General features: G+C 74.2%; 49 protein-coding genes and 1 pseudogene (2 of these 50 only partly in view). 36 read left to right on the forward strand and 14 right to left on the reverse strand.

The window, feature by feature from the left end; translation table 11 throughout:
- Both ABIB16_RS02555 and ABIB16_RS02560 read right to left on the reverse strand, forming a co-directional pair.
- A pseudogene (locus ABIB16_RS02555) lies at positions 1–294 on the reverse strand (heavy metal translocating P-type ATPase) (it extends 1,842 nt beyond the left edge of the window).
- A gap of 89 nt (positions 295–383) precedes the next feature.
- On the reverse strand, positions 384–971 hold the full coding sequence (locus ABIB16_RS02560; RefSeq protein ID WP_041103644.1) for a YdhK family protein: 588 nt from the start codon (positions 969–971) through the stop codon (positions 384–386).
- Positions 972–1,472: 501 nt separating this feature from the next.
- Between ABIB16_RS02560 and dxs the strand changes: the two genes are divergently transcribed.
- From dxs to ABIB16_RS02580, 4 genes are read left to right on the forward strand one after another with little or no spacing between them, the layout of a single operon-like run.
- Positions 1,473–3,488 carry a 1-deoxy-D-xylulose-5-phosphate synthase gene (gene dxs / locus ABIB16_RS02565; RefSeq protein ID WP_052520056.1) on the forward strand — a complete coding sequence of 672 codons (2,016 nt, stop codon included), beginning with the start codon at positions 1,473–1,475 and terminating at the stop codon, positions 3,486–3,488.
- Positions 3,485–4,003, forward strand: a complete 519-nt coding sequence (locus ABIB16_RS02570) for a hypothetical protein (RefSeq protein ID WP_041103646.1) — start codon at positions 3,485–3,487, stop codon at positions 4,001–4,003. Before dxs ends, ABIB16_RS02570 begins: the two co-directional genes overlap by 4 nt.
- 3 nt (positions 4,004–4,006) lie before the next feature.
- Positions 4,007–4,981 carry an aldo/keto reductase gene (locus tag ABIB16_RS02575; protein ID WP_041103647.1) on the forward strand — a complete coding sequence of 325 codons (975 nt, stop codon included), beginning with the start codon at positions 4,007–4,009 and terminating at the stop codon, positions 4,979–4,981.
- The gene (locus ABIB16_RS02580; RefSeq protein ID WP_020627854.1) at positions 4,981–5,310 is read left to right on the forward strand and encodes a PLD nuclease N-terminal domain-containing protein; all 330 of its coding nucleotides are present in this window, start codon (positions 4,981–4,983) and stop codon (positions 5,308–5,310) included. Before ABIB16_RS02575 ends, ABIB16_RS02580 begins: the two co-directional genes overlap by 1 nt.
- A 7-nt stretch (positions 5,311–5,317) precedes the next feature.
- On the opposite strand, the gene ABIB16_RS02585 is transcribed toward ABIB16_RS02580, so the two are convergent.
- Positions 5,318–5,830: a Rieske (2Fe-2S) protein gene (locus ABIB16_RS02585; protein ID WP_078025486.1), complete on the reverse strand. Its 513-nt coding sequence runs from the start codon at positions 5,828–5,830 to the stop codon at positions 5,318–5,320.
- A gap of 94 nt (positions 5,831–5,924) precedes the next feature.
- Here ABIB16_RS02585 and ABIB16_RS02590 point away from each other — a divergent pair, with 94 nt between their 5' ends.
- A complete protein-coding gene (locus tag ABIB16_RS02590) occupies positions 5,925–6,581 on the forward strand; it encodes a hypothetical protein (RefSeq protein WP_078025485.1) in 657 nt (218 codons plus the stop codon).
- Between the two features lie 41 nt (positions 6,582–6,622).
- Here ABIB16_RS02590 and ABIB16_RS02595 read toward each other — a convergent pair whose 3' ends face one another.
- The 4 genes from ABIB16_RS02595 to msrB form a co-directional block, all read right to left on the reverse strand.
- Positions 6,623–8,794 (reverse strand): 3-hydroxyacyl-CoA dehydrogenase NAD-binding domain-containing protein, encoded by a 2,172-nt coding sequence (locus tag ABIB16_RS02595; RefSeq protein ID WP_208857715.1) that lies wholly within the window; start codon positions 8,792–8,794, stop codon positions 6,623–6,625.
- A gap of 76 nt (positions 8,795–8,870) precedes the next feature.
- Positions 8,871–10,121: a ribonuclease D gene (locus ABIB16_RS02600; RefSeq protein WP_069941680.1), complete on the reverse strand. Its 1,251-nt coding sequence runs from the start codon at positions 10,119–10,121 to the stop codon at positions 8,871–8,873.
- A 71-nt stretch (positions 10,122–10,192) separates the two neighbouring features.
- Positions 10,193–10,807, reverse strand: coding sequence for a DUF3000 domain-containing protein (locus ABIB16_RS02605; RefSeq protein ID WP_078025483.1), 615 nt, complete (start codon positions 10,805–10,807; stop codon positions 10,193–10,195).
- 75 nt (positions 10,808–10,882) lie between these two features.
- Positions 10,883–11,398, reverse strand: a complete 516-nt coding sequence (msrB, locus tag ABIB16_RS02610) for a peptide-methionine (R)-S-oxide reductase MsrB (RefSeq protein WP_020627848.1) — start codon at positions 11,396–11,398, stop codon at positions 10,883–10,885.
- A gap of 87 nt (positions 11,399–11,485) precedes the next feature.
- Here msrB and ABIB16_RS02615 point away from each other — a divergent pair, with 87 nt between their 5' ends.
- Complete coding sequence (locus ABIB16_RS02615) at positions 11,486–12,886, forward strand: alpha/beta hydrolase family protein (protein ID WP_134416475.1); 1,401 nt, start codon at positions 11,486–11,488, stop codon at positions 12,884–12,886.
- Between the two features lie 6 nt (positions 12,887–12,892).
- Here the strand turns inward: ABIB16_RS02615 and ABIB16_RS02620 are convergent, their stop codons facing one another.
- Complete coding sequence (locus ABIB16_RS02620) at positions 12,893–14,986, reverse strand: M3 family metallopeptidase (protein ID WP_134416477.1); 2,094 nt, start codon at positions 14,984–14,986, stop codon at positions 12,893–12,895.
- Between the two features lie 99 nt (positions 14,987–15,085).
- On the opposite strand from ABIB16_RS02620, the gene ABIB16_RS02625 reads away from it, so the two are divergent.
- From ABIB16_RS02625 to ABIB16_RS02660, 8 genes are all read left to right on the forward strand, one after another.
- The gene (locus tag ABIB16_RS02625) at positions 15,086–15,847 is read left to right on the forward strand and encodes a YebC/PmpR family DNA-binding transcriptional regulator (RefSeq protein ID WP_036317934.1); all 762 of its coding nucleotides are present in this window, start codon (positions 15,086–15,088) and stop codon (positions 15,845–15,847) included.
- 47 nt (positions 15,848–15,894) lie between these two features.
- Positions 15,895–16,530, forward strand: a complete 636-nt coding sequence (ruvC, locus tag ABIB16_RS02630) for a crossover junction endodeoxyribonuclease RuvC (protein WP_036317938.1) — start codon at positions 15,895–15,897, stop codon at positions 16,528–16,530.
- Between the two features lie 80 nt (positions 16,531–16,610).
- Positions 16,611–17,255, forward strand: coding sequence for a Holliday junction branch migration protein RuvA (gene ruvA, locus ABIB16_RS02635; protein ID WP_134416479.1), 645 nt, complete (start codon positions 16,611–16,613; stop codon positions 17,253–17,255).
- On the forward strand, positions 17,252–18,274 hold the full coding sequence (gene ruvB / locus ABIB16_RS02640) for a Holliday junction branch migration DNA helicase RuvB (RefSeq protein WP_115166198.1): 1,023 nt from the start codon (positions 17,252–17,254) through the stop codon (positions 18,272–18,274). The genes ruvA and ruvB overlap by 4 nt, the downstream gene beginning before the upstream one ends.
- A 60-nt stretch (positions 18,275–18,334) precedes the next feature.
- Positions 18,335–18,772 carry a preprotein translocase subunit YajC gene (gene yajC / locus ABIB16_RS02645; protein ID WP_123244393.1) on the forward strand — a complete coding sequence of 146 codons (438 nt, stop codon included), beginning with the start codon at positions 18,335–18,337 and terminating at the stop codon, positions 18,770–18,772.
- A 70-nt stretch (positions 18,773–18,842) separates the two neighbouring features.
- Positions 18,843–20,669: a protein translocase subunit SecD gene (gene secD, locus ABIB16_RS02650; RefSeq protein ID WP_354436038.1), complete on the forward strand. Its 1,827-nt coding sequence runs from the start codon at positions 18,843–18,845 to the stop codon at positions 20,667–20,669.
- On the forward strand, positions 20,666–21,706 hold the full coding sequence (secF, locus tag ABIB16_RS02655) for a protein translocase subunit SecF (RefSeq protein WP_134416481.1): 1,041 nt from the start codon (positions 20,666–20,668) through the stop codon (positions 21,704–21,706). The genes secD and secF overlap by 4 nt, the downstream gene beginning before the upstream one ends.
- Positions 21,707–21,821: 115 nt before the next feature.
- Positions 21,822–24,116, forward strand: a complete 2,295-nt coding sequence (locus ABIB16_RS02660; protein WP_095353339.1) for a RelA/SpoT family protein — start codon at positions 21,822–21,824, stop codon at positions 24,114–24,116.
- Between the two features lie 11 nt (positions 24,117–24,127).
- Here the strand turns inward: ABIB16_RS02660 and ABIB16_RS02665 are convergent, their stop codons facing one another.
- Both ABIB16_RS02665 and ABIB16_RS02670 read right to left on the reverse strand, forming a co-directional pair.
- Entirely contained in the window at positions 24,128–24,745 is a 618-nt protein-coding gene (locus ABIB16_RS02665; protein ID WP_036380977.1) for a hypothetical protein, read from the reverse strand.
- Between the two features lie 85 nt (positions 24,746–24,830).
- Positions 24,831–26,369 carry a DUF349 domain-containing protein gene (locus ABIB16_RS02670; protein ID WP_063188928.1) on the reverse strand — a complete coding sequence of 513 codons (1,539 nt, stop codon included), beginning with the start codon at positions 26,367–26,369 and terminating at the stop codon, positions 24,831–24,833.
- 174 nt (positions 26,370–26,543) lie between these two features.
- Between ABIB16_RS02670 and hisS the strand changes: the two genes are divergently transcribed.
- On the forward strand, positions 26,544–27,920 hold the full coding sequence (gene hisS / locus ABIB16_RS02675) for a histidine--tRNA ligase (RefSeq protein WP_063188930.1): 1,377 nt from the start codon (positions 26,544–26,546) through the stop codon (positions 27,918–27,920).
- Positions 27,921–27,980: 60 nt separating this feature from the next.
- Here the strand turns inward: hisS and ABIB16_RS02680 are convergent, their stop codons facing one another.
- Entirely contained in the window at positions 27,981–29,282 is a 1,302-nt protein-coding gene (locus tag ABIB16_RS02680) for an APC family permease (RefSeq protein WP_060973791.1), read from the reverse strand.
- A gap of 145 nt (positions 29,283–29,427) precedes the next feature.
- Here ABIB16_RS02680 and aspS point away from each other — a divergent pair, with 145 nt between their 5' ends.
- Positions 29,428–31,242: an aspartate--tRNA ligase gene (gene aspS, locus ABIB16_RS02685; RefSeq protein ID WP_078025478.1), complete on the forward strand. Its 1,815-nt coding sequence runs from the start codon at positions 29,428–29,430 to the stop codon at positions 31,240–31,242.
- Between the two features lie 23 nt (positions 31,243–31,265).
- Here the strand turns inward: aspS and dtd are convergent, their stop codons facing one another.
- The 3 genes from dtd to ABIB16_RS02700 form a co-directional block, all read right to left on the reverse strand.
- Complete coding sequence (dtd, locus tag ABIB16_RS02690) at positions 31,266–31,718, reverse strand: D-aminoacyl-tRNA deacylase (RefSeq protein WP_044659818.1); 453 nt, start codon at positions 31,716–31,718, stop codon at positions 31,266–31,268.
- A 44-nt stretch (positions 31,719–31,762) separates the two neighbouring features.
- Entirely contained in the window at positions 31,763–33,502 is a 1,740-nt protein-coding gene (locus ABIB16_RS02695; protein ID WP_063188934.1) for a choice-of-anchor I family protein, read from the reverse strand.
- A 139-nt stretch (positions 33,503–33,641) separates the two neighbouring features.
- Positions 33,642–34,232, reverse strand: coding sequence for a DUF1697 domain-containing protein (locus tag ABIB16_RS02700; RefSeq protein WP_020621558.1), 591 nt, complete (start codon positions 34,230–34,232; stop codon positions 33,642–33,644).
- A gap of 52 nt (positions 34,233–34,284) precedes the next feature.
- Between ABIB16_RS02700 and ABIB16_RS02705 the strand changes: the two genes are divergently transcribed.
- The 20 genes from ABIB16_RS02705 to pyrF form a co-directional block, all read left to right on the forward strand.
- On the forward strand, positions 34,285–35,682 hold the full coding sequence (locus ABIB16_RS02705) for a replication-associated recombination protein A (RefSeq protein ID WP_041103678.1): 1,398 nt from the start codon (positions 34,285–34,287) through the stop codon (positions 35,680–35,682).
- Positions 35,683–35,854: 172 nt separating this feature from the next.
- The gene (locus tag ABIB16_RS02710; protein ID WP_020621560.1) at positions 35,855–36,418 is read left to right on the forward strand and encodes a general stress protein; all 564 of its coding nucleotides are present in this window, start codon (positions 35,855–35,857) and stop codon (positions 36,416–36,418) included.
- Positions 36,419–36,702: 284 nt separating this feature from the next.
- Positions 36,703–37,329: a 30S ribosomal protein S4 gene (gene rpsD / locus ABIB16_RS02715; protein ID WP_036313685.1), complete on the forward strand. Its 627-nt coding sequence runs from the start codon at positions 36,703–36,705 to the stop codon at positions 37,327–37,329.
- Positions 37,330–37,500: 171 nt separating this feature from the next.
- Positions 37,501–37,890, forward strand: a complete 390-nt coding sequence (locus ABIB16_RS02720) for a hypothetical protein (protein WP_020621562.1) — start codon at positions 37,501–37,503, stop codon at positions 37,888–37,890.
- A complete protein-coding gene (alaS, locus tag ABIB16_RS02725; RefSeq protein WP_063188936.1) occupies positions 37,887–40,598 on the forward strand; it encodes an alanine--tRNA ligase in 2,712 nt (903 codons plus the stop codon). The genes ABIB16_RS02720 and alaS overlap by 4 nt, the downstream gene beginning before the upstream one ends.
- Positions 40,558–41,127 carry a Holliday junction resolvase RuvX gene (gene ruvX / locus ABIB16_RS02730; RefSeq protein ID WP_041103686.1) on the forward strand — a complete coding sequence of 190 codons (570 nt, stop codon included), beginning with the start codon at positions 40,558–40,560 and terminating at the stop codon, positions 41,125–41,127. The genes alaS and ruvX overlap by 41 nt, the downstream gene beginning before the upstream one ends.
- Positions 41,124–42,392 (forward strand): endolytic transglycosylase MltG, encoded by a 1,269-nt coding sequence (mltG, locus tag ABIB16_RS02735; protein WP_063188937.1) that lies wholly within the window; start codon positions 41,124–41,126, stop codon positions 42,390–42,392. The genes ruvX and mltG overlap by 4 nt, the downstream gene beginning before the upstream one ends.
- Positions 42,392–43,315 (forward strand): shikimate dehydrogenase family protein, encoded by a 924-nt coding sequence (locus ABIB16_RS02740; RefSeq protein WP_063188948.1) that lies wholly within the window; start codon positions 42,392–42,394, stop codon positions 43,313–43,315. The genes mltG and ABIB16_RS02740 overlap by 1 nt, the downstream gene beginning before the upstream one ends.
- A gap of 79 nt (positions 43,316–43,394) precedes the next feature.
- The gene (gene aroC / locus ABIB16_RS02745) at positions 43,395–44,630 is read left to right on the forward strand and encodes a chorismate synthase (RefSeq protein ID WP_041103692.1); all 1,236 of its coding nucleotides are present in this window, start codon (positions 43,395–43,397) and stop codon (positions 44,628–44,630) included.
- An 89-nt stretch (positions 44,631–44,719) separates the two neighbouring features.
- Positions 44,720–45,331 carry a shikimate kinase gene (locus ABIB16_RS02750; RefSeq protein WP_240968317.1) on the forward strand — a complete coding sequence of 204 codons (612 nt, stop codon included), beginning with the start codon at positions 44,720–44,722 and terminating at the stop codon, positions 45,329–45,331.
- Positions 45,328–46,497 (forward strand): 3-dehydroquinate synthase, encoded by a 1,170-nt coding sequence (gene aroB, locus ABIB16_RS02755; RefSeq protein ID WP_041103694.1) that lies wholly within the window; start codon positions 45,328–45,330, stop codon positions 46,495–46,497. Before ABIB16_RS02750 ends, aroB begins: the two co-directional genes overlap by 4 nt.
- A 118-nt stretch (positions 46,498–46,615) precedes the next feature.
- Complete coding sequence (gene efp / locus ABIB16_RS02760) at positions 46,616–47,179, forward strand: elongation factor P (RefSeq protein ID WP_002857030.1); 564 nt, start codon at positions 46,616–46,618, stop codon at positions 47,177–47,179.
- Positions 47,172–47,624: a transcription antitermination factor NusB gene (gene nusB, locus ABIB16_RS02765; RefSeq protein WP_044659811.1), complete on the forward strand. Its 453-nt coding sequence runs from the start codon at positions 47,172–47,174 to the stop codon at positions 47,622–47,624. Before efp ends, nusB begins: the two co-directional genes overlap by 8 nt.
- A 169-nt stretch (positions 47,625–47,793) precedes the next feature.
- Positions 47,794–48,402 (forward strand): bifunctional pyr operon transcriptional regulator/uracil phosphoribosyltransferase PyrR, encoded by a 609-nt coding sequence (gene pyrR / locus ABIB16_RS02770; RefSeq protein ID WP_036313707.1) that lies wholly within the window; start codon positions 47,794–47,796, stop codon positions 48,400–48,402.
- A gap of 3 nt (positions 48,403–48,405) precedes the next feature.
- The gene (locus ABIB16_RS02775; protein ID WP_036313715.1) at positions 48,406–49,389 is read left to right on the forward strand and encodes an aspartate carbamoyltransferase catalytic subunit; all 984 of its coding nucleotides are present in this window, start codon (positions 48,406–48,408) and stop codon (positions 49,387–49,389) included.
- Positions 49,386–50,765 carry a dihydroorotase gene (locus ABIB16_RS02780; protein ID WP_036313718.1) on the forward strand — a complete coding sequence of 460 codons (1,380 nt, stop codon included), beginning with the start codon at positions 49,386–49,388 and terminating at the stop codon, positions 50,763–50,765. The genes ABIB16_RS02775 and ABIB16_RS02780 overlap by 4 nt, the downstream gene beginning before the upstream one ends.
- The gene (locus ABIB16_RS02785; RefSeq protein ID WP_012750893.1) at positions 50,762–51,388 is read left to right on the forward strand and encodes a PH-like domain-containing protein; all 627 of its coding nucleotides are present in this window, start codon (positions 50,762–50,764) and stop codon (positions 51,386–51,388) included. The genes ABIB16_RS02780 and ABIB16_RS02785 overlap by 4 nt, the downstream gene beginning before the upstream one ends.
- The gene (gene carA / locus ABIB16_RS02790) at positions 51,385–52,569 is read left to right on the forward strand and encodes a glutamine-hydrolyzing carbamoyl-phosphate synthase small subunit (RefSeq protein ID WP_113914216.1); all 1,185 of its coding nucleotides are present in this window, start codon (positions 51,385–51,387) and stop codon (positions 52,567–52,569) included. The genes ABIB16_RS02785 and carA overlap by 4 nt, the downstream gene beginning before the upstream one ends.
- 3 nt (positions 52,570–52,572) lie before the next feature.
- Positions 52,573–55,878, forward strand: a complete 3,306-nt coding sequence (gene carB, locus ABIB16_RS02795) for a carbamoyl-phosphate synthase large subunit (RefSeq protein ID WP_078025475.1) — start codon at positions 52,573–52,575, stop codon at positions 55,876–55,878.
- A protein-coding gene (pyrF, locus tag ABIB16_RS02800) for an orotidine-5'-phosphate decarboxylase (protein WP_036313723.1) crosses the window boundary here: on the forward strand, positions 55,875–56,371 show its 5' portion. It continues 391 nt past the right edge of the window; 497 of the gene's 888 nt are visible here — the first part of the coding sequence; its start codon is at positions 55,875–55,877; the stop codon falls past the right edge of the window. Before carB ends, pyrF begins: the two co-directional genes overlap by 4 nt.

Consider the following 56,371-nt stretch of genomic DNA (forward strand, 5'->3'; position numbering starts at 1 on the left):
GACTGCGGCGACCCAGCCCGCCCAGCTGGGGACCGAGTAGCCCAGGAGCATGGCGAACATGGGGGAGAACGCGACCACCGGGATGGCGATGATCAGGTTGATCCAGAACAGCCGCCGGAACTGGCCGACGTGGTCGCCGTGGCCCGCGTGACCACCGCCGTGATGACCGTGCCCGGCGTGGTCACCGTGTTCCATGGTGTGGTCTTCGTTCTCGGCGCGCGAGTCGTCACGGTGGCCGGACTCGGTGGTCGCGACGCCGGCGTGGTCATGGTGATGCGTGGTCGGGTCCGTCATGCTCTTCGCTTCCCCTCGTCATTCCCCGATCTTTCCTTCGATCGGGTCGTATTTCGCCGCGGACCTTCAGCGCGCCCGCGGCGATCGGCTCAGGAGGCCGGCTTGAGCTCGCTCTCGACGACCCACTTGTGGTTGGTCATCGTCATGCCGTCGGACTCGTAATCGACCATGTAGACGGTCTCCTCGGTGGAGGAGGCGATGGTCGCCTTCGCGCCCTTCATGCCTTCCATGTGTTCGGCCTCGAGAGTGACCTCGGTGCCGTCGGCCAGACGTTCATCTCCGGCGTCCTTGATCTCCTGCTGGACGACCCACTTGTGGTCCTTGACCGGCTCCCCGCCTGCGGACGGCGTGAAGTCCACCGCATAGGTGTACGTGTCGTACGCGCCGGCGATCGTCGCGTTCGCACCGTCCATGCCCTCCATGTGGTCGGCGGTGAGCGTGACCTCGGTGCCGACCGGGTATGTGGGCGACGCAGCCGTCTCGATGCCCTCGGGGGCGGGGCCGCCGTCCATCGGATGCTCCATCCCGCCGCTGTCAGAGCTGCTGCCGTGGCCCTCGTGCTGGCTGGTCGTCGAGGGGGTCCCTTGGTCCTGGTCGCCGCCGGTGCTGCAGCCGGTGAACACGAGCGCTCCTCCGAGCACTCCTGCGGCGACGGTGGTCATGAGGTGCTTGCGCATGAAGTCTCCTGTTCGTTCTGGTCCAGTCAACGCTATACCCCTCCCGGGTATCAAGTCGATGTCGATCGGCGGGCATGGAATCGCCCGGCCAAGATCCAATCGACCCGGGGTGGCAGCGCTGAGGCTGCGATGGAGAACATCGGCTCGGCGGCTCTGGTCGCAGATGGAATCGAGGCCCGAACGGACGGGCTCACCTCGCTCGCCGTCGTGACGGGATCGGCTGCGTCGTCTCGTGAACATCACCGTGGTGAGAAGACGATCCCAGTACCGCCGATCACCCAAGAGAAATTGGTCTTGTACGGTTGCATCGTCGGGCGTCCCATCGAGACAGGGATCCTGAGAGCCGACGGAAGCTGTGCAACTATCGCCAGGCAGAGCGAAGCATGTCTCAGTACGTGCTCCGTCAGATCGCCGCGAAGGCCTGATCCACGGGGCCCGCCCGCGCGGGCCGCCGCCCGCGTCCCGCCCGGGTGCGGAGCCGCGGAGTAGGCTGGTCGCACCATGGAACATCTGCCCCCCACGAGCCCCGGCGCCCCGCTGCTGCCGCAGATCGCCCGCCCGGCGGACCTGTCGGCCCTCACGGAGGACCAGTTGACCGCGCTGGCGGCGGAGATCCGCGCCTACCTGATCGCCCACGTCTCCAAGACGGGCGGCCACCTCGGACCGAACCTGGGCGTCGTCGAGCTGACGCTGGCCGTGCACCGCGTCTTCGAGTCGCCGAAGGACGCGGTCATCTTCGACACGGGTCACCAGTCGTACGTGCACAAGCTGCTCACCGGACGCCAGGACTTCACGACGCTCCGCCAGGAGGGCGGTCTGTCCGGCTACGGCGACCGCACGGAGTCCGAGCACGATGTGGTGGAGTCCTCGCACGCCTCCAGCTCGCTCTCCTGGGCGGACGGCATCGCGCGGGCCTGGGCGCAGACCGGGCAGGGGGACCGCACCGTGGTGGCCGTGATCGGCGACGGTGCGCTCACGGGGGGCATGGCCTGGGAGGCCGTCAACAACATCGCCGCCGGCCGGGACCGGCGCGTGGTGATCGTCGTCAACGACAACGGCCGCTCGTACGCGCCCACCGTGGGCGGCGTCGCCGAGCACCTGGGCGGACTGCGCCGCGGGGTGCTGGACAAGGTGCGCACCCACCACCGCTACGAGCAGACCCTCGACTACCTCAAGCACCGCCTCCAGGAGGCCGGCCTCGCGGGCGAGCTGGTGTACCGGCCGCTGCACGCGGCGAAGAAGGGTCTCAAGGACCTCTGGGCGCCGCAGGGCCTGTTCGAGGACCTGGGCATGAAGTACATCGGCCCGGTCGACGGCCACGACCTCACCGCCATGGAGGAGGCCCTCGAGGACGCGCGGGCGTACGGCGGGCCCGTGATCGTCCACGCGATGACCGAGAAGGGGCACGGCTACGCGCCGGCGGTCGCGCACGAGGCGGACCAGTTCCACGCGATCGGCGTGATCGACCCCTCCACGGGCGAGCCCATCACCTCGTCGACGGCCCAGTCCTGGACCTCCGTGTTCGGCGAGGAGATGGTCGCGATCGCGGATGAGCGGCCGGACGTCGTGGCCATCACCGCCGCCATGCAGAACCCCGTGGGCCTGGCCCCGATGGCGCTGGCCCATCCGGACCGGGTGTTCGACGTCGGCATCGCCGAGCAGCACGCGGTCACCTCGGCCGCCGGCATGGCCTTCGGTGGTCTGCACCCCGTGGTGGCCGTCTACGCGACCTTCCTCAACCGCGCGTACGACCAGGTGCTCATGGACGTGGGCCTGCACCGTGCAGGCGTGACGTTCGTGCTGGACCGCGCGGGCGTCACCGGGCCGGACGGCCCGAGCCACCACGGCATGTGGGACCTGGCCCTGCTGCAGTCGGTGCCGGGGCTGCGGATCTCCGCGCCCCGCGACGCGGACACGCTCCGGGAGGAGCTGCGCGAGGCCGTCGCCGTCGAGGACGCGCCCACCGTGGTGCGGTTCGCGAAGGGCTCGGTCGGCGAGTCGGTGCGCGCCCTGGAGCGGTTGTCGGACGGCACGGACGTGCTCGCCCGGCGGGGCGAGGCCGGCGGACGCGACGGCGCCGAGCGGGACGTGCTGATCGTGGCGGTGGGCGCGATGGCCGAGCTCGGCCTCGACGTCGCCGAACGGCTCGAGCGGCACGGCATCAGCGCCACGGTGATCGACCCGCGGTGGGTCCTGCCCGTGGCCCGGTCCGTGATCGACACGGCCGCCCGCCACCGGATCGTCGTGTGCCTCGAGGACGGGGTGCGGGCCGGCGGCGTCGGCTCGCGGATCCGGCAGGAGATGCGCGCGGCCGGCGTGGACACCGCCCTGAACGAGGTCGGCCTGCCGGTCGAGTTCCTCGCCCACGGCAGCCGCGAGCAGGTGCTGGCCCGCGTGGGCCTCACCGCGCAGCGCATCACCCAGGACACCGTCGCCCAGGTCCTCGGCGCCAAGGTCCCGTACGCCCGGCCCGTCCCCGAGGACGCGGCCGCCCCCCACCACCAGGAGCAGGCATGAGCATCGTCCGGCTGTACCGTGAGAGCGTCGGCGACGACGGCGCCCGCCTCTTTGAGTACCGCGAGGCATGGGCCGACGCGGAGGCCGGGGAGTTCGTGGTCCACCACGGCCGGGTCGGCCAGCCCGGCACCGTCGGGGAGCAGCCCCTGGCCGACCAGGCCGAGGGTGATCAGCTGCTGGCCGCGTTCGTGGCGCAGGGCGCGGAGGAGGGCTTCGCCGAGGCGGACCCCGCGACCTTCGCCGTGCTGCCGGTGGCCTACCGGCTCCGCGGCCGGGAGGCCACGGCGATCGAGCGGCGCACCGTCGAGCGGCTGCGCGTCGAGATGACCCACCAGCTGGCCTGGCGCGGTCTCGGCGAGGTCGAGGACGTCGTCGAGGAGGTCGGTGCCCTCGTGCTGCGCGTCCGGACCCCCCACGCCCGCAAGGCCGCCGCCGAGATCCCGGCGGCCGCCAAGCGCGCCGACGGCGTGCAGCCGAACAAGGTGGACGTCCGCACCGCAGAGCAGGAGGGCTGACCCGTGCGCCACACCCGTCTCGGCCGCTCCGGGCTGACCGTCTCCGTCGTCGGCCTGGGGTGCAACAACCTCGGCCGCCCCGGCACCGCCACGCTGGAGCAGGCCGGCACCGACGACGTCGTCCACGCCGCGCTCGACGCCGGCATCACCTTCTTCGACGTCGCCGACGTCTACGGCGCCGAGCCCGGCCTGTCCGAGGAGCGGCTCGGCCGCGCCCTGGGCGCCCGCCGCGACGAGGTGGTGATCGGCACCAAGTTCGGCATGGACATGGGCGGTGTCGCCGGCGACGACGGCGGCGCGCGGGGCTCCCGCCGGTACATCGTGCGCGCCGTCGAGGACTCCCTGCGCCGCCTCGGCACCGACTGGATCGACCTCTACCAGTTCCACACCCCGGACCCGGCCACGCCCATCGAGGAGACCCTCCGCGCGCTCGACGACCTCGTGCGCGCCGGCAAGGTCCGCTACGTGGGCCACTCGAACCGGGCCGGGTGGCAGATCGCCCAGGCCGAGTACGTGGCCCGCGAGCTGGGCGTGGAGCGCTTCGTGTCCGCGCAGAACCACTACAACCTGCTGGACCGCCGGGCCGAGCTCGAGGTGGTCCCGGCGGCGGCCGAGTTCGGGCTCGGCGTCCTGCCGTACTTCCCGCTGGCCAACGGGCTGCTCACGGGCAAGTACTCGCAGGGCGACGCCCCCGAGGGCTCGCGCCTGTCCCACGTGCGCCAGCACATGGTGGCCGACGCCGACCTGGAGCAGCTGGCCGCCTTCGGCCGGTTCGCCCGGGAGCGGGGGATCACCGAGGTCCAGGCCGCGATCGGGTGGCTGGCGGCGCAGGGACCGGTGTCCTCCGTGATCGCCGGCGCCACCCGTGCCGCGCAGGTCGTGGAGAACGCGGCGGCGGCCGACTGGCTCGCCACCGCGGAGGACCTGGCCGAGCTGGACGCCCTATTCCCGGGCCCGGAGAAGGTCGCGCTCTTCTGATGGCCGGCGCGCTGACCGGCGCGGCCGCCGCGACCCCGCTCGTGCCGACGCCGGGGGAGGCCGCCCTGGGCTGGACCGTGTCCGTCGTGGCCGGTGCGCTGTGGGTGGCCGGCTTCGTCTCGCTGGGCCGCAGCCCCCTGGACGCCCGGGCGCGCCTGCCGTGGGTCGGCCTCATGCTGCTGCTGCCGGTGCTGGGGGCGCTCATCTGGTTCTGGTGGCGGCACCGCTACTACCCGGCGCGGCGGCGCGAGCAGCCGGCGTGGGACCCCAACGACCGCTCCGCCGTCGTGGTGCCCCCGCGCCGGCGCTACGGCGCGCCGGAGGAATGAGCCGGGCTCAGAGCTTGACGACGATGCGGTCGTCGACGACGGCCGCGTCGTAGTCCATGAGGGCCTGGCGGGCCGGGCCGCCGAACGGCTTGCCCGAGGTGACGTCGAAGTGCGAGCCGTGGCAGGGGCACGCGTAGGCCGGGCCCTCCTGCCGGTCCACGACCTGGAGCAGGCAGCCCTGGTGCGTGCACACGTTGGTGAAGGCGGTCACCGTGGTCTCGTCCACGCGGTGCATCATCAGGGTCCGGCCCTGCACCTGGACCTCGCGGGACGCGCCCACGGGCAGCTCGGCGGCGGGCAGCGCGTCGACGGCGTCGGAGCCGGTGTAGTGGTCCTGCGCGGTGTCCTTCTCGCGCAGCTGGTCCGTGCAGCCGGTCAGCGCGAGTGCGCCGGCGCCCGCGGCGGCGACGGCGGCGCCGCGGCCCAGGACGGTGCGGCGCGAGGTGTCCGGGCGGGCGTGGCCGCCGCAGCAGGCGGACCGGGAGGAGTTCGGGGTGAGGGGGGAGTCCTGCGTGGTCATCGACCCATTATCGCCCGCGGCGAGGGCGGATGCGACCGGGCCCCACGGGTGCGAGGATCGAGGGGACGGACCCCCGAGCCCCAGGAGCACCGCCGTGACCGACCCCGCCCCGCGCCCCACCGGCGCCGCCCGCTTCGACCTCACCCCCTTCGAGCGGTGGGAGGCCGTGACCCTCGACGACGTGCACGTCGGCTTCCTGCACCGGGTGCTGGAGGACGGCGTGCTGACCACCCGGACGGGCTTCGCCCCCACAACCGCCCAGCGCGCCGCCCGCGACGGTCTGCCGGAGCGCTACCTCGCCCAGACGCAGGTCGGCTTCACGCCCGACGGGGACGGCTGGGCATGGACGACCCACGAGGACTCCGCCGGAGCCCAGCGGGTGCGCATCGACCGTGAGCGGGCCGGCATCGACGCCGCGGTGCTGCCCTCGTACGCGGAGTACCTCCTCCTCGCGCGGGTGGCCGCCGAGGGCCCGCTCGCCGTGGACCGGCTCGAGGAGGCCTCGCCCCTGCAGGGCGGGCTGCGCGTGCCCCGCGCCGAGCTGCGCCCGGCGGACGCGGGCGGGTCGGACGTGCGGGTGGCCGTCGTCGCGGACGGCGTGGAGCTGGGGGCGCACCTCGTGCGCGAGGGCGCCGTGGTCGCCTCCGACTGGGGCGGGGGCACCGCCTCGACCCCCGTGGCCGACCAGGCCGCGGCGACCGCCGGGCTCGACGCGCACGTGGTGACGTTCGCCGGGCTGCCGATCGCCTGAGCCGTGGGCCGGGCCGTCGCGGACGGCCCGGCCGGGGCCGGTCAGGCCTGCGCGGCCGGGTGGAAGCGCCGCCCGTTCACCCGCTCGGCGGCCCCGCAGTCGTCCAGGTACGGCGTGATGCCGCCCAGGTGCAGGGGCCAGTTGGCGCCGAGGATCATGCACAGGTCCACGTCCTCGGGGGCCGCGACGACGCGCTCGTCCAGGAGCAGGCCGATCTCCTCGGCCAGCGCGTCCTCGACCCGGCGCAGCAGCTCCTCGGAGGTCTGCGGGGTCGAGCCCTGCTCCAGCAGGGCCGCGGTCGCCTCCGGGATCTGCTCGCCGGTCGCGCCGGCGGCCTCCTCGTCGCGCCGGTCCGGGCGGACGTCCTTGGCCCAGATCGCGGTCTTGCCGGCGTCGATCAGGCGCTGCAGGTTCGCCGAGACCGGGAAGCGCTCCGCGCCGAAGGACGCGGAGAGGGACTCGGACACGTGCTGGGCCACGGGGATGCCGACCATGGCCAGGAGGGTGAACGGCGTCATCGGCAGGGCCAGCGGGTCCAGCGCGTGGTCGGCCTCGTGCGCGTCGGTGCCCTCGTCGAAGGAGTTCTGCACCTCGCCCATCATGCGCAGCAGGACGCGGTTGACCACGAACGCGGTGGCGTCGTGGACGAGCACGCCGGTCTTGCGGAGCCGGCGGGTCAGTTCGAACGCGGTGGCCACGACCTCGTCCGTCGTCGCCTCGGTCCGCACGATCTCCACGAGCGGCATGACCGCCACCGGGTTGAAGAAGTGGAAGCCCACGAGGCGCTCGGGACGCTCGAGGACCTCGGCCATGGCGGCCACGGACAGGCTCGAGGTGTTGGTCATCAGGATGGCGTCCTCACGCACGATGCCCTCGAGCTCGCGGAAGACGGTGCGCTTGACCTCGAGCTCCTCGAAGACGGCCTCGATGACGATGTCGGCGTCCGCATACACGGCTTTGTCCGTGTCCGCGGTGATCAACCCGGCCAGGGCCTGGCCGTCCTCGGCGGAGAGCCGTCCACGGGAGACCATCTTCTCGACCTGCGCGCGCACGCCCGCCAGGCCGCGCTCGACACGCTCGGCGTCGACGTCCGTCATCACGACGGGCACCCGCAGGTGCCGGGCGAAGACGAGGGCGAGCTGGCCGGCCATCAGGCCCGCACCGACGATGCCGACCTTCCGGACCTCGCGGGCGAGCTCGCGGCCCGGGTCGCCGGCGGGGCGCTTGGCGCGGCCCTGGACGAGGCCGAGGAACGCGTACACGGTGCGGCGGAACTCGGGGGAGTGCAGCAGCGTCCCGAGGGCGTCCGCCTCGGCCTGGGCGGACTCGGCGCGGGTGCGCGTGCGGGCCCCGGTGAACAGGGCCTCCAGGTGACGGCGCGCCGGCAGGTGGCGACCGGGACGGGCGGCCTGCAGCCGCTCCAGCGCCGCCAGGGCGCGGTCCCAGGCGGCGTCGGACACGTCGCGGTCGCGGTGGGCGGCCAGTTCGGCCGCCACGGACTCGTCCCCGGTGACCAGGGCGGCGGCGAGCTCGAGGCCGGCGTCGAGGAGGTCCCCCTCGACGATCCGGTCCATGAGCCCCAGCCCGTGCGCCGCGCGGGCGTCGAGCATGCGGTTGTCGTCGAGGGGGTTCTTCAGCACGACGTCGACGGCGGCCTCCGGGCCGATCAGGTGGGGCACGCGCCACACGCCGGACCAGCCGGGGATCAGGCCGAGCCGGACCTCGGGCAGGCCGAAGCCCTTCGCGTCGGCGGCCACCACGCGGTGTCCGGCGGCCAGGGCCAGCTCGAGGCCGCCGCCGAGGGCGAGGCCGTTCACGAGCGCGACCGTGGGGATCTCGAGGGCCGCGAGCCGGTCGTAGACGGCGTGGCCGAGCAGGGCCAGGTCGCGGCCGACGTCGTCGGTGATGCTCGCGATCAGGGACAGGTCCGCCCCGGCCGCGAAGGTCCCCTCCACGCCGGTCACGGCCAGGGCCTGGATCTCGCCCGCGGCGGCCCGGGCGGCCTGCTCGTCGAGGACCCGGCCGAGGCCGAGGAGCGTGGCCGGGCCCAGGGTCGCGGGCCGGCGGGGTCCCTGCCCGTTGTCCAGCGTGAGCAGCGCGAGCGTGCCCGCACCCTCGGGCAGGGCGTGGTCGGTCACGGTGACGGTGGTGACGACCTCATCCGGGGCCAGGGCGGGCAGGTGGTCGAAGGAAGCAAGAGAAACGGATGTCATGCGGGTCACACTACCGGCGAGTAGCCTCCGCGTCGACGCGACGCGACGGACCGATCCGGCCGGCCGCGTCGGGGGCTCAAGCGCCGGCGGGATCGGGGTCCAGGAGCGCGACCGTGACGATCGCGCCGACGTTCTCCACCTGCCACGGGCGCGCGCCCCGCTCCGTCAGGAACGCGTCCACGGTCTCGGGGGTGATCGGGGCAGGCGGGGTCCAGCAGATCCGCCGGAGGGTGTCCGGGGTGAGGAGGTTCTCGGTGGGCATCCCCAGCTGCTCGGCCCGACGGGCGACGCGGGCCTTGGCCGTGCGCAGGCGGCGGTCCGCCACCGGGTCCCGGTCCTTCCAGGCCCGGGGTGGGGGCGGGCCGTCCCCGGTGCGGATCTGCGCCGCGGGGGCGTCGCCCCGCTCGGCGTCCTCGACGCCGGCCCGGATCGCGGCGATCCAGCGCGGGGCCTCGCGGCTCGCGGCGCGGCCGTGGAAGCCGGAGGTCTGGCGCAGGGCGGGGACGGTGCGCGGCTGGGCGGCCGCGGCGGCGACGATCGACCGGTCCGGGATGAGCCGGCCGGGGGCGACGTCGCGGTGGCGGGCGAGGTCCTCGCGGGCCTCCCACAGGCGCTTGAGGACCGCGCGCTGCACGGGGCGGCGCAGCGTCTGGGAGCCCGAGGTGCCGCGCCAGGGGTCCTTCTTCGGCGTGGGCGGCGGGGCCGTGCGCACGTGCTCGAACTCCTGCTCGGCCCACGCGAGCTTGCCGTCGGCCTCGAGGCGCGCGATCAGGGCCTCGCGCAGCGGGACGAGCAGCTCGACGTCGAGCGCCGCGTAGGTGAGCATCGCCTCGGGCAGCGGACGCACCGACCAGTCGGCGGCCGAATGCTCCTTGGCGAGGGTGACCCCCAGCAGCTCCTCCAGGACCGCGGCCAGGCCGACGCGCGGCAGGCCGGCCACCCGGGCCGCGAGCTCGGTGTCGAACAGCCGATCGGGGCGCAGCCCCTGCTCGGCCAGGCAGGGCAGGTCCTGGCTGGCCGCGTGCAGGATCCACTCGACGCCCGCGAGGGCCTCCTGCAGCGGGGCCAGCCCGTCGAGGGCCTCGGGATCGACGAGCCAGATGCCGGCGCCCTCGCGCTTGAGCTGGACGAGCATGGCCCGCTGGCCGTACCGGATCCCGGAGGCGCGCTCCGCGTCGACGGCGACCGGCCCGGTCCCCGCGGCGAGCGCCGCGGCGCAGGCCTCCAGACCCGCGCGGGTGTCGGTGAGCCGGGGGACTCCACCGGCCGGTGTGGCGATCAGCCGCGGGGGCGCGTCCGGGGCGGCCGTCTCGGGGGCGTCGGTCATGCTGCTCCTGTTCGGGGAGGTCGGGGCGGGGACGGGCCGGGGCCCGGTGTGACGGAGGCGCGGGCGCGCGGTCAGGGGCCGGCCGTGTGGACGTCCGCGGCGTGCTCGGGCGGCAGACCGGCGAACGCGCAGATCATGTCCGACCACGCCTCGAGATGCGAGCCGAGGTCCCGCGGGGCTGGGGTCCACGAGGCGCGCAGCTCGATGTCGGTGGTGTCCGGGGCCGCACTGAGCGTCCCGAAGCCCTCCGCGATGCTGCGCGTCGCGGTGCCGCCGGCGTGGGAGTGCTCGGCGTGGTGGCGCTCGAGCGCCTCCACGAGCCACGTCCACGCGACGGCGCCGGCCAGCTGGTCCAGTGCGACGTCCGGTTCCAGGCTCGCACGGATCCAGGTCACCGCCCGGAAGCCTCCCGGCCACCGGGCGTCCGGGGCCGGGTCGTGCAGGAGGACGAACCGCCCCGTGGCCAGCACGCCGCCGGTCGCGCCCGGCCCGTCGCACACGTCGGCGGCGAGGGCGACGGCGAAGGGCGCCTGCCCCTCGGGTGCCGGGATCTCCCGCAGCCGCACCTCGGTCCGTGGCCGCGCATCGCGCAGGTCCGCCAGGGCACGCCGGAACACCCCCGGCGGCACGGGCGCCTCGACCGCCCCGGGGGCGGCGGAGAGGCGACGGGGCCCGATCACGCTCATGCCCGTCAGCCTAGGCTGCGGGGCCCAGCGGGCCGCGGGGGCGCGCCGTGGACGCCACGGCGCTCCCGCACCGGATCAGCGCGCCCCGTCCGGGGCCGCCGCGTCGTCGGCGGGGGCCAGGCGCAGCGAGATCGAGTTGATGCAGTAGCGCAGGTCCGTGGGGGTGTCATAGCCCTCGCCCGCGAAGACGTGACCCATGTGGGAGCCGCACGCCGCGCACCGCACCTCGATCCGCTCCATGCCCAGGGTGGTGTCCTTCAGGTACTCCACCCGGTCCTCCGCGAGCGGTGCGAAGAACGAGGGCCAGCCGCAGTGCGCGTCGAACTTCTCGTCCGAGCGGAACAGCTCGGATCCGCACGCCCGGCACGCGTACACGCCCTTCACGTGCGAGTCCCAGTACTCGCCCGTGAAGGGCCGTTCCGTGCCGGCCCGGCGCAGCACCTGGAACTCCTCGGGCGTGAGCCGTCGGGCCCACTCCTCGTCCGTCAGGCGGGCGCCGCCCGGGGCGGCCAGGGTCTGCTCGGGAGCGGGGACGTCCCGCGCGGGGTCGGGGGTGGGGCCGTCATGGGGGGTGTGGGGAGTCTCGGTCATGCCCGGTGCAACGGTCCGGAGCGCCGTCGTGTTCCCGACCGGCGTCGCATTGGCGGGCGCGCCCGCCCGTGGAGGACAATGGCGCGCATGGCCGCACGACCCCGCCGTCCCCGTCCCCACCCCGCCGACCTGCCGCCCGCCCTGGCCGCCGCCGTCACCGTGGCAGCCCGGCGGGCCGGGAGCCGCGAGTCCCGCGTCCGCCGAGCGGGCCGCCTGGTCCGCCGCGGAGTCACCGGATCGGTGCGCGGCGGCGTGGCCGTGGCCTCCCCGGTGGCCCGCTGGGCCCCGCCCGTGCTCAGCGTCGCCGCGGCCTCCGCCTTCGTGCTGGCCGGGGCGAGCTCGGCGCTCGCGGGCGTGTTCGCCCGCACCGTGGTGACCCCCGTGCGCCGCCACGCCGAGTCCACGCCGATCCTCGCCGTCGTCGACACGCCCGCCGGGCAGGACGTGATCCTGCAGGCCGACGAGTACACCACCGTGCCCGGCCAGTACTCCCTCACGTTCGACGACGGCGCCGGATGCGCCCGCATCGGGGAGATCACCTCCTTCGACCCCCGGGACGGCACGGTGCAGCGCGCGGTCGAGGAGGTCTTCTCCGGCGATCTGACGACGGCGACCCGGGGCCGGTTCACCGGCTTCGTCTACCCGACCCCCGCCGACGCCGGGCTCGACGCCGAGGACGTGCAGGTGCCGGTGCCCGGCGGCCACGCCCGCGCATGGCGCATCGCGCCTTACCCCAGCGAGGACGGCGAACCCCGTCCTGCGGAGGGGCTGTGGGCGGTGATGGTCCACGGCCGCGGCGCGCGCCGCAACGAGGGCATCCGCGCCGTGCCGACCGCCCGCCGCCTGGGCATGACGTCGCTGCTGATCTCCTACCGCAACGACGGCGACGCCCCGGACGCCGCCGACGCCCGCTACGGGCTCGGCACCACCGAATGGGAGGACGTCGAGGCGGCCATCCGCTACGCCCTCGACCACGGCGCCCGGGACGTCGTCCTCTTCGGCTGGTCCATGGGCGGGGCCGTGGTGCTGCAGACCGTGGACCGCTCCGCGCTGGCCCCGCACGTGCGCGGCGTGGTCCTGACGGGCCCCGTCATCGACTGGGTGGACGTGCTGCGCCACCAGGCCCGGCTCAACCGGATCCCCGAAGCCGTGGGCCTGCTCGGCCAGTGGCTGCTGGCCAACCGGGCCGGCCGGTTCATCACGGGCCTGGCCGCCCCCGTGGACCTCAAGGCCCTGGACTGGGTGACCCGCGCCGACCACGTGCGTGTGCCCACGCTGATCCTGCACTCCGAGGACGATGAGTACGTGCCCGTCGGCCCCTCGCAGGACCTGGCCGAGCGCAACCCGGACCTGGTTCGGTTCGTCCGCTTCCACCAGGCCCGCCACACCCGGGAGCAGAACGTGGACCCGCGCAAGTGGGACACCGCCGTGCGCGGCTGGCTGCGCGCCGTGCTCAGCGCCCCCCGCCCCGGCGGCCGGGGGCGCTGACCGCGCTCAGGCGGCGGCGTCCGCCAGCCCCCGACGGCGCAGCAGCGGCTCGAGCTCGGCGTCCCGGCCGCGGAACGCACGGTAGGACTCCAGCAGGTCACGCGTGTCGCCCCGCGAGAGCAGCTCGTCCGCGAACCGGCGGCCGTTCTCCCGCGTCATCCCGCCGTGCTCGCGGAACCACTCCACGGCGTCCGCGTCCAGCACCTCGGCCCACACGTAGGAGTAGTACCCGGCCGCGTAGCCGCCGCCGAAGATGTGCTTGAAGTAGCCGGTGCCGTAGCGCGGGGGCACCAGGTCCGGGTCGATGCCCGCCTCGGTCAGCACCCGGCGCTCGAACGCGGCCGGGTCGGCCGTGGCGGCGTCCACCGTCTCCTCCGTCAGCGAGTGCCAGGCCCAGTCCACGAGCGTCGCACCCAGGTACTCGACCGTGCGGTGCCCCTCGCCCCACAGGTCCGCCGCCTCGAGCCGCTCCAGCGTCCCGGCCGGCAGCGGCTCGCCCGTCTCCACGTGCCGCGCATACGCGGCCAGCAGGGACGGCTCGCGCAGCCACACCTCATTGACCTGCGACGGGAATTCCACGACGTCGCGCGGCACGTTCGTCCCGGTGAGCGAGGCGTACTCGCCCCGAGCCAGCAGCCCGTGCAGGGCGTGGCCGAACTCGTGGAACAGCGTCGTGGTCTCATCCAGCGTCAGCAGGGCCGGACGCCCCGCCGCCGGGGCCGGCACATTCATCGTGGTGAACACCACCGGGCGCTCGCCCAGGGCGTCCGCCCTGTCCCGCACCGTGTGCATCCAGGCACCGCCGGACTTGGTCGGCCGCGCGAACAGGTCCGCGACGAACAGACCCACCCCGGCACCGTCCTCACCCGTCACCTCGAACACCCGGATCCCGGGGCGGTACAGGTGTCGCGCCAGCTCCGGGCGCTCGGCGAACGTGAGCCCGTACAGCGCGGTCGCCGCCGCGAACACGCCCTCCGTCAGCACCCGGTCCAGCTCGAAGTACGGGCGCAGGGCGTCCGCGTCCACCGCGAACTCCTCCCGCGCGTACCCCGCGGACAGCGCCGGCCAGTCCCACGGGGCCACCTCGGCGTCCGCCCGGCCCGCGTGTGCCGCCGCCGTCGCCGCGTCCGCCCGCGCATTGGCCATCGCCCGCGGCGCCATCGCGGCCAGCAGCTCCTCCACGGCCGCCGTCGACGGCGCCGCCCGGTCCTTCAGCGCCTGCTCGGCCCAGCTCTGCGCCCCCAGCAGCCGCGCCTTGCGCAGCCGCAGCCGCACCATCGCCATCGCCGTCGTCAGCGTCTCGTGCTCCCCGGACCCGCCCCGGCCCGTCGACGCCTCGAACACCTCGCGCCGCATCCCCTCGTCCTGCAGGGACGCCAGCCACGGCTGCGACGTGAACAGGGACAGCGTCAGCAGCCACGGGCCCGCCGCCGCGTCCCCGTCCCCGTGCCCCGCCTCGGCGGCCGCCCCCGCCGCCGCGGCCAGGTCGTCCTCGCTCAGACCGGCCAGGCGCTCGCGGTCCGTGACGAGCACGGCGCGGGCGGCGGTGTCCGCGACGAGGCGGCGCGTGTAGGCGGCCGAGAGGGACGCCAGCTCCGTGTTGATCCCGCGCAGCTCCTCGCGCGCGGCCTCGTCCAGGTCCGCCCCCGCCAGGGAGAGGCGCAGGCGCAGCGTCTCCAGCAGGCGGGCGTCCTCGCCCGTGAGGCCGCCGTCGTCGATCGAAGCGACGCGCGCCGCCAGCCGCGGGTCCAGCAGGATCGCGTCCTCGTGGGCCGCGAGCTCGGGGGAGAGCTCCTCGGCCAGGGCCTGCCGCGCATCCGTGCCGTCCGAGCCGACGAGCGTGAAGAACATCGCGGCGGAGCGGCGCAGCAGCTGGCCGGACAGCTCGAGCGCACGGACGGTGTTCTCGAAGGTCGGCGCCGTGGCCGCCCCGAGGATCTGGTCGACCTCGGCGCGCTGGGCCGCCATCCCCGCGCGCACGGCCTCGGCCAGCTGCGCGTCGGAGACGGCGGAGAAGTCGGGCAGCCCGTAGGGCAGGTCGGAGGGGGTCGCCAGCGGGTGGTCGGCGGGCAGGACGGAGGGCGCGGAGGTGTGGGTCATGGGCGCGAGTGTAGTCAGCCGTGATCCGCGCCACCCCACCGGGCGTCGCTAGACTGGGCGGTCGAGCCAGCAGACGAGATCCAGACCTGAGGAGGCGTGATGGCAGGACATTCCAAGTGGGCGACCACCAAGCACAAGAAGGCCGTCATCGACGCGCGGCGCGCCAAGGCGTTCGCGAAGTACATCAAGAACATCGAGGTCGCGGCACGTGCCGGCGGACCCGACGTCGCCGGCAACCCCGCCCTCGACCTGGCCGTGTCCAAGGCCAAGAAGGCCTCGGTGCCCAACGACAACATCGACCGCGCCGTCAAGCGCGGCGCCGGCCTCACCGGCGAGGTCATCGACTACGCCGAGATCATGTACGAGGTCCGCGGCCCCCAGGGCTCGGCGCTGCTGGTCGAGTGCCTGACCGACAACAAGAACCGCGCCGCCGCGGACGTGCGCGCGGCCGTCACCCGCAACGGCGGCACCATGGCCGACTCCGGCTCCGTCTCCTTCCTCTTCGAGCGCAAGGGCCTCGTGCGCCTGCCCGCCGAGGGCAACACCGAGGACGGCCTGCTCGAGGCCGTGCTCGAGGGCGGCGCCGACGCCGAGGAGGTCGTCGTCTCCGGCGACTCCTTCGAGATCCTCTCGGACCCCTCCGACCTGCAGTCCGTGGCCAAGGCCCTCGACGAGGCGGGCGTGGAGTACGAGTCCGACGAGCTCGAGTTCGTCCCCACCATGAAGGTGGACCTGGACGCGTCGGGCGCCCGCACCTTCCTGAAGCTGGCCGATGCCCTCGAGGACCTCGACGACGTCCAGAACGTCTTCTCGAACGTGGACATCGCCCCCGAGGTCCTCGCCGAGCTCGACGAGGACTGATCGCGCTGAGCGCGCGCCGGCCCGCCGACGTCGTCCGGATCCTCGGGGTGGACCCGGGGCTCACCCGCTGCGGGATCGCCGTGGTGGACGTGGACGCGCGACGGCGGGCCGCGCTCGTCCACGTCGAGGTCACGGGCACCCCGCCCACCGCCCCCCTGGACCAGCGCCTCCTGCGCATCGACGAGGCCGTCTCCGCGGTCCTCGCCGCGCACCGGCCCGATCGCGCCGCCGTCGAGCGCATGTTCGCGAACACGAACACGCCGACCGTGCTGGGCACGGCCCAGGCCGCGGGCGTGGCGATCGCCGCGGCCGCGCGCGCCGGCGTCCCCGTGGGCCTGCACACCCCCTCCGAGGTCAAGGCCGCCGTCACCGGACACGGCGATGCGGGCAAGGAGCAGGTCACCACGATGGTCACCCGGATCCTCCGCCTCGACGCCCCGCCGCGCCCGGCCGACGCGGCCGACGCCCTCGCCCTGGCCATCGCCCACGGCTGGCGCGGCACCGCCCTCGGCGCGGCCGCCGGCCAGACCGGCCTCGACACCGCAGACCTCGCCTCCCGGGCGGGGCGCTCGCAGTTCGCCGCCAAGGCGCCCGCGCGCGCCCGCCCGCGGGGCCAGCTCACCGCCGCGCAGCGGGCCTGGCTCGACGCCGAGCGCTCGGCGGGCGGCGGGCGTCGCCGGTAGGCCGCTGCCGGGCCGGCGTTCGATGATATGTTCGAATCCGCGCCGACCGGCGTCCGTCCGTCCCGACAGGAGGGCCCCTCATGATCGCCTCGCTCAGCGGCACCGTGGAGCACGTGGCCCTCGACCGGGCGGTCATCGCCGTCGGCGGCCTGGGCGTGCAGTTCTCCGCCACCCCGCAGACGCTGTCCACGCTGCACGAGGGCCGGCCGGGAACGGTGCAGACCCACCTCGTGGTCAAGGAGGACGCCCTGACCCTCTACGGCTTCGCGGACCGTGACGAGCGCGAGGTGTTCGAGGTGCTCATCACGGCCAACGGCGTGGGTCCCCGGCTCGCCCTGGCGATCCTCTCGGTCCACCACCCCGAGACCGTGCGCCGGGCGGTCACCGAGGAGGACGAGAAGACCCTCACCCGCGTGCCCGGCATCGGGCCGAAGATGGCGCGCAAGATCATCGTCGAGCTCTCCGGCCGCCTCGCGCCCACCGGGGAGCCGGTGCCCGAGGCGGAGGCCGAGGCGAGCGCCGAGCCGACCGTCGAGACGGTCTGGCACGCCGACGTCGTGCAGGCGATGGCCGGCCTGGGCTGGTCCGAGAAGGAGGCGCTCAAGGCCGTCGAGGCCACCGTGGCGGCCCGCCCGGAGCTGGACGAGGGCCGCGACGTCGCCGCGCTGCTGCGCGCCACCCTGCGCGACGTCGGCATGGCCGGCGCGGTGCGAGGCGGGCGATGAGCGCGGAGTCCTCACCGCTGTCCGCGGCGGCCGTCGACCCGGAGGAGCGCCGGCTCGAGGCCGCGCTGCGCCCCAAGCACCTGGACGAGTTCGTGGGCCAGATGCGGGTGCGCGAGCAGCTGGACCTCATGCTCGCCTCCGCCCGGCTGCGGGACCGCGCCGCGGACCACGTCCTGCTGTCCGGTCCGCCCGGGCTCGGCAAGACCACGCTGGCGATGATCGTGGCCGCGGAGATGAACGCCCCCCTGCGGCTGTCCTCCGGCCCCGCGATCCAGCATGCGGGCGACCTCGCGGCCATCCTGTCCTCGCTCACCGAGGGTGAGGTGCTCTTCCTCGACGAGATCCACCGGATGTCCCGCCCGGCCGAGGAGATGCTCTACATGGCCATGGAGGACTTCCGGGTGGACATCGTGGTGGGCAAGGGCGCCGGCGCCACCTCGATCCCGCTCGAGCTGCCGCCCTTCACGCTCGTGGGCGCCACCACGCGGGCCGGCCTCCTGCCGGGGCCGCTGCGCGACCGTTTCGGCTTCACGGGTCACCTGGACTTCTACACCGAGGAGGAGCTCGAGCGCGTCCTGCGCCGCTCCGCCCTGCTGCTGGACATGCGGCTGGCCACGGAGGGGTACCGGCAGATCGCCCGGCGCTCGCGCGGCACCCCGCGCATCGCCAACCGGCTGCTGCGCCGGGTGCGGGACTGGGCGCTCGTGAAGGGGCTGGCCGAGGTCGGCGCGCACGACGCCGCCGCCGCCCTGGACATGTACGACGTCGACGGGCGCGGCCTGGACCGGCTCGACCGGTCCGTCCTCACCGCCCTGTGCACCACGTTCGGCGGCGGGCCCGTGGGGCTCAGCACGCTGGCCACCGCCGTGGGGGAGGAGGCCGAGACCGTGGAGACCGTGGCCGAGCCCTTCCTCATCCGCGAGGGCATGGTGGCGCGCACCCCCCGTGGCCGCGTCGCGCTGCCGGGGGCCTGGGAGCACCTGGGCCTCGCCGCTCCGGAGGCCACGCCGGGGCCGTGACGCCCAGGGCGGGCCCCTACACTGGACAGGCCCGCCCACCCCGAGCTTCAGGAGTCCCCCATGCCCGTCGCCGCCGCAGCGACCCTGCCCGTGATCGCCCAGCAGGCCCAGGGGGGTGGCGGCAGCATGCTCATGCTCATCGCCTTCGCCCTGCTCGCGGTGATGCTCTTCCTCTCCTTCCGCAAGGGCAAGAAGATGCAGCAGCAGCAGGCGCAGATGCGCAGCACCCTCGCCCCGGGCGTCGAGGTCATGACCGGCGCCGGCATCTTCGGCACCGTCGTGGCCGTGGACGCCGAGGCCCAGCGGGTGACGCTGGAGACCGCCCCGGGCACGCGCATGGACGTGCACCTGCAGGGCATCACCACCGTCGTGGAGCCCGAGACGGCCGCCGCGGCCGCCGCGCCCACCACGGACCCGTCGCGTCGGGATGACGCCCCCGGCACCGAGTACCGCGCCGACGACGCCGACCCGCGTCCGCGCCGCGACGACCTGGCCTGAGGCCCACCCACCCCTGCACACGCGGCCCCGCCTGGCGGGGCCGCTCGGATGTGACGGAAGCACCTGAGCAATGGCGAAGAGAACACCCTCCGGCTCCGCCGGGCGCACCCTGACCTGGCTGGCCGCCCTCCTCGTGGTCCTGGCCGCGATCCTCGGCGGGGGCGTGGCCTCCGGCGCGGCCTCCTGGGCTCCCAAGCTCGCCCTCGACCTCGAGGGCGGCACGCAGATGGTGCTGGCCCCCGAGACCTCGACGGGCGAGTCCGTCACCCCCGAGCAGCTGGACCAGGCCGTGGAGATCATCCGCCAGCGTGTGGACGGCTCCGGCGTGGCCGAGGCGGAGGTCGCCACGCAGGGCTCCCAGAACGTGGTCGTCTCCCTGCCCGGGGTCCCGGACGAGGAGACCCGCCGCCTGATCCAGGCGTCCGCGGACATGCAGTTCCGCCCCGTGCTGCAGTCCGGCCCGGGGGAGGCCACCCCCGAGGACCAGCGCCTGCCCGAAGACCAGCTGCCGAAGCCCGACGGGGAGCCGGCGGACGCCTACGACCCGAACTGGGTCACCCCGGCCCTGCTGGCCGAGTTCCAGGCCACGGACTGCACCGCCCCGCGGGACCCGGCCGCGCCCCCGCCGCCGTCCGACCGGGCGATCGTCGCCTGCCAGCCCTCCGAGGAGCTCGCCGACGGCGCCGTCACGCCGGCCCAGAAGTACATCCTGGGCCCCGTGGTCATCCCGGGCACCCAGATCAAGGGCGCGTCCAACGGCATGGCCCAGGCCCAGGGCGGCGTCTCCACCAACCAGTGGGTCGTCAACATCGAGTTCGACGAGGAGGGCACCAAGGCCTTCACGGAGGTCACCCAGAAGCTCACCCCGTACCCCGAGGGCGACCCGCGCAAGCAGTTCGCGATCCTGCTGGACGGGGACGTGATCTCCGCGCCGCAGTCCAACGTGGTCATCACCAACGGCAGCGCGCAGATCAGCGGCCCCACCCTGAACGAGCAGACGACGGCGCAGTTGGCCGAGCAGCTCAACTACGGCTCCCTGCCGATCTCCTTCTCGATCGAGTCCGAGCAGCAGATCTCCGCCACGCTCGGCCGGGACCAGCTCTTCTGGGGCCTGATCGCCGGCCTGATCGGCCTCGGCCTCGTGGCCGTGTACCAGTTCTTCCAGTATCGGGCCCTGGGCCTGCTGACCTTCGCCTCGATCATCGTGGCGGGCGTGCTGACGTGGCTGACCATCGCGATCCTGGGCTGGACGGACAACTACCGCCTGTCCCTCGCGGGCATCGCCGGGCTCATCGTGGCGATCGGTCTGACGGCGGACTCGTTCATCGTCTACTTCGAACGCATCAAGGACGAGCTGCGCGCGGGCCACACCGTGCCCGTCGCCGTGCACGAGGGCTGGAAGCGCGCCCGGCGGACGATCACCGCGTCCAAGGCCGTGAACCTGCTGGCCGCCGTCGTGCTGTACTTCGTGGCCGTCGGCAACGTGCGCGGCTTCGCGTTCACCCTCGGCCTCACCGCGATCGCCGACCTGATCGTGGTGTTCATGTTCACCCACCCGCTCATGGTGCTGTTGGCCCAGACCCGCTTCGTGGGCGAGGGACACCCGATGTCCGGACTGGACCCGTCGCTGTTGGGCGGGCCGTCCCTGTACCAGGGCGCCGGGCGCTTCCGCGAGCCCGCCACTGCCCCCCGCACCGGGCTCCCGGCGGAGCCCTCCGACGAGCCGGCCGACGCCGACGACGCGGCGGCCGCCGACGCCCCGCGCCCGCTCGCCGCGACGGGCGCCCCCCGCGCGGGCACGTCCGCCCGGGGCGGCCGCCGCTCGCGCACCGCGCCGCCCATGACGATCGCCGAGCGACGCCGCGCCGAGCGCCGCCGCCAGGAGGAGGACCAGTGAACCGCTTCGCCGACTGGGGCAACGCCCTCTACTCGGGCCGCATCTCCTACCCGTTCATCCAGCGCTGGCGGTGGTGGTTCGCCCTCGCCGCCCTGCTGCTCGTCCTCGCCGGCGGCCTGACCGCCCTGCGCGGCGGCTTCAACCTCGGCATCGAGTTCCGGGGCGGCTCCGAGTTCACCGTCTCGCAGACGGCCTCCACCGACGTGGCCGCGGGCGAGCGCGCCGTGACCGACGTGCTGGCCGACGGCCACGCCACCGTCACGAACGTCGCCCCAAGCACCGTGCGCGTCCAGACCGAGCAGCTCGACGACGCCCAGACCCGAGCCGTGGCCGCGAACCTGCAGGAGGCCTACGGCGTCGGCCAGGACCAGGTGACCTCGACCTTCGTGGGGCCGACCTGGGGCGCCGCGGTGTCGCAGCAGGCCCTGATCGGCCTGGTGATCTTCGTGGTGCTCGTGACCCTGTTCATGGCCGTGTACTTCCGCACCTGGAAGATGTCCCTGGCCGCCGTGCTCGGCATGCTCTACGTGGTCGCGCTGACCGCCGGCATCTACGGCGCCACCGGCTTCGAGATCACGCCGTCGGCCATCATCGGCTTCCTCACGATCCTGTCGTACGCGCTCTACGACACCGTGGTGGTCTTCGACAAGATCCGCGAGAACACGATCGGGGCCGAGGAGGACCCGGAGCGCTCCTTCGTCGAGAACGTGAACCTCGCGGTGAACCAGACGCTCGTCCGGTCCATCACGACCTCCGTCGTCGGCATCCTGCCGGTCGGCTCGATCCTGTTCATCGGCGCGGGGCTGCTCGGTGCCGGCACGCTGCGGGACATCGCGCTCGCGCTGTTCGTGGGCATCATCGTGGGCACCCTGTCCACCCTGTTCCTCCAGGCGCCGCTGTACGCCCTGCTGCGCCGCAACGACCCGGACGTGCGCGACCACGACGCCCGGGCCGCGGCCCGCGCCGCCCGGGAGCGTGCCTCAGAGGCGGTCACCGATCCCGACGTCGCCCCCTGGGACGACGGCGCACGGCTCTGACGGAGCCGCTGCGGCCCCGGTGGTCTTCCTGGGGCGGGGTGGGACGGGCGCGGGTAGACTCGCCGATCATCCCGGCCGGAGCGGTCGGGGCCGCACGAGTCAGGAGGCGTGGCCCATGAGCGAGCAGGACCCCACTCCCGCCCCGGCCCGTCCCGTCCCGGTCCGGCCCCGCGGCCGGATCGCACGCCTGACCGGCCGGCACGCCACCGAGTACTCGCCCCTGCTCGAGCCGCTGATGCGCACGGTGCGGCAGCGAGCCACCAAGACCGAGCTGGCCGACATCGTCCGCGCCTTCGAGGTCGCCCGCGCGGCACACGAGGGGCAGATGCGGCGCTCCGGGGACCCGTACATCACCCACCCCGTCGCGGTCGCCACGATCCTCGCCGAGATCGGCGTGACCGGCCCGACCCTCCTGGCGGCCCTGCTGCACGACACCGTCGAGGACACGGACTACTCCCTGGAGCGCCTGCGCGCCGACTTCGGCTCCGACGTCGCCCTCCTCGTGGACGGCGTGACCAAGCTGGACAAGGTGACCTACGGCGCCGCGGCGCAGGCCGAGACCGTGCGCAAGATGGTCATCGCGATGGCCCAGGACGTGAACGTCCTGCTCATCAAGCTCGCCGACCGGCTGCACAACGCGCGGACGTGGCGGTACGTCTCCCCGGAGTCCAGCGCGCGCAAGGCCCAGGAGACCCTGGACATCTACGCCCCGCTGGCCCACCGGCTCGGCATGAACACCGTCAAGTGGGAGCTCGAGGACCTCTCCTTCGCCGCCCTCAAGCCCAAGATGTACGCGGAGATCGTGCGCCTCGTGGGGGAGCGGAACCCGGAGCGGGAGAAGCACATCGCGGCGCTGCGCACCGTGATCGAGGATCATCTGCGCGAGCACCGGATCCGGGCGACCGTCACCGGACGGCCGAAGCACTACTACTCGATCTACCAGAAGATGGTGACGCGCGGGAAGGACTTCGACGACATCCACGACCTGACGGGCATCCGGGTGCTCGTGGACTCCGTGCGTGACTGCTACGCCGTGCTCGGCGCGATCCACGCCCGCTGGAACCCGGTCCCGGGTCGGTTCAAGGACTACATCGCGGTCCCGAAGCTGAACATGTACCGTTCCCTGCACACCACGGTGATGGTGCCGGGCGGCAAGCCGGTGGAGATCCAGATCCGCACGCAGGAGATGCACCGCCAGGCCGAGTACGGCGTCGCCGCGCACTGGCGGTACAAGGCCCAGGCCGCCGGCCAGGCGCCGGTGCAGGCCACGCCGGCCTGGCTGCGCTCGGTGATGGACTGGCAGGCGGACACCCGGGACCCGGACGAGTTCCTCGCCTCGCTGCGCACCCAGATCGGGGCGGACGAGGTGTACGTCTTCACGCCGAAGGGGGAGATCCGCACCCTGCCGGCCGGCTCCACGCCCGTGGACTTCGCCTACGCCATCCACACCGACGTCGGCCACCGCACCATCGGTGCCCGGGTCAACGGCAAGCTCGTCCCGCTGTCCACGCCGCTGAGCCACGGTGACACCGTGGAGGTCTTCACCTCGCGCGCCGAGGACGCGGGCCCGAGCCGGGACTGGCTGGGCTTCGTGGTCTCGCCGCGGGCCCGGTCCAAGATCCGTCACCACTTCGCCACGCAGCGCCGCGACGAGCAGGCCGACCGGGGACGCGAGTCGCTGACCCGTCAGCTGCGCAAGGCCGGCATGGCCGTGCAGCAGGTGCTCGGCGGCGAGGAGCTGGTGCAGGTGGCCACGGATCTCGGCTACGCGGACCTCGACGGGCTGTTCGTGGCCCTCGGCGACGGCCACGTGTCCGCCCAGTCCGTGCAGGAACGCGTCGCGGAGCGCCTCGCTCCGCCGACGCCGACGCAGGCCGAGCCGGAGGGCGAGCTGACCGTCGGCGAGGTGCACCTGCAGGAGCTGGTCCCGGCCCAGTCGCGGCGCGCCCCCGCGCGGGCCACCAACGACGCCGGCGTGCTCGTGGACGGCGACGGCGGCGTCATGGCCAAGCTGGCACGGTGCTGCAACCCGGTGCCGCCGGACGCCATCGACGGGTTCGTCACCCGCGGCTCCGGGGTCTCCGTGCACCGGGTCGACTGTCCCAACCTGGCGACCCTGCTCGCGCAGGAGCCGGAGCGCCGCACCCCGGTCAGCTGGGCGCCGTCGCGGGACACCGTCTACCTGGTGGAGATCCAGATCGAGGCGCTGGACCGCAAGTCGCTGCTCTCCGACGTCACACGGGTCCTCTCCGAGAACCACGTGTACATCCTCTCGGCCTCCGTGAACACCACCCGCGACCGCGTGGCGATGAGCCGGTTCGTCTTCGAGATGGGCGACCCCCGGTTCCTCGGCCACGTGATCGACGCGGTGCGCCGCATCGACGGCGTCTTCGACGTGCACCGCACCTGAGCCTCCCGGCCTCAGTCGGGGACGTCCAGCGCCGCCAGCAGCGCGCCCAGCCGGCGCCGGGCCGCCACGACGCCGGCACGGCGGGTCCGGCGGGCCAGCCGCTCCCGCAGCCCGGCGGCGCCGTGGGCGCCGATCACGGCGGCCGCGCGCCGCGCCGCATCCGGGTCGGCGCTGAGCAGCAGGTCTTCGACTGTCCGGGCGGGCGTCGTGACCCGCACGGGGCCGAAGCGGAGCACGTCGTGCTCGGCGGGGGCGACGCCCGTGGCATCGGCCGCGACGTCCGACTGCGTGAGCGTCCAGGGCAGCAGGCCCCCGCCGGCGGGGCGCCGGTGGAAGTGCGGCACGGCCGCGTGCAGCCGCCCGGGCGCCGCGCCGCCGGCCAGGATCCAGGCCGCCGACGGGCCGATCGCGGTCCAGCCGGCGGCCAGGAGCGGGCCGCCGAGGGTCCACAGGGCAGCGGCCCGGACCGCGGGATCGTCCGCGGCGTCCGGCCGCGCCCACACCCCGGGCAGCAGCGGCCGCACGGCGCCCCGCGCGCCGAGCGCCTGCAGCTCCGGCTCCGTGAAGGGGTCGCCCGCCAGCACGAGTGCCCCGGTCGGGGCGGTCTCCTCGATCGTCACGGTCGTCATGCCCGGATCCTGCCAGAGACGGGGACGCCCCCGCGGCCGCCTGTGGACAGGCGGGCCGCGGGGGCGTGCTCGAGACGGGTGGGGCTCAGCGGAGCTCGGAGGCCGAGGCCTCGAGGGCCTGCTTCCACTGCAGGCGCGCGTCGAGCGCCTCCTGGGCCTTCTTGACGGCGCGCTGGTCGCCCCGGGCCTGGGCCCGGGCGAGATCCGCCTCGAGCCCCGCGATGGTCTCCTCGAGCTGCGTGAGGGCGGAGTTCGTGCGGGCCTTGGTCTCCGGGTCGGTGCGGCGCCAGTGCTCGTTCTCCGCCTGCTTGAGGGCGTCCTCGAGCTTGCGGAGGCCCTCCTCCATCCGGCGGACGTCCCCGCGGGGCACGCGGCCGGCATCCTCCCACCGCCCGCGCAGCTCGTTGAGCGCGCGCCGTCCGGCCTTGACGTCCGTGAACGGGAGCAGCTTCTGGCCGTCGGCGAGGATCTGCTCCTTCACCTTCAGGTTGGCCCCGTACTCGCGGTCGATCTCCTGGTTCGCGGCCTTGCGGGCGGCGAAGAAGACGTCCTGGGCGGCGCGGAAGCGGGCCCAGAGGGCGTCGTCCTCCTTGCGGGAGGCCCGGGGGGCGCGCTTCCACTCGTCCATCAGGTCGCGGTACTTGCCGGCGGTCACGCCCCAGTCGGTGGAGGTGGACAGCTCCTCGGCACGGGCGATGAGACGCTCCTTGACCTGCTTGGCCTCGGCCGAGGCGGCGTCCAGCCGGGAGAAGTGGGCGCGGCGGGTCTTGTCGAACGCGGTGCGGGCGCCGCGGAAGCGCTTCCACAGGTCGTCCTCGACCGACTTGGCCAGACGCGGACCGGCCTTCTGGGCGGCCTTCCACTCCTCGAACAGCTCCGTCATGCGCTTGGACGCGGTCTTCCAGGGCATCCGCTCGGCCGGGGTCTGGGCGAAGGTCTCGGCCTCGGCGACGATGGCCTCGCGGGTGGCCAGCTGCTCGGCCTGGGCGGCCTGCCGGGCCTCCTGTTCCGCGGCGCGGTAGTCGCCCAGGAGGGTCTCCAGGGCCGCCAGGCGGGTGCGGAGGGCGTCCATGTCGCCGACCATGTGGCGCTCGTTCACCGCGGTCGTCATCTGACCCAGCGCCCGGCCCAGCTCACTCGAGGGGGCGCCGGCGGCGATGCGCTGCTCGAACAGGGCCATCTGGGCGCGCACGTCGTCGTACTTGCGCACGAAGTACGCCAGCGCGTCCTCGGTGCTCGCGTCCGGCACCTGGCCGACCGCGTGCTCCTCCTGCCCGTCCAGCAGCGTGACGTGGCCGTCCTCGCTCACCCGGGCGAACCTGGCGGCCTCCTCCACCGGGGTGGGCGGCACGGTCGGGGCCACGACGGGGGTCGGGGCGGCGGACGCGGCGGCGGGCGTCGCGGGGCGCACGGCGGCCGGGCTGGCCTTCTTCATCGCGGCCGGGGAGGGCACGGCGGGCGCCTCGGCGGGCTGGGAGGAATCACCGTGCGCCGGCGCGTCGGGGACGACCTCGGGGACGGGCCGGGCCTCGGCGGGCACGGTCGGCTCGGCGGCCTCGGCCGACGCGGGGGCGGCCTCGGTGGCGGGGGACTGCTGGTCGTCGGGCTGCATGTGATTGGTCACCGCTGGAACTCTCCCTGACTGCGCCGGCACGCAGTCGTCGAGGGATGCGGCCGGTCGGGATGGACACGAACAGGGCCAGCGTACCGGGCCGGACAGCGCCCGCGCCTAGAATGGGCCGGTGCGCCGGCGGGGGACCGTCGCGCGTCCCCGCCGTCGTCGTCTCGAAGGATCGCCATGTCCCGCAAGGCCTCCCTGTCCGGTTTCCACGAGTGGCTGCCCGCCGAGCGGCTCGTGGAGCAGCACGTGCTCGACACGCTGCGGCGGACCTTCGAGCTGCACGGGTTCGCCGGCATCGAGACCCGTGCCGTGGAGACCCTGGGCCAGCTGCTGCGCAAGGGCGAGGTGGACAAGGAGGTCTACGCGGTCTCCCGCCTGGCCGAGGACGAGGAGGTCGCCGCGGGCCGGCGCGATCCCAAGGACCCGGCCGACCCCAAGCGCCTGGCCCTGCACTTCGACCTCACCGTGCCGTTCGCCCGCTACGTCGTGGAGAACGCCGGCCACCTCGCCTTCCCCTTCCGTCGCTACCAGATGCAGAAGGTCTGGCGCGGGGAGCGCCCTCAGGAGGGCCGCGCCCGCGAGTTCACCCAGGCGGACATCGACGTCGTCGGCGACGGCGCCCTCTCGCCCCGGTACGACGCCGACGTCGCACTCGTGATGGCCGAGGCGCTCGGCGCCCTGCCGATCGGCGACTTCCTCATCCGCGTGAACAACCGCAAGCTCGCCGAGGGCTTCTACCGGGGCATCGGCCTGGAGGACACCGCCGGCGTGCTGCGCAGCATCGACAAGCTGGAGAAGGTCGGCCCGGAGGAGGTCGCGCGGCTGCTCCAGGAGGAGGTCGGCGCGAGCCCCGAGCAGGCTGCGCAGGCGCTGGCCCTGGCGGACATCCGCACGTCGGACGCCTCGTTCGTCGAGCGGGTCCGCGCCCTGGGGGTGACCCACGAGCTGCTCGAGGAGGGGCTGACCGAGCTGGCCGACGTCGTCGCCACCCTGCACCGCCGCGCCCCCGGGCGCGCCGTGGCGGACCTGTCCATCGCGCGCGGCCTGGACTACTACACGGGCACCGTCTACGAGACCGTCCTGGTGGGCCACGAGCAGCTCGGCTCGATCTGCTCGGGCGGCCGCTACGACGCGCTCGCCTCCAAGGGGAACCGCGTGTTCCCCGGTGTCGGACTGTCCATCGGCGTGACGCGGCTGGTGATGCGCATGCTGTCCCAGCAGATGGCCGTGGCCTCCCGCTCCGTGCCGACCGCGGTGTACGTGGCGCTGACGGCGGACGAGGACTGGCCCGAGGCCCAGGACGTCGCGGCCCTGCTGCGGGAGCGCGGCATCCCCGCGGAGGTCGCGGTGTCCGCGGAGAAGTTCGGCAAACAGATCAAGTACGCGGACCGCCGCGGCATCCCGTTCGTGTGGTTCATGGGCCGGGACGACGCCGGCGCGCGGGTCCACGAGGTGAAGGACATCCGCTCCGGCGAGCAGCACGCCGCGGACCCGGCCGACTGGACCCCGCCGGCCGAGGACCTGCTGCCGCAGGTCGCCCGCGCGCAGGACTGAGCGGACGCGGCCGCTGTGCCGGCCCCGGTGTGCGGCGGCGGTGGGTGTCTGCGCGTCGGGTCACCGGCCCCGGCGCCCGGCCCGCACGAACGCGCGCCCGCCCACCCCGATCAGGAACACGCCCGCCATCGCGGCCACGGACATCGGCGGCAGGCTGAGGGCGAGCAGCAGGCACAGGGCCAGGCCGAGGACGTTGACGGCGCGGGGCACGCGCAGCGGGCGCAGCGGGCGCGGCCGGGCCGGGCGGCGGCCGTCGTCGTCCCCGCGCAGGGTCAGGGCGGACAGGTTCGCCACCGCGTAGTAGACGAGCACGCCGAACGAGCTGAAGCCCACCACGGTGAGGATGTCCGTGGTGAGCAGGAGCAGGATCACGGCCGCGGCCACCGTCAGCTGAGCCGTCCACGGCGTGCCGGTCCCCGCATGGACCCGTGCCAGGGGGCGGGGCAGGTCGGACTCGCGGGCCATGGCCAGGGCGGTGCGGGAGATGCCCGTCAGCAGGTTGAGCATGGCCCCGGCCGCGGCGAGGGCGGCGCCGGCCACCGCCACCCAGCCCCAGCCGGAGCCCAGGGCGGTCTCGAGCAGGTCGCGCACGGGCGCCGGGGACCGGGCCAGCCCGGAGGTCCCGAGGCCCGAGATCAGCGCCGTGGCGAGCAGCAGGTACAGCGCCACGGTCACGGCGAGGGCGATCAGGATGGCGCGCGGGATCGTGCGTGCGGGGTCGATGACCTCCTCACCCATGGTGGCCACGCGCGCGTAGCCGGCGAACGCGAAGAACAGGACGCCCGCGCCCATGAGCACGCCCTGCACGGGGGAGTCGACGCCGAGCGCCGCGGCCGAGCCCCCGGGGGCCTCGCGCGCCAGGCCTGCGCCGATGGCCAACACGAGCACGGCGAGCACGGGCACGAGGATCGCCAACGTCGCCTGCGCGGTCCGCGTCACGCCCGCCATCGCCACCCCGGTGAGCACGACGACGGCGGCCACGCCCGTCCACCGGGCCGCGGCGGCGTCGTCGGGGAAGAGGTACAGGCCGAGGGTGGCCGCCATCGCGGCCACCGACGCGGTCTTGCCCGTGACGAAGCCCCAGCCGGCGACGAAGCCGGCCCACGGGTGCAGCTGCCGCCGGCCGTAGACGTAGGCGCCGCCGGACTCGGGGTGGACGGTGGCCAGCTGCGCCGTGGACAGGGCGTTGCACAGGGCCGCGACGGCCGCGACCGCCAGGGCCCCGTACAGCAGGCCGGGGTGGCCGCCGGTGAGCGCGGCCGCCAGGCCGATCGCGGTGAACACGCCCGCGCCGATCATCGAGCCGAGGCCGATCGCGACGGCGTGGAGCAGGGTCAGGCGGCGCTGCAGGGCGGCGGTCATGACGGGGTCCTCCTGGGCTGGGGCAGTGTGGACGGGGCACTAGACTGACGGGAACGGCGCGCGCCCGCCCCGCAGGCGTATCACACGGCGTCGACCATCACATGAACCCCGCACATCGTCCGGCGACCGGACGGAGAGGATCCTCGTGCTGCGCACCCACTCCCTCGGCGAGCTCAACGCCTCGCTCATCGGCCAGACCGTCACCGTCACCGGCTGGGTGGCGCGGCGGCGAGACCACGGCGGCGTGGCCTTCGTGGACCTGCGCGACGCCTCGGGCTTCGCCCAGGTTGTGGTGCGGGACGAGGCGGACTTCGACCCGCTGCGCAACGAGTGGGTTCTGCAGGTCACCGGCACGGTCGAGCGCCGCCCCGAGGGCAACGAGAACCCGAACCTGCCCTCCGGCGAGATCGAGCTGATCGCGGAGACCGTGACGGTGCTCAACACCGCCGCCGCGCTGCCGTTCCAGGTGGACGAGCACGTGGAGGTCGGCGAGGAGGCCCGGCTGCGCCACCGCTACCTGGACCTGCGCCGCCCGCAGCCCTCGCGCATCATGCGCCTGCGCTCCGAGGTCAACCGGACGGCGCGCGAGCTGCTGCACGGCGAGGGCTTCGTGGAGGTCGAGACCCCGACTCTCACGCGCTCGACGCCGGAGGGCGCCCGCGACTTCCTCGTCCCGGCCCGCCTGGCTCCCGGCTCCTGGTACGCCCTGCCGCAGTCGCCGCAGCTGTTCAAGCAGCTGCTGCAGGTGGGCGGGATCGAGAAGTACTACCAGATCGCCCGCTGCTACCGCGACGAGGACTTCCGCGCGGACCGTCAGCCCGAGTTCACCCAGCTGGACATCGAGGCCTCCTTCGTGGAGCAGGATGACGTGATCGCCCTCGGCGAGAAGATCGTCAAGGCCCTGTGGGCCCTCGTGGGCGTGGACGTGCCGACGCCGATCCGCCGCATGACCTACGCCGAGGCGATGGAGAAGTACGGCTCGGACAAGCCGGACCTGCGCTTCGGCCTCGAGCTGACGGACCTGACCGAGTACTTCAAGGACACCCCGTTCCGCGTGTTCCAGAACGAGTACGTGGGCGCCGTCGTGATGCCGGGCGGCGCCTCCCAGGCCCGCCGCACCCTCGACGCGTGGCAGGAGTGGGCCAAGCAGCGCGGCGCCAAGGGCCTGGCCTACGTGCTCATCCAGGAGGACGGCGAGCTGACCGGCCCGGTGTCCAAGAACATCTCCGAGGAGGAGAAGGCCGGGCTGGCCGCCGCCGTGGGCGCGAACCCGGGCGACTGCGTGTTCTTCGCCGCCGGGAAGCCGAAGGAGTCCCGCGCGCTGCTGGGTGCGGCCCGCGTGGAGATCGGCCGTCGCTGCGGGCTGTTCACCGATGCCGGTGACGGCGTGGCCGCGAAGGACGCCGACTGGGCGTTCGTGTGGGTCGTGGACGCGCCGATGTTCGAGCCGGCGGCCGACGCCGTGGCCTCGGGCGACGTCGCCGTGGGTGCGGGCGCCTGGACCGCCGTGCACCACGCGTTCACCTCGCCCAAGCCGGAGTTCGCGGACACCTTCGACACCGACCCGGGCGCGGCCCTGGCGTATGCGTACGACATCGTGTGCAACGGCAACGAGATCGGCGGCGGTTCCATCCGCATCCACCGTCAGGACGTGCAGGAGCGCGTGTTCGAGGTCATGGGCTTGTCCCCGGAGGAGGCGAACGAGAAGTTCGGCTTCCTGCTCGAGGGCTTCAAGTACGGCGCCCCGCCGCACGGCGGCATCGCGTTCGGCTGGGACCGCGTGGTCGCCCTGCTGGCCGGCACCGACTCGATCCGCGAGGTCATCGCGTTCCCGAAGACCGGCGGCGGCTTCGACCCGCTGACGGCCGCACCGGCGCCCATCACCGCCCAGCAGCGCAAGGAGGCCGGCGTCGACGCGCAGCCGGAGCCGAAGCAGGCCGAGGCCGAGCCGGAGGCCTGATCCGGGTCCGCGGCGGGCCCGCCTCAGCCGCGCCGCGGACCGGCCAGCTCGTCCGAGTCCACGATCAGCGTGAACGGCCCGGAGTTGGTGAGGGAGACGTCCATCTTCGCGCCGAACACCCCGCGCTCCACGCGCACGCCGGCGGCCTCGAGCTCGGCCGTGAACCGCTCGTAGAGCGGCTCGGCCTGGTTGCCCTTCGCCGCGCGCGTCCAGGACGGCCGCCGGCCCTTCCGCACGTCGCCGTACAGCGTGAACTGGCTGACGACGAGCGCCGGGGCACCGGCGTCGGTGAGGGACCGCTCGCCGTCGAGCATGCGGAGCCCGGCCACCTTGCGGGCCACCTGGACGGCCTCGGCCTCGGTGTCGTCGACGGTCACGCCGAGCAGGATCACCAGCCCCTCGCCCTCGAAGGAGCCGACGACTTTGCCGTCGACGGTCACGGACGCGGAACGGGCGCGTTGCAGAACGGCTCTCATGCAGCCATTCTGCAACGCGCCCGGAACCGGTCCGCGTCAGCGGATCACTGACGACGGGTCGGATTCACCTCGTACACGGTGGTCGAGCCGGAGACCTCGTTGGCGACGATCAGCAGGGCGGTGCCGGAGGGGGACTCGTCGGCCGGCACGAAGGTCAGGCCCTCGGCGCCCATGTCACCCAGGCCGGCCGTGGCGTCGTCGCCCGCGGCATCCCAGTCACGGTCGTTGACGTAGTCCACGTAGGTGGCGTTCCGCGGGTCGGTGATGTCGAAGACCACCACGCCGCCGATGCGCTCGAGGCCCACGAACGCGTAGGTGCGGCCCTGGATCGTGCCCACCACCACGGACTCGGGCTCGGGGCCCTTGTCATCCGAACGGGAGTCCCCGGACGGGGTCTCGTCGTTGTTCGCGTTGAACGCGTGCTCCGGCAGCTCGCCGGCGGCCACGAGCCGGGCGATCTGCTCCTCGATCATGCCGGCGGAGTCGAACAGGCGGGTGCCGTCCGCGGTGTAGATGGAGAAGGACCGGCCGCCCAGTGTGGTCAGGGAGGAGTGGCACTCGCGCTCAGAGTCGTAGCCGAGGTCGGTGAGCACCTTCAGGCGGCCCAGGGCATCCTTCTTCTGCAGGGCCTTGGCCCCCGGGAACTCGGCGGCGCACAGGTCCAGGTCGCTGACGCGCTCGGAGTCGTTGAAGTCGCCCCACTCCCGCCCGTCACCCTCGTTGGCGGTGACGACCAGGTTCTGACCGCGCCAGCGGTACGTGTCGATGCCGTCGGGCATGGGCAGGCCGTCGACCGGCCAGTGGCCCAGCTCGATGCCGCCGTCCTTGTCCGAGGCGTCCAGCACGCCCTCGGTGGACCAATCGGTGGGCGTCAGCGCCCAGAGGTCCTCCAGCGTGGCGGACTTCAGGTCCACGACGGCGACGGCGTTGGCCTCCTGCACGGACACGTAGGCGGTGCGTCCGGTCGGGTCGACGGTGACGTACTCCGGCTCGAGGTTGCGAGCCACCCGACCGGCGGGCTCGTGACCGGCGGGCACCGCCATATCGGGGCCGGAGACGCGCACGCCGGCGGGCAGGGCGGTGCCGGCGTCGTAGGCGCGGAAGTCCACGGTGCGCACCGCGTCCTGGGTCAGGCGGGAGAACTGCCGGGCGTTCTTCGGTACGGAGACCACGGAGATCGTGCCCTCCGGGTCGACGGAGAAGTCGTCGGCCGGTTCGCCCTCGTTGGCGACCACCACGTACGCCCCGTTCGGGGAGAAGGCCAGCGAGTCCGGCAGGGCACCCACCCGCACGCCGCCGAGGTAGCGCAGGGTGGTGGTGTCGAAGAACACGACCCAGCCGTGGTCGGTCTTCTCGGCGGCCTCCACGGCGACGGCCATCACGCCGCCGGAGACGGCCACGGAGTTCACCGTGGCGCCCTTGTCCGTGACGGAGCCGTCCGCGGTGCGCAGGCCCTCGGCGGAGAGGGTCCGCTCGGCCACGGGGGCGGCGTCGGCGCCCAGGCGCATGACGTCGACGGCGCCGCGCTGCGCGTTCACCACGAACAGGCGGCCGGAGACCGCGTCGAAGGCCGGGATCTCGGCGGCGGACTCGCCGAACACGCCGGTCTCGTGGGTGCCGGCGCGGGTGAGCTCGATGCTCTTGCCGGACGGGTTGGCGGCGATGGCGGCGCGCTGGGCCGTGGCCGAGTGCGGGGCGGGCGCGCTGAGGGAGGCCGGGGCGAGGAAGGCCGTGGACAGGGCCGCGGCGGTGACGGCCGTGGCGAGGCGTGCGAGGCGAGGCATGGATGCTCCAGTCAGGGCAGGGAGGCGGAGGACGGGGTCACCCCATCGCACGGATGTGAACGGACCGTGACGTCCCGGCCAGCGCGCGGTGTCCCGCGGGTGTCGACGCCCCGGACGCCCCGCGTGCCGTCCGCCGAGGTCAGTCCTCGCTCGGCAGCCCCGCGAGCACCCGCACCGTCGTGAGGTTCCGGGCCGTGCCGCGCACCCCGAGCGCCCGGTCGAGGCGAGCCGGGGTGAGCGGGGAGTCGGCGACCCCCGCGGCGCAGCGCATCCACAGCAGCCGTCCCTCCAGGGCCGTGCGATCCGGCCCCGCGGGTCGGCCATCCCCGTGGTCGAGCGCGGCCAGGGCGGCGGCCGCCTCGGGTGCGGGGTCGTCCTCGAGCACGGTGAGCTGGGTGCGTTTCGGCTCGCCGCCGGCCCAGGGGAGCGCGTCGTGCAGCTCCAGGGCGCGCCGGAGCGTGCCCACGTCCACGAGGACCACGGGGACGTCGAGGCCGCCCTCCTCACGCGCCCGCCGCGCGAACCCCTGCCGCACGCCCTCGGCGGCCGCGTCGGAGGACGCCCGGAACAGGACGTTGCCGCTGGCCAGGTGGGTCGTGACCGCCTCCCCGCCGGCGGCCCGGGCCCAGCGGATCAGCGTGTCCTTCCCGACACGGTTGCTCCGGCCCACGTTGATCCCGCGCAGCAGCAGGACATGGGTGTGGTCGGCGCGCGGGGCGGCGGGGCTCATGCGGCCAGGATGCCACCCACGCGCCCGCGGGCCGAGGACTACCCTGGACCCGATGGACGACCTCTTCAGCGCCGCGCACAACGGGGCCGACGACGACGGCCCGGCCGGCACCGTGGCCGCCCCGCACCCCGGCGCACCGCTGGCCGTGCGCATGCGCCCGCGCACGCTGGATGACGTGCTGGGCCAGCGGCACCTCATGCGGCCGGGCTCCCCGCTGCGCAAGCTCGCTGAGCCCGATCCGGACTCCGCCGCGGGACCGAGCTCGGTCATCCTCTACGGGCCTCCGGGCATCGGCAAGACGACGCTGGCCCACGTGATCGCCCGCGCCCCCGGGCGCACGTTCACGGAGCTGTCCGCGATCACGGCCGGTGTGAAGGACGTGCGGCAGGTGATGGAGCAGGCCCAGCGCGAACGGGACCTCTACGGGCGCACCACCGTCCTGTTCCTCGATGAGATCCACCGCTTCTCCAAGGCGCAGCAGGACGCGCTGCTGCCGGGCGTCGAGAACCGCTGGGTCGTGCTGGTGGCCGCGACCACGGAGAACCCGTCCTTCTCCGTGATCGCACCCCTGCTCTCCCGGTCGCTGCTGCTCACGCTGCGTCCCCTCACGGACGACGACATCGTCGGGCTGCTGGACCGTGCCGTGACCCAGGAGCGCGGGCTCAACGGCGCCGTGGTGCTCCAGGACGACGCGCGGGACTACCTGGTGCGGATGGCCGGCGGCGACGCGAGGCGGGCGCTCACGGTGCTGGAGGCCGCGGCCGGCGTCGCCCTGGACAAGGCGCGCGAGGCCGGCCGGGCGGGGGAGGGCGCCGTCGCGGTCACGGAGGAGGACGCCGCGCAGGCGATGGACCACCACGTCCAGCGCTACGACAAGGACGGCGACCAGCACTACGACGTGATCAGTGCCTTCATCAAGTCCATCCGCGGCTCGGACGTGGACGCGTCGATGCACTACCTCGCCCGGATGCTGGAGGCGGGGGAGGACCCCCGGTTCATCGCCCGGCGGCTGATCATCTCCGCGTCCGAGGACGTGGGCATGGCCGACCCGACCGCGCTGCAGACCGCCGTGGCCGCCGCCCAGGCCGTGCAGCTGATCGGCATGCCGGAGGGACGCATCATCCTGGCGCAGGCCGTGACGCATCTGGCCACCGCGCCGAAGTCCAACGCGAGCTACACCGCCGTGAACGAGGCGATCGCGGACGTGCGGGCCGGCCACACGGGCGCGGTGCCGGCGCACCTGCGGGACGCGCACTACCCCGGCGCGGCGGCCCTCGGCCACGGCCAGGGCTACGTCTACAGCCACGACGAGCCGCACGCCGTCGCCCGTCAGCAGTACGCGCCGGACCCCCTGGTCGGGAGGGACTATTACCGGCCCAAGCCCATCGGACACGAGAAGCGGCTCACCGAGCAGGTGGCCGCGCTGCGCCGGATCATCCGCGGCGACTGAGCGCGCGCCGGGCCCGGGGGCGGACGCCTCGGGCGGCCGCGCGGAATAAAGACGCCCGGATCACCGGTTGTCCAGGGATGAGCGGGGCGGTCGACGTCGGCCCGCCGACTCCTCGCCCGCTCGCGCCCCCATGCACCACCGACGCACAGAAGGAACAGAAGGAGCCGCCCCCATGACCCAGTCCACTCCGCAGCAGTCCACCCCGCAGCACACCGCCGCGCAGCAGCCGGCCCCGTACGGCCGCCCCGGCGCCGGCGGCCCCGCCCTCCCGCAGGCCGACTACCGCATCCTGCGCTCCGTCCCGGCCTACGCCGAGGCCCAGGCCCTCGTGGACCAGCTCTCCGACGCCGGGTTCCCCGTGGAGCGCGTGCGCATCGTGGGCACCGGGCTGCGCTCCGTGGAGCAGGTCCTGGGCCGGATGACCACCGGCAAGGCCGCCGTCCGCGGCGGGCTGCAGGGCCTGTGGTTCGGCCTCCTGCTCGGCCTGCTCTTCTCGATCTTCGCCCCCGGCTTCGGGTTCCTCTGGATCCTGCTGATCTCCCTGGGCCTGGGCGCCCTGTGGGGGGCGGTCTTCGGGGCGATCGGCCACGCGGCCACCGGCGGCAGGCGCGACTTCACGTCCCTGCAGACCATGGAGGCCGAGTCGTACGACGTGCTGGTCGAGGCCTCCCACCTGGACCAGGCCGGTCAGCTCCTCGGCGCGGACCCCGGCACCGCGGCCACGCCGCGCGCCTGAGCCCCGGCCCGCCCCGTCGTCGTCGCTCTGGTAAGGTGGACCGGTCTGGCAGGCGCTGCGCCCCGGACGCATCCCCCTCGCTCGGATCCCCGCGGACGCCCGCGTGCCCGGGCGAGGGACGCGCAGCGCATCAGTGGATGACGGGCGGCGGCACGCCCCTCAGCTCTCCTCAGGATCGCGGGGAGGCCAGGTTCGAGGCCCCTTGACCCGTGCGCCCCGGCGCCCGGACGAGACCTCGAGACAAACCCGAACCGTGCCGCACGTCAAGGAAAGGCAGGTCCACCATGAGTGGCAACCTTCGCACCCGCCGCACCGTGCGGCACTCCCGCGCCCTGGGCATCGCGCTGACTCCCAAGGCCGAGAAGTACATGGAGCGTCGTCCGTACGGCCCCGGCCAGCACGGCCGTGCCCGCCGCAAGCAGGACTCGGACTACGCGGTGCGCCTCAAGGAGAAGCAGCGTCTGCGCGCCCAGTACAACATCCGCGAGGCCCAGATGCGCCGCTACTTCGAGGAGGCCAAGCGCACCGCCGGCCTGACCGGTGAGAACCTGGTCGAGCTCCTCGAGCAGCGCCTCGACGCCCTCGTGCTGCGTGCCGGCTTCGCCCGCACCATCCAGCAGGCCCGTCAGCTCGTCGTGCACCGCCACATCATGGTGGACGGCAAGCGCGTGGACGTCCCCTCGTTCCGCGTGAAGGAGGGCCAGATGATCCACGTGCACGAGCGCTCGGAGAAGATGGTCCCCTTCCAGCTGGCCGCCGCCGGCGCCCACCAGCAGGTCCTGCCCGCCACCCCGGGCTACCTGACCGTGGAGATCGACAAGCTGCGCGCCACCCTCACCCGTCGCCCGAAGCGCTCCGAGGTCCCCGTGACCTGCGAGGAGCAGCTCGTGGTCGAGTACTACGCGCGCTGATCCGCCGCGGCCGGGTCCGTCCCGGACGACGGCGCCCCGCGCGTCCCGCAGGCCCGGTCACCTCTCGGAGGTGACCGGGCCTGCGGCGTCCCCCGGGCCCGCCGCCGGGGATCGGCGCCGCGCCCGGTAAGGTGGGGCCGGAATCCCTGCCGTCCGAAGGAGGCCCCCGCCATGCTCCGCTCGCTGCTGCTCGTCGGCGCCGGCGCCGCATCCGGCTGGTTCGCACACCGCGCCCTCGGCGACCGTGCCCACCCGGCCACCGACGCGACCGACGCGCCGACGTCTGACCCTGGCTCCGCGGGGGGGCGCGCGGGGTTCTCCGCCCGCCTGGACCCGGAGCGTCTGGCCCGCCAGGCCGGTGAGGCCGCCGCCGACGCCGCGGCGGCCGCCCTGCAGGACGGTGCCCGGCGCCTGGCCGAGCGCGTCCGCGCCGAGGCCCCCTGGGCCGCGCCCTACCTGCCCCACACGGGGCCGATCATCTCCGGGGAGACCGTGGAGCCGCCGTCGCACGGCGCCGCCCGCCCCCAGACCACCACCACGCAGAAGGACACCCCCGCATGAAGTCCCAGGAGATCGCCCGCCGCTGGACCGCCTTCTTCGAGTCCAGGGGGCACCGCGTGGTGCCGTCGGCGTCGCTCGTCTCGCCGGATCCGTCGCTGCTGTTCACGGTGGCCGGCATGGTCCCGTTCATCCCGTACTTCCTGGGGGAGCAGACCCCGCCGAGCCCGCGCGTCGTCTCGGTGCAGAAGTGCATCCGCACCGCGGACATCGAGGAGGTCGGCAAGACCGTCCGCCACGGCACCTTCTTCCAGATGTGCGGCAACTTCTCCTTCGGCGACTACTTCAAGGAGACGGCCATCCCGATGGCCTGGGAGCTGCTGACGTCCTCGGTCGAGGACGGCGGCTTCGGCCTGGACCCCGAGCGCCTCTGGGTCACCGTGTACCGCGAGGACGACGAGGCCGAGCGCATCTGGCGCGAGGACGTGGGCGTCCGTCCAGAGCGCATCCAGCGCATGGGCAAGGAGGACAACTACTGGCACACCGGCCAGCCCGGCCCGGGCGGCCCCTGCTCGGAGATCTTCTACGACCGCGGCCCCGCGTACGGCGTCGACGGCGGCCCGGCCGCGGACGACACCCGCTACATCGAGATCTGGAACCTCGTGTTCATGCAGTACCGCCTCTCCGCGGTGCGCTCGAAGGACGACTTCGACGTCGCCGGCGAGCTCGAGCACAAGAACATCGACACCGGTCTCGGCCTCGAGCGGCTCGCCATGATCCTCCAGGGTGTGGAGAACATGTACGAGACGGACCAGGTCCGCCCCGTGCTCGACCGCGCCGCGCAGCTGGCCGGTCGCTCCTACACCTCCACCGAGGACCCGGCCGACCCGCACTACGACGACGACGTCCGCCTGCGCATGGTGGCCGACCACGTGCGCTCGGCCCTGATGCTGATCAGCGACGGCGTGCGTCCCGGCAACGAGGGCCGCGGCTACGTGCTGCGCCGCCTCATCCGCCGCGTCGTCCGCGCCCTGCGCCTGATGGGCGTCACCGAGCCCGTGTTCCCCGAGCTGCTGCCGGTCTCCCGGGACGCGATGAAGGGCACCTACCCGGTCGTCGCGGACGAGTTCGAGCGCATCGCCCGGATCGCCTACGCCGAGGAGAAGGCGTTCCTGCGGACCATCGCCGCGGGCACGGCCCGCCTCGACGCCGCGGTGGGCCAGGCCCGCTCGGCGGGCGGCGGCATCGCCGGCCCGGACGCGTTCGAGCTGCACGACACCTACGGCTTCCCGATCGAGCTGACGCTGGAGATCGCGGAGGAGGCCGGCGTCGCCGTGGACGAGGCCGGGTTCCGCGCCCTCATGGCCGAGCAGCGCGACCGCGCCCGCGCGGACGCCAAGGCCAAGAAGTCCGGCCACACGGACACGGCCGTGTACCAGCGCCTGCGCGCCGAAGGCCAGACCCACTTCACCGGCTACACCGAGCACACCACCGAGTCGGTGGTGCGCGGCCTGCTGCAGAACGGCGAGGAGGTCCCGTCCGCGGGCGCCGGCACGGAGCTCGAGCTCGTCCTAGACGCCACGCCGTTCTACGCGGAGTCCGGCGGCCAGGCCGCGGACACCGGCCTGATCACCGGCGACGGCTTCCGCCTCGAGGTGCTCGACGTGCAGGCCCCCGTGAAGGGGCTGTCCGTGCACAGGGTCAAGGTCCTCGACGGCGAGGTCGCCGCCGGCGCGCAGGCCCTCGGCGCGATCGACCTGCAGCGCCGCCTTGACGGCGAGAAGGCCCACTCCGGCACCCACCTGGTGCACGCCGCGCTGCACCAGATCCTCGGCCCCGAGGCCACCCAGTCCGGCTCCTTCAACAAGGAGGGCTACCTGCGCTTCGACTTCCGCTGGGCCGAGTCGCTCTCGGCCGGGGCCCGCTCCGAGGTCGAGGACGTGGTGAACATCGCCATCCGCGACGACCACACCGTGCTCACCCAGGAGATGAGCCTCGAGGAGGCGCGCGCACTCGGCGCGATGAGCCTGTTCGGCGAGAAGTACGGCGACCGGGTGCGCGTCGTGGAGATCGACGGCGCCTGGTCCCGCGAGCTGTGCGGCGGCACCCACGTGGGCCGCACCGCGCAGATCGGCTCGCTGACCCTGCTCGGCGAGCAGTCCGTGGGCTCGGGCAACCGCCGCGTCGAGGCCCTCGTCGGCCTGGACTCGTTCCGCCACCTCGCCGCGGAGCGCACCCTCGTCTCCGAGCTCTCGGAGATGTTCAAGGCCCCGGCCGAGGAGCTCAAGGACCGCATCGGCGCCACCCTGGACCGGCTCAAGGCGGCCGAGAAGCAGGTCGCGGAGCTGCGGGCCCAGGCGCTGCAGGCCCAGGCCGGACAGCTCGCCGCGCAGGCCCGGGACGTCACGACGTCCGGTGGGACGTCGGTGCGGGTGCTGGCCCACCACGCCGGCGACGTGGCCGGGGACCAGCTGCGTTCCCTCGCGCTGGACCTGCGCGCCCGGATCGAGTCGGCCGGCGGCAACGCGGCGGGCACGCCCGTGTTCGTGGCCCTCACGGCCGAGGCCAAGGGCCGGCCCCTCGTGGTCGTGGCGACCAACGAGGCCGCCCGCGCGGCCGGCCTCAAGGCGGGCGCCATGGTCAAGACCGCCACCGGCGTGCTCGGCGGCGGGGGCGGAGGCAAGGACGACGTCGCCCAGGGCGGCGGCCAGGACGTCACGCGCGTCGGGGATGCGCTCGACGCCGTCGTCGCCGCGGTGCGCGCGGCCTGAGGCGGACGTGAGCGCAGGTCAGGACGGGGCCAACGCGGCAACCGACGCCGTGCGCCGGGGGCGCACCCTCGGCGTCGACGTCGGCCGTGCCCGCGTGGGCGTCGCGTCGGCCGACCCCGACGGCCTGATCGCCACCCCCGTGGCCACCCTGCGGCGGGATGCGCGTCGACGTCGTGACGTGGACGAGCTCGTCGCCCACGCACGCGAGCTCGACGTCGTCGCCGTGTACGTCGGCCTGCCGGTGAATCTACGGGGCGAGCACACGCCGTCCACGCAGGACGCCCTCGACTACGCGGACGCCGTCGCCGCCGCCCTGGCCGAGGCGGGCCACCCTGTGCCGGTCCGGCTCGTCGACGAGCGGCTCAGCACGGTCTCCGCGCAGGCCGGACTGCGGGCCGCGGGCCGGTCCGTCAAGGACAGCCGCGGCGTGATCGACCAGGCGGCCGCCGTCGCGATCCTGCAGGCCGCCGTGGACGAGCAGCGCCGCACCGGGCGCTGGGCCGGCCAGGACCGGGAGCCGATCCGGTGACCGGCGACCACCAGCACGCTCGGCGTGAGGACCACTGGGACGATCTGCTCGACGACGAGGCCGACGTCCACGACGACCTCGACGTGTTCGGCTTCGCCCACGAGGAGGCGGACGAGGCCGACGTCGGCGCCCCGTCCCAGCCGGTCGGCGCGGCCGGCCCACGCCGGCCCCGCACGTTCCTGCGCCGCCGGGGCACCGGGTCCCACCCGGCCTCGCGGGTCGACCGCGGCGCCGGCCGGCGGCGGACCGCGCTGGTGCTGGGCACGGTGCTGGTGGCGTTCGCCGTCGTGGTCGGGCTGATCGTGCGCGGCTTCCTGAGCGGCCCCGACCACACGGCCGTCGAGGGCGACGAGGTGACGTTCTCGGTGGAGCCGGGCGAGGACCTGGGCTCCGTGGCGGCCCGCCTGGACCGGGCCGGCATCGTGGGCTCAGCCCGTGCTTTCGAGCGCGCCGCCAGGGACACGGGCAGCGGTCTCGTCCGTTCGGGGGACTTCGTGCTGCGCGAGCGGATGCCCGCGGCCGAGGCCCTCGCGGTGCTCCAGGGTGCCACGGACGGGGCCGTGCACTACGTGCTCGTGGAGCGCGGGCGGCGACTCACCGAGGTGCTGGACGCCGTCGCCGAGGCCACGGGGCTGCCCCGCGAGGAGCTCGAGGCCGCCGCCCAGGACCCGACCCGCTACGGCGTCCCCGGGGAGGCGGGCACGCTCGAGGGCTGGCTCGACGCCGGGGAGTACCGCCTCCCCGTCGACGCCACCGCCGGGCAGGTGCTCGACGCCCTGGTCCGGCCCACCCTCGCCGAGCTCGAGGCCCTCGACGTCCGCGACCCGGCCGAGCAGCAGCGCGTGCTCACGATCGCCTCCATCCTCGAGGCGGAGGCCCTGCCCCAGGACTACCAGCAGGTCGCCGGCGCCATCGAGAACCGCCTCGCCCCGGACAACACCGAGACGCACGGGCTCCTGCAGATCGACGCCACCGTCACGTACGGCCTCGGAGTGCGCAGCCTCAGCTTCACCTCGGGCCAGCGGCAGGACGCCTCGAACCCCTACAACACGTACGTACACCCGGGCCTGCCGCCGGGTCCGATCGGCATGCCCTCCGACGCGGCCGTCGAGGCCGCCCTCGACCCGGCCGAGACGGACGCCTACTACTGGGTGACCACGGACATCGGCACCGGCCACACCGAGTTCTCCCGCACCTATGAGGAGCACCAGCAGCACGTGCGCACCCTGCAGCGCTACTGCGCGTCCAATCCGGGGGTGTGCTGATGCGCCCCGTGCTGCGCGCGGCGGTCCTGGGCCGGCCGATCGCCCACTCGCTCTCCCCGGTGCTGCACGCGGCCGCCTACCGGGTCCTCGGCCTCGACGTCGACTACGGCCGCCGTGACCTGGGCGAGGACGAGGTGCTGGCCTTCGCGGCCGAGCACCTCGGCGCCCCGGGCGCGGCCGACGGCGGCGCGGCCGCGGCCCGCGGGCAGGACTGGCTCGGCTGCTCCGTCACCATGCCGCTGAAGCGGGCGGTCGTCGCCGCCGCCGGGCACGTCAGCGACCGCGTCCGGCTCCTGGGCACCGCGAACACCCTCGTGCGCGACCATCCCGCCGCCCCCGGGGTCGTCCACGCCGAGAACACGGACGTGGACGGCATCCTCGGCGCCCTCGCCGCGGCCGGCCTCGACCGTGCCGCCCGGGGCGGGACCGTCGGCGTCCTCGGGAACGGGGGGACCGCGACGGCGGCCGTCCTCGCCGCCGCCACGCTCGGCGCGAACGCGGTGCTCTTCGGCGTCCGCGACGCCGCCCGCGCCGCCGAGGTGACGGCCCTGGCCGACGCGCTGGGGCTGCGCTGGGCGACCCTGACCCAGGCGGATCTGCTCCGGCGGGCGCCGGGGCTGCGTGCCGTCGTCGCCACCCTGCCGCCGCGCGCCGCGGACGCCCTGGCCGCGCACGTGCCGGCCGACGCCGCCCTGCCGCCCCTGCTGGACGCGGCCTACGACCCGTGGCCCTCCGTGCTGGCGGCCGCCTGGTCCCGGGAGGGCGGTCCGGTGGCGTCCGGGCTGTCCATGCTGCTGCACCAGGGCGTCGAGCAGGTGCGGCTGTTCACGGCCCGGCCCCGCGCCGCGGCCGGGATGCCCGAGCCGGACTGGGCGGCGGTGACGCGCGCCGCGGCGGACGCCCTGGGGCCGGCCGCCGGCTGAGCGCCGGACGCCGCATCCGGCGCGTCCCGTCCGGTCACACGCGGCGGCGCGGTGCCCCGTGCGTGAGAGACTGCACGCCATGGTGCGCTGGTTGACAGCGGGGGAGTCTCACGGCCCCGCGCTCACAGGAATCGTTGAGGGACTGCCGGCCGGGATCCCGGTCACGACGCAGGACGTGCAGGACGCGCTCGCGCGCCGCCGCCTGGGGTACGGGCGCGGCGCGCGCATGAAGTTCGAGCAGGACGCGGTGACGATCCTCGGCGGCGTCCGCCACGGCCGCACCCTCGGCTCGCCCGTGGCGATCCAGGTGGGCAACACGGAATGGCCCAAGTGGGAGAAGGTGATGGCCGCCGATCCCGTCCCCGCGGAGGAGCTCGACGGTCTGGCCCGCAACGCGGCGCTCACCCGCCCGCGGCCCGGCCACGCCGACCTGACCGGCATGCAGAAGTACGGCTTCGACGAGGCCCGCCCCCTCCTCGAGCGCGCCTCCGCCCGTGAGACCGCCGCCCGTGTGGCCCTGGGCACCGTCGCCCGCGCCTTCCTCGGCGAGCTCGGCGTGCGGATCGTCTCCCACACCGTGGCCTTCGGGGAGGCCGCCCTGCCGGAGGGCCACCCGTTCCCCGTGCCCGAGGACGAGGCCCGCCTCGACGCCGACCCGGTCCGCTGCCTCGACCCGCAGACCTCGGCGGCGATGGTCGCCGAGGTCGACGACGCCCACCGCGCCGGGGAGACCCTCGGCGGCGTCGTGGAGGTGCTGGCGTACGGCGTGCCGATCGGCCTGGGCTCCCACGTGCACTGGGACCGCCGCCTCGACGCGCGGCTGGCCGGGGCGCTCATGGGCATCCAGGCGATCAAGGGCGTGCAGGTCGGCGACGGGTTCGCCACGGCCGCCCGACGCGGCTCCGCCGCCCACGACGGGATCGCCCGCGGCGCGGACGGCCGCCCCCGGCGCACGAGCGACCGGGCCGGCGGCATCGAGGCCGGCATGTCGACGGGCGAGCTGCTGCGCGTGAGCGCCGCGATGAAGCCGATCGCCACGGTGCCGCGCGCGCTGCCCACGGTCGACGTCGCCACGGGCGCGGAGACCACGGCCCACCATCAGCGCTCCGACGTGGCGGCCGTGCCCGCCGCGGGCATCGTCGCCGAGGCCATGGTCGCCCTCGTCCTGGCCGACGCGATGCTCGAGAAGTTCGGCGGCGACTCCGTGGCCGAGACGCGCCGCAACCTCGAGGCGTTCCAGGCCGCGGTCCCCGCCCTGCCGGAGCCGGCCGCCGACGTCGTGGCGGACGGCCCGATGGGCGACCCCCTGCCGTGACCGACACCCCCGGGACCGCGCCGGCCCCGGGACCGGACCCGAGCACGCGTCCCGTCCCCGGCCCCGTCACCGTGTGCCCGTGGGAGGGCATGACCGGTGCCCTCGAGGCGCGCCTGACGGCCGCGGCCACGGTGGCCGCCGCGGCCGACGAGGACCCGGCCGCGCGCCCGGCCCGCCGGGTCGTCCTCGTCGGCCCGATGGGGGCCGGGAAGACGACGGTCGGCCGGGCCCTGGCCGCCGTGACCGGGCTGCCCTTCGTGGACTCCGACGAGCTGTTCACCCAGGTCCACGGCCCGATCCCGGAGTTCTTCGCCGAGCACGGCGAGGCCGCGTTCCGGGCGGAGGAGGCGCGCGTCATCGGCCATGTGCTCGGCCGACCCACCCCGTGCGTCCTCTCGTGCGGCGGCGGCGCCGTCCTGCATCCGGGCACCCGCCGCGCGCTGGCCGGGCCGGACTCCGACGTCGTCTACCTCGCGGTCGGAGAGGAGGAGGCGCTGCGCCGCGTGGGCGGCGGCGCGGGCCGCCCCGTCCTGGCCGGCGACCCCGCCGGGACCTGGCGGCGCATCCTCGCCGAACGCGAGGGGCTGTACCGCGAGGTCGCCGACCTCGTGCTCGACACCACAGGCCTGACGGCCGCCGAAGCGGCCTGGCGTATCGTGGGGGACGCCCACCGCCCCCGAAGGAGTGAGTCACACCCATGACCGACCGTGAGCCGGACATCACCGAGCAGGAGACACCGGGGGCGGCGCCCGCGGCCGCTCCGGCCGCACCCGAGGACGTGACGGTCATCCCCGTGGCCGGCGGCCACGAGGCGGCCGTGCACGGCGGCTACGACGTGGTGGTGGGCCGGGGCCTGCTCGCGCGCCTGCCGGACCTGCTCGGCCCGACCGTCCGACGCGTGCTGGTCATCCATCCGCGCGCCCTCCGGGCCACCGGCGACGTCGTCAAGAACGACCTCGAGGCCGTGGGCCTGACCGCACTGACCGCCGAGATCCCGGACGCCGAGGAGGGCAAGCACCTGCAGGTGGCCGGGTTCTGCTGGCAGGTGCTCGGCCAGAACGACTTCACCCGGTCGGACGCGATCGTCTCCGTGGGCGGCGGCGCCGTGTCCGACCTGGCCGGCTTCGTGGCGGCCACGTGGCTGCGCGGCATCCGCGTCGTGCACATGCCCACCACCCTGCTGGGCATGGTGGACGCGGCGGTGGGCGGCAAGACCGGCATCAACACCGCCGAGGGCAAGAACCTGGTGGGGGCGTTCCACAATCCGGCCGGCGTGCTGGCCGACCTGGACACGCTGCTCACCCTGCCGGCCAACGAGCTGATCTCCGGCCTGGCCGAGGTCGTGAAGTGCGGCTTCATCGCCGACCCCGCGATCCTCGACCTCATCGAGGAGGACCCGGCCCAGGCCCAGAACCCGCACTCCCCGCGGCTGCGCGAGCTGATCGAGCGCTCGATCCGGGTCAAGGCGGACGTCGTCTCCCGCGACCCCCGCGAGTCGGGCGCCCGCGAGGCACTGAACTACGGCCACACGATGGGGCACGCGATCGAGCTCGCCGAGCGCTACCAGTGGCGCCACGGCGCCGCGGTGTCCGTGGGCCTGGTCTTCGCGGCCGAGCTGGCCCGATCCCTCGGCCGGCTCGACGACGCCACCGCGGACCGGCACTGGTCGGTGCTGACAGCCCTGGGCCTGCCCGTCTCCTACCGCGGGGACCGGTGGCAGACCCTGCTCGAGGGCATCCGCCGGGACAAGAAGAACCGCGGCGACCAGCTGCGCTTCGTCCTGCTGGACGGGCTCGCGCAGCCCACCACCGTGGACATCCCGGACGCGTCCCTGCTCTTCGCGGCGTACCAGGAGATCGCGGAGTGAGCCGCCGCTGACCCCGGCCCCGCGCGGGGCCTCCCGTAGACTGGCCCGCGCACATCCAAGACCCCACCCACTGCAGGCGGACCCGTGACGGTCCGCGAGACCGATTGGGAGCACACACGTGGCAACGAGCAACGACATCAAGAACGGCGCCGTCCTGAAGCTGGAGGGCCAGCTCTGGAACGTCACCGAGTTCCAGCACGTCAAGCCGGGCAAGGGCGGCGCGTTCGTCCGCACCAAGATGAAGAACATCACCACGGGCAAGGTCGTGGACAAGACCTTCAACGCCGGCGCCAAGGTCGAGTTCGCCACCGTCGACCGCTCCGACTACCAGTACCTCTACCAGGACGGCGCGGACTACGTGTTCATGGACGTCAAGGACTACGACCAGATCACCGTGCCCGGGGCCGTGGTCGGCGACGCCGCGAAGTACATGCTCGAGAACACCCAGGTGGTCATCGCCCTGCACGAGGGCACGCCGCTGTACCTGGAGATGCCGGCGTCCGTCGTCCTGGAGATCACTTACACCGAGCCGGGCCTGCAGGGGGACCGCTCCTCCGCCGGCACCAAGCCCGCCACCGTGGAGACCGGCGCCGAGATCCAGGTGCCGCTCTTCGTGGAGCAGGGCACCCGCGTCAAGGTCGACACCCGCACCGGCGACTACCTCGGCCGCGTCAATGACTGAGCGGGCCTCCGCCGGCTCCGCTGCCAAGCGGGGGACCACGGCGCGCAGCCGCTCCCGGCAGCGTGCGGTGGAGATCCTGTTCGAGGCCGAGCAGCGGGGCTCCAGCGCGCTGGAGGGCATCCGCACCCGCCGCGAGAGCACCGATCTGCAGGTGAACGCCTACACCCAGCGGCTCGTGGAAGGCGTCATCGCGGACCAGGAGCGGCTCGACGAGGCCCTGAGCTCCTACTCCCGCGGCTGGTCCCTGGACCGCATGCCCGCCGTCGACCGGGCGATCCTGCGCGTGGGGGCCTGGGAGCTGCTGTTCCAGGACGACGTGCCGGACGCCGTCGCCATCTCCGAGGCCGTCGCCCTGGCCGCCCAGCTGTCCACGGACGACTCGCCCGAGTTCGTCAACGGTCTGCTCGGCCGCCTGCAGCAGGTCAAGCCGACGCTGCTCGCCTGAGCCGCCGAGAGCTCCGTCACGAGGCCCGTCCCGCACCGCGTCATCCGCGCCGTGGGGCGGGCCTCGCTGGTAGAGTCGGCGACGTCCCGCGCGGGGGCCCACCGGCGCCCCGGGACGGACCACGCATCCTTTAAGAGCCGTCCTGTGAGGCGGGGAAGGAGGCGCCGGCATGGGAACTGACCCCGCCGCACCTCGTGCTGCCCGGACCGTGCTGTCCACGTCCGAGATCGACCGGGCGCTGACCCGGATCGCCCACGAGATCCTCGAGTCCAACAAGGGCGCCGAGGGTCTCGTCCTGATGGGGATCCCGCGCCGCGGGGCCCCCCTGGCCCGGCGGCTCGGCGCCCTGCTGGCCCGCATCGAGCCGGCCTTCGACCCCACCGCCGCCGTCGGTGAGGTGGACGTGACGCTCTACCGGGACGACCTCCGCCGCGGCACGGCCCGCACCCCGATGCCCACCCGCCTGCCCGAGGTCCCCCTCGACGGCGCCGTCGTCGTGCTCGTGGACGACGTCCTCTTCTCCGGCCGCACCGTCCGGGCCGCCCTCGACGCGATCGCCGACCTGGGCCGCCCCGCCGCCGTGCGCCTGGCCGTCCTCGTGGACCGCGGGCACCGCGAGCTGCCCGTCCGGGCCGACTTCGTGGGCAAGAACCTGCCGACCTCCACCGCCGAGCGCGTCCAGGTCCGGCTCATGGAGGTCGACGGCCCCGAGGGCACCGGCGAGGTCACTGAGGACGCCGTGAGCATCGTCGACCGTGTCGCGACCCGGGAGGGTTGAGCCGTGCGCCACCTGCTGTCCACCGCCGACCTCTCCCGCGCCGACGCCCTCGCCGTCCTCGACACCGCCGAGGAGATGGCCGCCGTCAACCAGCGCGAGGTCAAGAAGCTGCCCGCCCTGCGCGGCCGCACCGTGGTGAACCTCTTCCTCGAGGACTCCACCCGCACCCGCATCTCCTTCGAGGCCGCCGCCAAGCGGCTCTCCGCGGACGTGATCAACTTCTCCGCGAAGGGGTCGTCCGTCTCCAAGGGGGAGTCGCTCAAGGACACCGTCCAGACGCTCGAGGCCATCGGCGCGGACGCCATCGTGATGCGCCACTGGTCCTCGGGCGCGGCCCGCCAGCTGGCCGACTCCGGCTGGGTGCGCTCCGCCGTCGTGAACGCCGGCGACGGCACCCACGAGCACCCCACCCAGGCCCTCCTGGACGCCTTCACCCTGCGCCGGCGCCTCGCCGCGGCGACGGGAGAGGACCTGGTCGGCCGGGACCTGACCGGCATGCGCGTGGTGATCGTGGGGGACATCCTGCACTCGCGCGTGGCCCGGTCCAACGTGTGGCTGCTCAGCACGCTGGGCGCACAGGTCACCCTGGCCGCCCCGCCCACCCTGCTGCCCGTGGGCGTGGCCGCGTGGCCGTGCCAGGTCACCTACTCGCTGGACGAGGCCCTCGACGCCGGCCCCGACGCCGTCATGATGCTCCGCGTCCAGGCCGAGCGAATGGGCGGCGCCTTCTTCCCGTCCGCAGGGGAGTACACCCGGACCTGGGGGCTGACCGACGACCGCTTCGCCCGCCTCACCGCCGGCCGGGGCGCCCTGCTCGACGAGCCCGTGGTCATGCACCCCGGCCCGATGAACCGCGGCCTGGAGATCAGCCCGGCGGCGGCGGACTCGCCCCGCAACACCGCCCTCGAGCAGGTCGCCAACGGCGTGTCCGTCCGCATGGCGGTCCTGCACCTCGTCCTCAACCACGACCAGGAGGTCCGCCCGTGAGCGCCCCCAGCCCCGCCCCCCTGCTGCTGCGCAGCGCGCGCCTGACCACGGGCGAGACCGCCGACGTGCTCGTCGCCGAGGGCCGGATCGCCGCCCTCGGCCCGGACGCCGCGACCCACGCCGCCGGCCTCGACCCGGCCCCCGAGGAGGTCGACTGCGCCGGCCTGGTGCTGCTGCCCGGGCTCGTCGACCTGCACACCCATCTGCGCCAGCCCGGCAAGGAGGACGCGGAGACGGTCGAGACCGGCACCCGCGCCGCCGCGATGGGCGGCTTCACCTCGGTCCACGCGATGGCCAACTCGACGCCGACGGCCGACACCGCCGGCGTGGTGGAGCAGGTGTGGCGGCTGGGCCGGGACGCGGGCTGGTGCGATGTGCACCCCGTGGGCGCGGTGACCGTGGGCCTGGCCGGCGAGGCCCTGGCCGACCTCGGCGCGATGGCCGACTCGCAGGCCCGCGTGCGGATGTTCTCCGACGACGGCATGTGCGTCCACGACGCCGTGCTGATGCGCCGTGCGCTCGAGTACGTGAAGTCCTTCGGCGGCTTCGTGGCCCAGCACGCGCAGGAGCCGAACCTCACCGCCGGCGCCCAGATGAACGAGTCCGAGCTCTCCGGCGTCCTCGGCCTGGCCGGCTGGCCCGCCGTGGCGGAGGAGGCCATCATCGCCCGTGACGTGCTGCTGGCCCAGCACGTGGACTCCCGCCTGCACGTGTGCCACGTCTCCACGGCCGGCTCCGTCGAGCTGATCCGCTGGGCCAAGGCCCAGGGCGTGGCCGTGACCGCCGAGGTCACCCCGCACCACCTGCTGCTCACCGAGGAGCTCGTCCGCTCCTACGACCCCGTGTTCAAGGTCAACCCGCCGCTGCGCCGCGAGTCCGACGTGATGGCCCTGCGCGCCGGGCTGGCCGACGGCACCATCGACACCGTGGGCACCGACCACGCCCCACACACCGCCGAGACCAAGCAGTGCGAGTGGACGGTCGCGGCGATGGGCATGACGGGCCTCGAGACCGCCCTGTCCGTGGTGCAGCAGGCGATGGTGGACACCGGCCTGATGGACTGGGCCGGCGTCGCCCGCGTGATGTCCACGGCGCCGGCCCGGATCGCCGGCCTGACCGACCAGGGCCAGGCCGACGAGCGCGGCGTCCCGCGCGTCGGCGCCGTGGCCAACCTCGTGCTCGTGGACCCGCAGGCCCGCCGCACCGTGGACCCCGAGCAGCACCTGACCAAGTCCCGCAACAGCCCGTACCGGGGCATGGAGCTGCCGGGCGCGGTACGCCACACGGTCTACCGCGGCGCCCGCGTCGTCGCCGACGGCGCCCCCGCCCGGCCGTACCGCCACCCGGCCCTGACGGAGACGGGGGAGCGCGCGTGAGCATCACCTCCCTGGCCGCCGCCCTGGCGGCCCGTCCCGTCCCGCCGCGGACCCCGACGAAGGACTACGCGGACGTGTGGCTGCCGGTGACCCTGGGCACCCTGGCCGTCGTCCTCGTGCTGCTCGGCCTGCTGGCCCTCGGGTGGCGGGCCCGCCGCCGGGCGCAGGCCGGGATCCCGGCCCCGGCCCCCGTGCCGACGGCCCTCTACGACGCCGAGCCGACGCTGTCCGCGGAGGGCATGCACGTGGGCACGGTGCGCGGCGAGGACCGACTGGACCGCGTGGCGGTGCACGGCCTGGGCCTGCGCTCGCGCGCCGTCCTCGAGGTCCACGACGCCGGCACCCACCGCGGCCTGCTCGTGCTCCGCCCCGGGGCCGCCAACCTGTTCATCCCCGCGGACGACCTCGTCGAGGCCGGCCTGTCCGGCGGGATCGCCGGCAAGTTCGTCGAGCCGGGCGGGCTCGTCGCCTGGGGCTGGCGCCTCGGCGACGTGGAACTCACCTCCGCCTTCCGCCCCGACCGCCCCGAGGACCGCGACCGGCTCCTCGCCGCCCTGCAGACCATCATCGACCCCGCCCCGGCCGACCCGGCCGGCCGCGCAGGAGAAGGAGACCCCCGATGAGCACCCCCACCGACGACCTGGCCCTGCTCGTCCTCGAGGACGGCACCGTCCACCGCGGCCGGGCCTACGGCGCCCGCGGCCGCACCCTGGGCGAGGCCGTGTTCACCACGGGCATGACCGGCTACCAGGAGACCCTCACCGACCCGTCCTACGCGGGGCAGATCATCGTGCAGACCTCCCCGCACATCGGCAACACCGGGGTCAACGACGCCGACCGCGAGTCGCGGGCGATCTTCGCCGCCGGCTACGTGGTCCGCGACGCGGCCCGGCGTCCGTCCAACTGGCGCGCCGAGCGCACCCTCGACGAGGATCTCGAGGCGTTCGGCGTCGTCGGGATCCGCGAGGTCGACACCCGGGCCGTCACCCGCCGCCTGCGCACCGAGGGCTCGATGCGCGCCGGCGTGTTCTCCGGCGAGCTCGCCGCCCGCCCGGAGGCCGAGCTGCTGGCGGAGGTGCGCGCCCAGCCGTCGATGGCCGGCGCCCGCCTCGCGGAGTCCGTCACCACGGAGGAGCCGTACGTCGTCGAGCCGGCCGAGCACGGCTGGGAGGGCGAGCCGATCGCCGAGATCGCCGCCCTCGACCTCGGCATCAAGGCCGCCACGCCGCGGCACCTGGCCTCCCGCGGCATCCGCGTGCACGTGCTGCCCGCGGCCACGGACCTGGCCGGCATCCGCGCCGTGGACCCGGACGGCGTCTTCCTGTCCAACGGCCCCGGCGACCCGGCCACGGCAGACGCCCAGGTGGAGCTGCTGCGCGAGGTCCTCGACGCCGGCCTGCCGTTCTTCGGCATCTGCTTCGGCAACCAGATCTTCGGCCGCGCGCTCGGCTTCGACACCTACAAGCTGAAGTTCGGCCACCGCGGCCCGAACCAGCCGGTGCTGGACAAGGCCACGGGCCGCGTGGCCATCACCTCCCAGAACCACGGCTTCGCCGTGGACGCCCCCCTCGGCGAGCCGATCGAGGCGCCGGAGTCGCGCTTCGGCCGCGTCGAGGTCTCCCACTGGTCCCTGAACGACCAGGTCGTCGAGGGCCTGCGCCTGCTCGACCGGCCCGCCTTCTCCGTGCAGTTCCACCCGGAGTCCGCGGCCGGCCCCAACGACACCCTCGACCTGTTCGACCGCTTCGTGCAGCTGCTCACCGAGCACCGCGCCGCCACCACCCCCGCCACCGAAGGAGCCTGATCCATGCCCAAGCGCACCGACCTGAAGTCCGTCCTGGTCATCGGCTCCGGCCCCATCGTGATCGGCCAGGCCGCCGAGTTCGACTACTCCGGCACCCAGGCCATCCGCGTCCTCAAGGAGGAGGGCGTCCGCGTCGTCCTCGTCAACTCCAACCCGGCCACGATCATGACCGACCCGGAGCTGGCCGACGCCACCTACGTCGAGCCCATCACCCCGGCCGTGGTCGCCAAGATCATCGAGAAGGAGCGCCCGGACGCCCTGCTGCCCACCCTGGGCGGCCAGACGGCGCTGAACACCGCCATCGCCCTCGACAAGGACGGGGTGCTCGAGCGCTTCGGCGTCGAGCTGATCGGCGCGAACATCGAGGCCATCGAGCTCGGCGAGAACCGCGAGCTGTTCAAGGGCGTCGTGGAGCGTGCCGGCGGCGAGTCCGCCCGGTCCCACATCGTGCACACGATGGAGGAGGCCCTGGCCGCCGTCGAGGACCTGAAGTACCCCGTGGTGGTGCGCCCCTCGTTCACGATGGGCGGCCTCGGCTCCGGCATGGCCTACGACGAGGCCGACCTGTACCGCATCTGCGGCGCCGGCTTGCAGTACAGCCCGACCTCCGAGGTCCTGCTCGAGGAGTCCATCCTCGGCTGGAAGGAGTACGAGCTGGAGATGATGCGGGACAAGAACGACAACGTCGTCGTCGTCTGCTCCATCGAGAACGTGGACCCCGTGGGCGTGCACACCGGCGACTCCATCACCGTGGCCCCGGCCATGACGCTGACGGACCGCGAGTACCAGAAGCTGCGGGACATCTCGATCAACGTCATCCGCGAGGTCGGCGTGGACACCGGCGGCTGCAACATCCAGTTCGCGGTGAACCCCGTGGACGGGCGCGTCGTCGTCATCGAGATGAACCCGCGCGTCTCCCGCTCCTCGGCGCTGGCCTCGAAGGCCACCGGCTTCGCGATCGCCAAGATCGCCACCAAGCTGGCCCTGGGCTACACGATGGACGAGATCCCCAACGACATCACCCAGAAGACCCCGGCGTCCTTCGAGCCGGTCCTGGACTACGTGGTCGTGAAGGTCCCGCGCTTCGCGTTCGAGAAGTTCCCGGCGGCGGATCCCACGCTGACCACCACCATGAAGTCGGTCGGCGAGGCCATGGCCATCGGCCGCAACTTCACGGAGGCCCTGCAGAAGGCCCTGCGCTCGCTCGAGCAGAAGGGCTCGGAGCTCGCGTTCCCGCAGGACGCCGACCCGCAGGCCCTGCTCGCGGCGGCGAGCACGGCCACCACCGACCGGCTCTCCCAGACCCAGCAGGCGCTCTACGCCGGCGCCACGATCGAGGAGGCCTTCGAGGCCACCGCGATCGACCCGTGGTTCCTGGACCAGTTCGTGCTCATCAACGAGGTCGCGGACGAGATCCGCGACGCCGAGGTCCTCGACGAGGCCCTGCTGCGCCGCGCCAAGCGGCACGGGTTCTCCGACGCCCAGATCGGCTCGCTGCGGCACATGGACGCCGCGGTCGTGCGCGGCGTGCGTCACGCCCTGGGCGTGCGCCCCGTCTACAAGACCGTGGACACCTGTGCCGCCGAGTTCGAGGCCTTCACCCCGTACCGGTACTCCAGCTACGACCTCGAGACCGAGGTCGCCCCGCACGAGGGCGAGTCGGTGATCATCCTCGGCTCGGGCCCGAACCGGATCGGCCAGGGCATCGAGTTCGACTACTCGTGCGTGCACGCCACCATGGCGCTGCGCGAGGCTGGCTACGAGACCGTGATGGTCAACTGCAACCCGGAGACGGTATCCACGGACTACGACATCTCCGATCGCCTCTACTTCGAGCCGCTCACGCTCGAGGACGTCCTGGAGGTCATCGCGGCAGAGGAGGCCTCCGGCGGCGTGCGCGGCGTCTTCGTGCAGCTCGGCGGTCAGACCCCGCTCAAGCTGGCCCAGCAGCTCGCCGACGCCGGCGTGCCGATCCTGGGCACCTCGCCCGCGGCCATCGACCTGGCCGAGCACCGCGGCGAGTTCGCGCTCGTGCTCGAGCGCGCGGGCCTGGTGGCGCCGAAGAACGGCACGGCCGTCTCCTTCGACGACGCCAAGCGCGTGGCGGACGAGATCGGCTACCCCGTGCTCGTGCGCCCCTCCTACGTGCTCGGCGGCCGCGGCATGGAGATCGTGTACTCCGAGGAAGCACTGGCCCACTACGTGGAGCACGCCACGGAGATCACCCCCGACCAGCCGATGCTCGTGGACCGCTTCCTCGAGGACGCGATCGAGATCGACGTCGACGCCCTCTACGACGGCACCGAGCTGTACCTCGGCGGCGTCATGGAGCACATCGAGGAGGCGGGCATCCACTCGGGTGACTCCGCGTGCGTGCTGCCTCCCGTCACCCTGGGCCCGGACGTGCTCGAGCGCGTGCACCGCGCCACCGAGCGGATAGCGGCCGGCGTCGGCGTGCGCGGCCTGATCAACATCCAGTTCGCGCTCGCCTCGGACGTGCTGTACGTGATCGAGGCGAACCCGCGCGCCTCGCGGACCGTGCCGTTCGTCTCGAAGGCCACGGGCGTCCAGCTGGCCAAGGCGGCCGCGCGGATCGGCGTCGGCGAGAGCATCGCCGACCTGCGCGCGGCGGGCATGCTGCCCACGGCGTACGACGGCGGCACCCTGCCGATCGGCGCGCCCGTGGCGGTCAAGGAGGCGGTGCTGCCGTTCACCCGCTTCCGCACCGCGGAGGGCCGCGTGGTCGACTCGCTGCTGGGCCCGGAGATGCGCTCGACGGGCGAGGTCATGGGCATCGACAAGCACTTCGACACCGCGTTCGCCAAGTCCCAGTCCGCCGCCGGCGGCCCGCTGCCCACCTCGGGGCGCGTGTTCGTGTCGGTCGCCAACCGGGACAAGCGCACCCTCGTGGGCCAGGCCAAGCGCCTCGTCGACCTCGGCTTCCAGGTGGTCTCCACCGGCGGCACCGCCGAGGTGCTGCGGCGCAACGGCATCCCCGCGGAGGTCGTGGCGAAGATCGCCGACGCCGGGCACGAGGACGGCGCGGGCACCGTGCTGGAGCAGCTGCACGCCGGCACCGTCGACCTCGTGCTGAACACGCCCTCCGGCGGCGACGCCCGCACGGACGGCTACGAGATCCGCGCGGCCGCGACGTCGCTCGGCGTGCCGGTGATCACGACCACGGCCGAGTTCGGGGCGTGCCTGCAGGCCATCGAGGCCATGCGGTCCTACGAGTGGTCCGTCACCTCACTGCAGGAGCACGACGCGCGCCTGCAGCAGGCTGTCGCCGGTCCGGAGGCCGCGGCGTGACCACGACGGCGACGGGCGGCGCGGGGCCCCGCGCCCCCTTCGGGCGGCGGCTGGCCCAGGCCATGGAGACGGCCGGTCCGCTGTGCCTCGGCGTGGACCCCCATCCGGGCCTGCTGCGGCAGTGGGGCCTGAGCGACACCCCGGCGGGCCTCGAGGCGTTCTCCCTGACCGCCCTCGAGGCGGCGGTGGGTCCCGAGGGGCCCCGCGTGGCGGCGATCAAGCCCCAGGTGGCGCTGTACGAGCGCCACGGATCGGCCGGCCTGGCGGCCCTGGAGCGGCTGCTCGCGGCCGCCCGAGACGCCGGGGTGCTCACGATCGCGGACGCCAAGCGCGGTGACATCGGCTCCACCATGGACGGCTACGCCGCCGCGTGGATCGCCGATGCCTCGCCCCTGGCCGCGGATGCGGTGACGCTCAGCCCGTACCTGGGTTTCGGCACCCTCGTGCCGACCATCCGCGCCGCCCACGAGGCCGGCCGCGGCGTGTTCGTCCT

The sequence above is a fragment of the Micrococcus sp. UYEF5 genome (assembly GCF_040546065.1).
GTDB lineage: Bacteria > Actinomycetota > Actinomycetes > Actinomycetales > Micrococcaceae > Micrococcus > Micrococcus luteus.

What these genes read in the sequence shown, in the direction of transcription:
- ABIB16_RS02560 (WP_041103644.1), bottom strand. Translation starts at nt 971, where the DNA reads ATGCGCAAGCACCTCATGACCACCGTCGCCGCAGGAGTGCTCGGAGGA.
- dxs (WP_052520056.1), top strand. Translation starts at nt 1,473, where the DNA reads ATGGAACATCTGCCCCCCACGAGCCCCGGCGCCCCGCTGCTGCCGCAG.
- ABIB16_RS02570 (WP_041103646.1), top strand. Translation starts at nt 3,485, where the DNA reads ATGAGCATCGTCCGGCTGTACCGTGAGAGCGTCGGCGACGACGGCGCC.
- ABIB16_RS02580 (WP_020627854.1), top strand. Translation starts at nt 4,981, where the DNA reads ATGGCCGGCGCGCTGACCGGCGCGGCCGCCGCGACCCCGCTCGTGCCG.
- ABIB16_RS02585 (WP_078025486.1), bottom strand. Translation starts at nt 5,830, where the DNA reads ATGACCACGCAGGACTCCCCCCTCACCCCGAACTCCTCCCGGTCCGCC.
- ABIB16_RS02595 (WP_208857715.1), bottom strand. Translation starts at nt 8,794, where the DNA reads ATGACATCCGTTTCTCTTGCTTCCTTCGACCACCTGCCCGCCCTGGCC.
- ABIB16_RS02600 (WP_069941680.1), bottom strand. Translation starts at nt 10,121, where the DNA reads ATGACCGACGCCCCCGAGACGGCCGCCCCGGACGCGCCCCCGCGGCTG.
- ABIB16_RS02605 (WP_078025483.1), bottom strand. Translation starts at nt 10,807, where the DNA reads ATGAGCGTGATCGGGCCCCGTCGCCTCTCCGCCGCCCCCGGGGCGGTC.
- msrB (WP_020627848.1), bottom strand. Translation starts at nt 11,398, where the DNA reads ATGACCGAGACTCCCCACACCCCCCATGACGGCCCCACCCCCGACCCC.
- ABIB16_RS02615 (WP_134416475.1), top strand. Translation starts at nt 11,486, where the DNA reads ATGGCCGCACGACCCCGCCGTCCCCGTCCCCACCCCGCCGACCTGCCG.
- ABIB16_RS02620 (WP_134416477.1), bottom strand. Translation starts at nt 14,986, where the DNA reads ATGACCCACACCTCCGCGCCCTCCGTCCTGCCCGCCGACCACCCGCTG.
- ABIB16_RS02625 (WP_036317934.1), top strand. Translation starts at nt 15,086, where the DNA reads ATGGCAGGACATTCCAAGTGGGCGACCACCAAGCACAAGAAGGCCGTC.
- ruvA (WP_134416479.1), top strand. Translation starts at nt 16,611, where the DNA reads ATGATCGCCTCGCTCAGCGGCACCGTGGAGCACGTGGCCCTCGACCGG.
- ruvB (WP_115166198.1), top strand. Translation starts at nt 17,252, where the DNA reads ATGAGCGCGGAGTCCTCACCGCTGTCCGCGGCGGCCGTCGACCCGGAG.
- yajC (WP_123244393.1), top strand. Translation starts at nt 18,335, where the DNA reads ATGCCCGTCGCCGCCGCAGCGACCCTGCCCGTGATCGCCCAGCAGGCC.
- secD (WP_354436038.1), top strand. Translation starts at nt 18,843, where the DNA reads ATGGCGAAGAGAACACCCTCCGGCTCCGCCGGGCGCACCCTGACCTGG.
- ABIB16_RS02660 (WP_095353339.1), top strand. Translation starts at nt 21,822, where the DNA reads ATGAGCGAGCAGGACCCCACTCCCGCCCCGGCCCGTCCCGTCCCGGTC.
- ABIB16_RS02665 (WP_036380977.1), bottom strand. Translation starts at nt 24,745, where the DNA reads ATGACGACCGTGACGATCGAGGAGACCGCCCCGACCGGGGCACTCGTG.
- hisS (WP_063188930.1), top strand. Translation starts at nt 26,544, where the DNA reads ATGTCCCGCAAGGCCTCCCTGTCCGGTTTCCACGAGTGGCTGCCCGCC.
- ABIB16_RS02680 (WP_060973791.1), bottom strand. Translation starts at nt 29,282, where the DNA reads ATGACCGCCGCCCTGCAGCGCCGCCTGACCCTGCTCCACGCCGTCGCG.
- dtd (WP_044659818.1), bottom strand. Translation starts at nt 31,718, where the DNA reads ATGAGAGCCGTTCTGCAACGCGCCCGTTCCGCGTCCGTGACCGTCGAC.
- ABIB16_RS02695 (WP_063188934.1), bottom strand. Translation starts at nt 33,502, where the DNA reads ATGCCTCGCCTCGCACGCCTCGCCACGGCCGTCACCGCCGCGGCCCTG.
- ABIB16_RS02700 (WP_020621558.1), bottom strand. Translation starts at nt 34,232, where the DNA reads ATGAGCCCCGCCGCCCCGCGCGCCGACCACACCCATGTCCTGCTGCTG.
- ABIB16_RS02705 (WP_041103678.1), top strand. Translation starts at nt 34,285, where the DNA reads ATGGACGACCTCTTCAGCGCCGCGCACAACGGGGCCGACGACGACGGC.
- ABIB16_RS02710 (WP_020621560.1), top strand. Translation starts at nt 35,855, where the DNA reads ATGACCCAGTCCACTCCGCAGCAGTCCACCCCGCAGCACACCGCCGCG.
- rpsD (WP_036313685.1), top strand. Translation starts at nt 36,703, where the DNA reads ATGAGTGGCAACCTTCGCACCCGCCGCACCGTGCGGCACTCCCGCGCC.
- ABIB16_RS02720 (WP_020621562.1), top strand. Translation starts at nt 37,501, where the DNA reads ATGCTCCGCTCGCTGCTGCTCGTCGGCGCCGGCGCCGCATCCGGCTGG.
- alaS (WP_063188936.1), top strand. Translation starts at nt 37,887, where the DNA reads ATGAAGTCCCAGGAGATCGCCCGCCGCTGGACCGCCTTCTTCGAGTCC.
- ruvX (WP_041103686.1), top strand. Translation starts at nt 40,558, where the DNA reads ATGCGCTCGACGCCGTCGTCGCCGCGGTGCGCGCGGCCTGAGGCGGAC.
- ABIB16_RS02740 (WP_063188948.1), top strand. Translation starts at nt 42,392, where the DNA reads ATGCGCCCCGTGCTGCGCGCGGCGGTCCTGGGCCGGCCGATCGCCCAC.
- aroC (WP_041103692.1), top strand. Translation starts at nt 43,395, where the DNA reads ATGGTGCGCTGGTTGACAGCGGGGGAGTCTCACGGCCCCGCGCTCACA.
- ABIB16_RS02750 (WP_240968317.1), top strand. Translation starts at nt 44,720, where the DNA reads ATGACCGGTGCCCTCGAGGCGCGCCTGACGGCCGCGGCCACGGTGGCC.
- aroB (WP_041103694.1), top strand. Translation starts at nt 45,328, where the DNA reads ATGACCGACCGTGAGCCGGACATCACCGAGCAGGAGACACCGGGGGCG.
- nusB (WP_044659811.1), top strand. Translation starts at nt 47,172, where the DNA reads ATGACTGAGCGGGCCTCCGCCGGCTCCGCTGCCAAGCGGGGGACCACG.
- pyrR (WP_036313707.1), top strand. Translation starts at nt 47,794, where the DNA reads ATGGGAACTGACCCCGCCGCACCTCGTGCTGCCCGGACCGTGCTGTCC.
- carA (WP_113914216.1), top strand. Translation starts at nt 51,385, where the DNA reads ATGAGCACCCCCACCGACGACCTGGCCCTGCTCGTCCTCGAGGACGGC.
- carB (WP_078025475.1), top strand. Translation starts at nt 52,573, where the DNA reads ATGCCCAAGCGCACCGACCTGAAGTCCGTCCTGGTCATCGGCTCCGGC.